The following is a 57,084-nucleotide window of genomic DNA, read 5'->3' as shown; positions in this document are numbered from 1 at the left end:
CGGCCTGAACTATCAGGTGGCGCATGATGCCATGGGGTATCTGCAGGCCGAGTGTGCGGCAGGGCGCGGACGGTTGTATCAGCTGGAGAGCGAGCTGCCTTCGCTCTCTCGGCCGCTGTATGAATGCATCCTCACCGGCGTGCCGCCGGTGGAGAGCGGCGTGGTGCATAACCAGGTATCGCGCCTCTCGCATCAACAAAGCGTGTTTCACTATGCGCGCGCCGCAGGGTTGACTACCGCTGCGGCCGCCTACCATTGGTTCAGTGAGCTGTATAACCGTACCCCGTTCGACGCCGCGCGCGATCGCCATACCGACGATGCCGAACTGCCCATTCAGCACGGCCATTTTTATTACGACGACCGCTACCCGGACTCCCATCTGTTTGACGACGCCGAAAGCCTGCGCCGCCGTCATCAGCCCGATTTCCTGCTGATCCATCCGATGAACATCGACGATGCCGGGCACCGCTTCGGCCTGTCTTCATCGCAGTACCGTAACGCGGCGCGCAATGCCGACGGCGTGCTGTCGCGCTATCTGGGCGACTGGTTAAGGGCCGGATATCAGGTGATGGTGACGGCCGATCACGGCATGAATGACGACCGCAGCCACGGTGGTGTATTGCCGGAGGAGCGACAGGTGCCGCTGTTCGTGTTCGGTGCGGCTTTCAGCCAGAACGACGCCAACCCGCAGCAAACCGACCTGTGCGGCACGCTGTGCGAGGTGCTGCAGGTGGCGCACGACAAGCCGCGCTGCCGTGCGCTGTTGGCATAAGGGTGAACATGAAAGCTAAGTGGATTGCCGCGCTGTGCCTGCTGCCGTTTATTCTGCTGTTCGGCGCGTTTCAAATCGCGCCGCTGGTGTGGATTGCGGTCAGCAGTTTTTTCAGCCAGACCAGCGGTTGGGGGCTGGGCAATTACGTTGACGTCCTGACCTCGCCGTTCTATTTGCAGGCGTTTCAGTTCTCGCTGGAGATTTCCCTCTGGTCGAGCGTTTACGGGCTGCTGATTGCCCTGGTCGGCAGTTACTCGCTGCGTCAATTGGGCCAGACGCGGTTCCACGATTTTGTGATGTCGTTTACCAATATGACCAGCAACTTTGCCGGGGTGCCGCTGGCCTTCGCCTTTGTCATCCTGTTGGGGTTGAACGGCTGCCTGACGTTGCTGCTGCGCAAGTACGGCCTGATGGAGAGTTTTAATCTTTACTCCAAAACCGGGCTGATCGTGCTTTACACCTACTTCCAAATCCCGCTGGGCGTATTGCTGTTGTACCCGGCGTTTGATGCGCTGCGCGAAGACTGGCGCGAGTCGGCATCGCTGCTCGGCGCCAGCCCGTGGCGCTACTGGCGGCATATCGGCCTGCCGGTGCTGGCGCCGGCGCTGATGGGCACCTTTGTCATCCTGCTGGCTAACGCGCTGGGCGCCTATGCCACGGTATATGCGTTGACCACCGGCAATTTCAACGTGATACCGATACGTATTTCGTCGCTGGTGGCGGGGGATATTTCCCTCGACCCGAACCTGGCCAGCGCGCTGGCGATGCTGTTGGTGGCGATGATGGCGTTCATTACCCTGATCCACCAATGGCTGTTGCGCAGGAGTTACCTGAATGCGCGCTCATAATGTTGCGGAGGGCGGCCATGTCCCGTTTTGAAACCGGCTACCACCGCGTGGTGACCAGTCTGCTGTTGCTGATCCTGCTGCTACCGCTGGCGGCGACGCTGATTTACGCGCTGGCCACTCAGTGGGGCGCCACCATCCTGCCGGACGGTTTTACCCTGAAGTGGGTGACGGCGTTGTGGAGCGATCCCCGTTTCCTGCTGGCGCTGTGGCACTCGTTGCTGATCTGTTTCGGCACCCTGGTGCTGGCGGTGGTGGTGATTTTGCCGATGATGTTCGTGATTGCGTACTATTTTCCCAAACTGGACGCGGCGATGAACGTGCTGATCCTGTTGCCGTTCGCCGTACCGCCGGTGGTGTCGGCGGTCGGGCTGATGCAGCTGTTCGCCGCCGATCCGCTGCCGCTGCTCGGTACGCCCTGGATCCTGATCGGCTGCTACTTCTCGATTGCTCTGCCGTTTATTTACCGCGCCATCAGCAACAACATGCAGGCGATCAACCTGCGCGATCTGATGGATGCGGCACACCTATTGGGCGCCAGCACCTGGCAGGCGGCGCTGCTGGTGGTGCTGCCGAACCTGCGCAAGGGCGGGATGATTGCGGTGCTGCTGTCGTTCTCGTTCCTGATTGGCGAATTCGTCTTCGCCAACCTGCTGGTGGGCAGCCAGTATGAAACGCTGCAGGTTTATCTCTATAACATGCGCAACGGCAGTGGCCACTTCACCAGCGCACTGGTCATTTCTTATTTCGCCGTGGTGCTGATTGTCACCTGGCTGGCGAATTTGCTGAATAAAAATAAGGGTTAACGCATGGCATATCTCACCGTCACCCGCCTCAACAAACGCTATGGCCAAACCCAGGTGTTTCAGGATATCGATTTCACCGCCGAGGAGGGCGAGTTCGTCACGCTGCTCGGGCCGAGCGGCTGCGGTAAATCCACGCTGCTGCGTTGTCTGGCGGGGCTGACGTCGGTCGACAGCGGGCAAATCTTGCTGCAGGGCCAGGATCTGGTGCCGGTGCCGCCGCAAAAGCGCGGCATCGGTATGGTGTTCCAGAGCTATGCGCTGTTCCCGAACATGACCGTTGAAGGCAACGTGGCGTTTGGTCTGAAAATGCAGAAACTGGCGGCCGGGCAGATCCAGCAGCGGGTACAGGAAGTGCTGGCGCTGGTGGAGTTGACCGAACTGGCGAAGCGTTACCCGCATCAACTGTCCGGCGGGCAGTGTCAGCGGGTAGCGCTGGCGCGATCGCTGGTGACCCGCCCGCGTCTGCTGCTGCTCGACGAGCCGCTGTCGGCGCTGGATGCACGTATCCGCAAGCACCTGCGCGAGCAGATTCGCCGTATCCAGCGTGAACTGAATCTGACGGCAATCTTCGTCACCCACGATCAGGAAGAGGCGCTGACGTTGTCGGATCGCATCGTGCTGATGAACAAGGGCCAAATCGTGCAGAGCGGCGATGCGGAAACCCTGTACACCCAGCCGGCTAACGTCTTCGCCGCCGGGTTTATCGGCAACTACAACTTGCTGAGCGCCGAACAGGCGAGCGCACTTACCGGTCGTAACTATGCCGGCAAGGTGGCGATACGCCCTGAATCCATCGCGCTGCTGCCGGCCGGGCAGGGGATCGAGGGGGTGATCCTCAGCCATAGCCTGCTGGGGAATGTGGTACGCTACCGTGTCCAGGTTCGTGGCGTCGAGCTGCTGGTTGACGCGCTCAACCGGTCGGTCGAGGATTTGCGGCCCGACGGCAGCGAAATTGGGCTACACTTGGAAACTGTTACATTACGGGAAGTTGCATGACTTCGCTGCGGCAATCAATGATAACTCCAGGGTAATGCCTGCCATTGCGTTAACCCTCCAATATGCGGTCTGCAGCCTGTTACCGCTGTCCTGCCCGACTACCGCCCGGCAGGCAGGATAGCCTGCCATACCCGTCACCTTTCAAGCAGCAGGTGTGTTGGCCGTGCGGTCTCACCCCAGTCACTTACTTGGGTAAGCTCCTGGGGATTCACGCGCTTGCCGCCGTCCTGCAGCCCGAAATTCATAGGGTATGGATTTGATTTTTCCTGCCGGGCGTTAATGGAGCGTATTTTCCGTGTTGACCCTTCTTCACCTGCTTTCCTCCGTGGCGCTGTTAGTGTGGGGTACTCACATCGTGCGCACCGGGATTATGCGGGTCTACGGCGCTAATCTGCGCCGGGTATTGAGCGACAGCGTCGAGAAAAAGCCGCTGGCGTTCGTCTCCGGTATCGGCGTAACCGCGCTGGTGCAAAGCAGCAACGCCACCGCGCTGCTGGTCACCTCGTTCGTCGCGCAAGGGTTGGTGGGGCTGGCACCTGCGCTGGTGATCATGCTGGGCGCCGATGTCGGCACCGCCTTGATGGCGCGAGTGCTGACCTTCGACCTCTCCTGGTTGTCGCCGCTGTTGATTTTGGTCGGCGTTTTCCTGTTCCTCAGCCGCAAGCAAACCCGGGTTGGTCAAATGGGACGCGTGTGCATCGGCCTTGGGCTGATCGTACTGGCGCTGGAGCTGATCGTGGCCGCCGCGACGCCCATTACCCAGGCGGCGGGCGTGAAGGTGCTGTTCTCGTCGCTGACTGGCGACGTGATGCTGGATGCCCTTACCGGCGCGTTGTTCGCCATCGTCAGCTATTCCAGCCTGGCGGCAGTGTTGCTGACCGCCACCCTGACCGCCTCCGGCGTGATCTCGCTGAAAGTGGCGCTGTGTCTGGTGATCGGCGCCAATCTCGGCAGTGGCCTGTTGGCGGTCATCAATACCAGCGGCCAGAACGCCGCCGGCCGTCGGGTGGCGCTCGGCAGCCTGCTGTTCAAGCTGATTGGCTGCGTGTTGGTGCTGCCGTTTGTCTCTTATCTGGCAGAGGTAATGACCCGTCTGCCGGGCGAAAACGAAGAACTGGTGATCTACTTTCACGTCTTCTACAACCTGATCCGCTGCCTGGTGCTGATCCCGCTGGCCGGGCCGATGGCGCGTTTATGCGAAACCCTGATCGCCGACGTGGCGGCTGACGATCCCCGTCTGCGGCCGCGACACCTGGACGCCAGCGCGCTGGATACGCCGACGCTGGCGCTGGCCAATGCGGCACGTGAAACCCTGCGCATGGGCGACGTGGTGGAGCATATGATGATCCTGCTCCGCGAAGTGCTGCACGGCAATAATGGACAGGATAAAGAGGTGTGCCGGTTAGACGACGATGTCGACGTGCTGTATACCGCCATCAAGCTGTACCTGGCGCAGATCCAGAAAGAGGATTTGGGCGAGGAAGATTCGCGCCGCTGGGCGGAAATCATCGAAATGGCGCTGAACCTGGAGCAAGCCGGGGACATCATTGAGCGCATGACCGGCGACGTGGCGGCGAAATCGCACGCGGCGCGGCGGGCGTTCTCGGCGGAAGGCTTGGCGGAGCTGGATACGCTGCATGAGCGGTTGGTCGGCAACCTGCGGCTGAGTTTGTCGGTGTTCCTGTCCGGCGATCTTACCAGCGCCAAACGGCTGCGGCGCTCCAAGCACCGTTTCCGCATTCTGGATCGCCGCTACGCGCATGCGCACGTCGACCGCCTGCATCAGCAGAACGTGCAAAGCATCGAAACCAGTTCGCTGCATCTGGGACTGTTGGGGGATATGAAACGCCTGAACTCGCTATTCTGCGCCGTGGCTTATAACGTGCTGGATCAGGATGAACGCGATGATGAGCGTGAGTGGGACGATACGCCGAGCACGCTGTAAAAAATGCCTGCCTTGGCATCAAACCTGTTGGAGGAAATACGACATTTCGCAGAAGCGGGATGGGGCGCAAATGACTGCGCCCCGGGGTGAGATTATTTTTTCTTGATCGGTCGGCCAGACCAGTACCCTGCCAGCAGCGAGCCGGAAAGGTTATGCCACACGGAGAACAGGGCGCCCGGCAGCGCGGCCAGCGGTGAGAAGTAAATTTTGCCCAGCGTCGCCGCCAGCCCTGAATTCTGCATGCCGACCTCAATGGCCAGCGTGCGGCAGGTGGATTCGTCAAAGCCGAACAGCTTGCCGCCCCAGTAACCGCTCAACAAGCCAATGCCGTTATGCAGGATCACCGCGATGATCACCACCAGCCCGACAGAGGCGATGTGACTCTGGCTGCCTGCGACCACCGCACTGATTATCGCCAGGATGCAGACCATCGACAGCGCCGGCAGGAACGGCTCGATACGTTTGACGGTTTTGGTAAAGGTGTGATGCACGATCAGGCCGAGGCCAATCGGGATCACGACGATCTGCAGGATACTCAGCAGCATGCCCATCACATCGACGCTGATTTCGGTATCGACATACAGGCGAGTCAGCAGCGGCGTGGCGAATACGCCCACCAGAGTGGAGACCGCCGAAATGGTCACAGACAGCGCGACGTCCCCTTTTGCCAGGTAGATCATCACGTTGGAGGCGGTGCCGCTGGCAACGCTGCCGACCAACACCATACCGGCGGAAAGATCCGGCGGCATATGGAACAGCATCGCCAGCAACCAGGCCGCCAGCGGCATGATCAGATAATGCAGAAAGATGCCCGCAGCCACCGGCGCGGGGCGTGACAGTACGCGTTTGAAGTCATCCAGCCGCAGCGTGACACCCATGGCGAACATGATCAGCATCAGCAGTGGGCTGACGTACGGACCAATACCGGTGAAGGTGGTGGGCGCAGCGTAGGCGGCGGCGGCGAGCAGCACTGCCCACAGGGGGAATAATCGGGTTAGTAATGCCAGCATGAGTACGGTTTTCCTTAGCCAAAATGGAACTATGGGATGGAGCTGTGTTTTTTGCGGGTTCAGCGTGCTGGACCCCTACGAATTATGAACGGCCTTTTTTGGAAGTAGGGGCGCAGCATGCTGCGCCCGCAATGGGGGGAGATCCGGTTATTCGAACAGATTGTGGTGCAGGGTGCGTACTACCTGTTCTGCGTCATCGCCCGGTACCAGGAAGCACAGGTTGTAGCTGCTGGCACCGTAGCAGATCATGCGGATATTGAACGGGTCAAGCACGCCGAACACCTCTTTACCTACGCCGCAGGCCTGGGAAAGCTTGTTGCCGATGATCGCCACCAGCGCCAGGTTCTCCTCCACTTCCACCCGACACAGCGACGACAACTCGGTCAGCAGCGAGGTGGTCAGCAGGCTGCCGCCGGTGGAGGTGGAGCCGGTGGTATCCATGGTCAGTGCTACGCTGACTTCGGAGGTGGTGATCAAATCCACCGAAATATTGTGGCGCGCCAGAATGCTGAACACTTCGGCCAGGAAACCGCGTGCGTGCAGCATATTGAGGCTGTGCAGCGTTAGCAGGGTTTGTTTGCGGCGCAGCGCCAATGCGCGGAACAGCGGCGGGTTCTCGGTGGTATTGCACACCAGGGTGCCGCCGGCGGACGGATCCTTGCTGGAACCGACAAACACCGGAATATCGCTGCGTACTGCCGGCAACAGGGTGGCCGGGTGCAGCACTTTCGCGCCGAAGGTGGCCATCTCAGCGGCTTCTTCAAAGGTGATTTTGTCGATGCGCTTCGCCGTAGGGACCACGCGCGGGTCGGTGGTGTAGATGCCCGGCACGTCGGTCCAGATATCCACCCGGCCGACGCTCAGCGCTTCACCCAGCAGGGCGGCGGTGTAATCGCTGCCGCCACGGCCCAGTGTGGTGGTGCGGCCCTTGGGTTCGCTGCCGATAAAGCCTTGAGTGACTACCAGCGCTTCCTGCAGACGCGGTTTGAGCAGCGTCTGGGTCAGTTCTTTCAGTACTGCGCTGTCCGGCGTGGCGCGGCCGAAATGATCGTCGGTGTGCATCACTTTGCGCACGTCAAACCACTCCGCCTGCACCTTGCGGCAGCGCAGGATCTCAACGAAAAGCAGGGTGGACATCAGTTCGCCGTGGCTGACCAGTTCGTCGGTCAGTGCCGTCGAGGTCGCCAGCGCCGCCGCTTCGGACAGCATGGCGATGTTTTCCAGCATGCGGTCGATTTCCTCGCGGATAACCGCCGGGTTATCGAGGCGGTCGAGAATGGCGTACTGGATACGGCGGATTTCATCGAGCTGGTAGCTGCGCTTGTCGGCGTCGCTGCCTTCGGCCAGTGCGACCAGCAGGTTGGTGACGCCCGCAGAAGCGGACAGGACCACCAGGCGAACCTGCGGATTGGCGAGCACGACGTCGGCGCTGCGGTTCATGGCTTCATAGTCGGCAACGCTGGTGCCGCCGAATTTGGCCACAACGGTAGAATTTTGGGGTACTGCTTGGTTCATGTAAAACCTCGTGTCAGGGATGCCCTATTTTGAGAGCACTTTTTCCATAGCCTTGGCACAAGGGGAGAGCGATAAACAGGGGGCAGACGTAGAGGTTGAAACTACGATACACCCAGAAGCGCCCCACCTTGCTGATTGCCCCCGCGGGGCAAACTTTGGTGACAACCCAGAGGATTCAGCCCCTGTAGCCGATACGATGAATGCCGTGCATCACCCTACCTCGGCGTCGCTCCCCCTCAAGTGCCGTCATGGGAAACGGCTCCTCTGACACTCTACCTGGGCGACGCGCCTCTTCTGGCTTGCGCACCGGGTGCGCAAGTAGGCTGATAGGAATAGCCGGTTATTGCGCTTGTGTCAACGGTCAGACGTTGAGGGATTTTCAATTTGCACTAACGCGATCAGCGTGCAAGGCATGGTGGGGACAAAACCGGTGCCTATCGGCTGCAGTTTGCCGTCCTCACGCTGGCACAACAGCGGAATAACGCCCTGATGTTTTTCCAGATATTCCAGCCAGCCAAAGTTTTCGTTCAACTTGGTGGCCTTGATGGTCGCGCCTTTGGCGATCAGGCTGCTTAACCGGCCGTAGGTGGCCTCCTGATTGAACAGGATTTCGTGACGGCGGAAGCGCGAACTTTCCGAGCTGTTGCCGCGTCCTTTCAGCGGCGCGCCGGAGCGGATGGCGAAGACCTGTTCGTCACCGAAGATATGGCTGAAGTGGTATACCGCCAGCGCATTCTGATGGCGATTGGGCGAGAGTGCCAACACCTGTGCGGTATCGCTCAGATCGAGGTAGTTCTCGGCATGTTCGGAGTAAGCATGCCCATAATAGGCGGGGATGCCGTCCATACGCGCCTGGCGGTAATATTCCCAACTGCTGTCGGTGACCAGCACCGGGATGTTCATTTTTATCAACGCCTGCGCCAGCATGCGCGCCACGCTGTTGGCGCCGACGATCAGCACGCCGCGCGGTTTTTGCTGCTGCACCCGCAGCCAGCGCGCCATCATGCCGCTGGTCAGGCTTTGCAACACCACCGTGCCGATGATGACGGCGAACACCACGGTCACCAGCCGATCGGCACCCTGATAGCCGCTGCGCTGCAATGTCAGGGCGAACAGCGAGCTGACCGCTGCGGCGACGATGCCGCGTGGGGCGATCCAGCACAGCAGCAGACGATCGCGCCAATGCAGGGAAGAGCGCCAGGTCGACACCGCAATGCACAGCGGCCGGGCGATAAACTGTACCACCAGCAGCAGACCCAGCAGCGGCCAGCCCATGTTCCACAGCGCATGGATATCCAGCCGCGCCGCCAGAATGATAAACAGCGCCGAAATCAGGATAGCCGACAGCTCTTCCTTGAACGCCAGAATGTCGCTGGTATCCACATCGCGCATATTGGCCAGCCAAATGCCCATCACCGTCACGGTCAGCAGACCGGATTCGTCGGCAATGGCGTTGGACACGCCAAAGGCGGTCAGCATGATCGCCAGCACCGCCAGGTTTTGCAGGTAGCGCGGCAGCCAGACACGGCGCAGAGCCAGCCCCAGCAGATAACCGAACAGCGCGCCGATCGCCAGGCCGACGGCGGCGGTAATGCCCAGAGTCCAGAACAGGTGGGTAAAGGACTCCGAATGCTGTTTCAGCGCGATAAACTCAAACACCAGCAGGGTGAAGATGGCGCCAACCGGGTCGATCACTATCCCTTCCCAACGCAACACCTGGTTGATATTGGCATTGGGCCGCACCACGCGCATCAGCGGGGCTATTACCGTAGGCCCGGTCACCACGGTTACCGCACCGATCAGCGCTGCCAGCTCGGGCGGAAAGCCCAGCAGCCACCAGCAGGCGACGCCAATCACCAGGAAGGTCATCAGCATGCCGATGGTCACCAGGTTGCGCACCACGCCGCCCAGGCCGCGTATTTCTTCTACCCGCAGCGTCAGCGCACCTTCAAATAAAATGATCGCCACCGACAGCGACACCAGCGGGAACAGCAGATCGCCGAACAGCGCGTCCGGCTGGACCAGATGCACTGCCGGCCCCAGCACGATGCCAAACAGCAGCAGTGGCAGAATGGCCGGCAGGCGCAGCAGCCAGGCCAGCCATTGCGCCAGCAGTGAACTTAAACCGATGATTACCAACATCAGTGGGGCAGATAATTCCATGGCGGAGGTCCTTCTCGAATTGGTTATCAGCAACAATGGCACATTTCAGTGACAGTTCGGCAACCCTGATAACAGGCTGTTATCCAAAAGTATAGGGGAATGGCTGAAACGATGCAGGGGAGGTTTGACAGTTAGCGCCTATCGCAAGAAAAGAGATCATAATCGCAGTCGAACAGGCTACAATCGGGCAACCACGTCACATTTATTCTCAAGCCTAAGAGTGTTGCTATGAAAAATATCAATCCTAGTCAAACCGCTGCTTGGCAAGCCCTGCAGCAACATTTTGAACAGATGAAAGACGTCCGGATCAGCGATCTGTTCGCTCAGGACAAAGAGCGTTTCTCTCGCTTCTCGGCCACCTTCAACGACCAGATGCTGGTGGACTACTCCAAGAACCGCATCACCGCAGAAACGCTGGAGAAGCTGCAGGCGCTGGCGAAAGAAACCGATCTGCAAGGCGCGATCAAATCGATGTTTGCCGGCGAGAAAATCAACCGTACCGAAGACCGTGCGGTGCTGCACGTTGCCCTGCGCAACCGCAGCAACAGCCCGATTATCGTTGACGGCAAAGACGTGATGCCGGAAGTGAACGCGGTGCTGGCCAAGATGAAACAGTTCTGCGACCGCGTGATTGGCGGCGACTGGAAAGGTTACACCGGCAAAGCGATTACCGACGTGGTGAATATCGGTATCGGCGGTTCGGATCTCGGCCCTTATATGGCTACCGAAGCGCTGCGTCCTTACAAAAATCACCTGAACATGCATTTTGTCTCCAACGTTGACGGCACCCATATCGCCGAAACGCTTAAACCGCTGAACCCGGAAACCACGTTGTTCCTGGTGGCGTCCAAAACCTTTACCACGCAGGAAACCATGACCAACGCCCACAGCGCGCGCGATTGGTTCCTGAACACTGCTGGCGATCAACAGCACGTGGCTAAGCACTTTGCGGCGCTGTCCACCAACGGCAAGGCGGTAGGTGAGTTTGGTATTGATACAGCCAATATGTTCGAGTTCTGGGACTGGGTCGGTGGCCGTTATTCTCTGTGGTCGGCGATTGGCCTGTCTATCGCGTTGTCGCTGGGCTATGAGAATTTCGAACAGCTGCTGAGCGGCGCGCACGAGATGGACAAGCACTTTGCGCAAACGCCGGCGGAGCAAAACCTGCCGGTACTGCTGGCGCTGATCGGCATCTGGTACAACAATTTCTTCGGAGCAGAGACTGAAGCGATTTTGCCGTACGACCAGTACATGCACCGTTTTGCCGCTTACTTCCAGCAAGGCAATATGGAATCGAACGGCAAATACGTGGATCGTAACGGTAACCCGGTAGATTACCAGACTGGCCCAATCATCTGGGGCGAGCCGGGCACCAATGGCCAGCACGCGTTCTACCAACTGATTCACCAGGGCACCAAGCTGGTTCCTTGCGACTTTATCGCACCGGCCATCAGCCACAATCCGCTGAGCGACCACCACGCTAAACTGCTGTCGAATTTCTTCGCGCAGACCGAGGCGCTGGCATTCGGCAAGTCGCTGGAGGCGGTGGAAGAAGAGTTCGCCGCTCAGGGCAAGACTGCGGAAGAAGTCAAACACGTGGCGCCGTTCAAGGTGTTTGAAGGCAACCGCCCGACCAACTCCATCCTGCTGCGCGAAATCACGCCGTTTAGCCTGGGCAGCCTGATTGCGCTGTATGAACACAAGATCTTCACCCAGGGTGCGATCCTGAACATCTTCACCTTCGACCAGTGGGGCGTAGAGCTGGGCAAACAGCTGGCTAACCGTATTCTGCCTGAGCTGGCGGGTAGCGAGAAAGTCAGCAGCCACGACAGCTCAACCAACGCGCTGATCAACCGCTTTAAAGAATGGCGTTAATAGCCATATCTGATTGATACCAATAAAAAACCCGCCGCGGCGGGTTTTTTTACATCTTGATGATTACAGGTTGATAGGCACTTCGAAGCTGATGCCTGCGCCCACGTCATCGGCGGTGCTGGCATTGTTATCGGTATACCACAGGCTGGTATCAAACTTGACCTGGGAATCCAGGGTGTAACCCCAGCCGAGCTGAATGCCTTTCAGCGTGTCAGATTTCGGGAACGCCTGGTTGATTGACTGGTTGTTCGGGTTCACTTTGGCGTACACCAAACGGGTGCTCCAGCGTTGGCTGTCATCCAGTACCAGCTCTATGCGACCAGACAACATCTGACCATCGCCGCCCATCGCATGGCCCAGCGGATAACCCTGCTGGTAGTAACCGCCTTTATAAGTATAGTGACGGTACATCACGTTGTCGGTTTTACCGTCGGAACGGGTATCGGTCCCCTCGATGCTCCAGTTAATCGTAGTTGAACCCCATTCTGGATGGCCTTCCAGCCCTAACAAGTAGGCGTTGTGTGACGGTAACATACCCGCTTCGTCTTCCCCTACCAACTGACCATACAAGCTTACCGGCAAGCCAATCAACGGCTGCATTTTCAGTTTGAAGTCGAAGCCGGCAAGCTGGTTACCCGGATCGTTGCCTTGGCCGGAGTCATCGTTGTCATTACCAGCAAACGCATTCCAGAAAGAACTCCAGGACTGAGGTCGGCCTTCACCACCCCATTGCATGATGCGCGAGGCACCCAACTCCACGAAGTCGGTTGGCATCATGGTGAAACGACCACCAATCAACTTGGTATGGGGGACTGCAGCATATTGCGACAGCTGGCCTGCGGTCAGTTGGTACTGCCAGCGGCCAATCCACGACAGCCAAGGCGTTTCAAACGGCGACTGGTCGGCGCGTTGCAGCATAAAGCCGGCCACCGGGCGTGCGGCGTCGGAGCGAATCAGGCTGCCGTCGTAACCTGGGCCCCACCATTGGGAGACTTCACCGAAGGACAGCCACTGGTTCCAGATCTTCACTGCACCATAAGAGCCCTGCATATTGAATTTGGAACCGTCGCTGACGCGTTGATCGCCTTCGACGGAACCTTGTACACGCACGTCCCAGAATTCGCCGTTGGCGCCGGCGCCGATGGTCAGGCGATCGTCAGCATATTCATTCTGACCGAAGCCCTGCGGGGTGCCGGGTTTGTCGGTAGAGGCGTAGCCGCTGACGCGGATATTGGCTTTCAGGGCATCGACACGGCGCTGAACGCGGTCAATGACGCTTTTCTCGGTACCGGTTACCGGCTTGGCTTGTGAAATAACCGAGCTGATTTCTTCCTGGCTCAGCGGCCAGGTGGACAAACTGACGTTAATCACGCCGCGGTCGGACAACCAGGCGAGGTCGTTACGCAGATCGTTATCAGGAGTGACCAGGCCGGCTGCGTGGCCGGTTAATGCACAGGTAAACAGGCCCGCCGCGACCAGTCCGTTAAGTTTAGCGCGCATAAAGAATTCCCTTGTTAATTCGAGGTTATTAGTTTTATGTAAAGATCTATGTCCCATCATAGTTGACATTTCAATTTGCTACAAATATATCAACCAGAAATATCCTAATGTAACTAATTGAATTAAATTGAGTTTAAAGTGATTTCATCAGGGGTAATAAATTTTAAGATAATGCCTATGTTAGGATGCGCGGATAATTTCAGTGGTATTTAAGGGGAGTTCTTATGGCGAAAACATCGCGTTCGATAATGGTTGCGAAGGGGTTGCAGCGGGTACTGAACGTCGGGCTGCTGCTGCTGGCGGCGATCTTGATCGTTTTTTTGGTGAAAGAAACTATTCACTTGGCGAAAGTATTGTTTGTAAACAGTGAGGAATCATCGTCCTATCTGTTGATCGAAGGCATCGTGATTTACTTTCTGTATTTTGAGTTCATCGCCTTGATCGTCAAGTATTTTGAATCGGGATATCATTTTCCGCTGCGCTATTTCATCTATATCGGCATTACCGCGATTATTCGTTTGATCATAGTAGATCATAAAAACCCATTTGATACCTTGATTTATGCCGGGGCGATATTGCTGTTGGTAGTGACTCTCTATTTGGCCAACACCGACCGCTTGAAACGCGAATAAATACCCTTCATATTTGACGCTGCAGCAGCCTTGGTTGCAACGCCAATTATTTTGGATAGGCCATAAAAATGGCGGCCCATAGGGCCGCCGAAGACACAGGTATTGATTACCCGTCGTCTTTCAAGCTACAGCGTTGTTGACTGCACTGGCACACCCCAGTTACTTACCAAAGTAAGCGCCTGGGGATGAGCGAGCTGGTCGCCTGGCTGTAACTTGATATCCATAGGGTAAAGAAAATAAACCTAAGTACATCAAGCGCATTGCAGTGGCAAAAACCTTAACCTTTGACTCCGCCGGCCGTCAGGCCACCCACCAACCAGCGCTGAGCCAGCAGGAATACGGCGGTAATTGGAATAGCCGACAACACCGCCGCGGCGGCAAAGTCGCCCCATAAATAGTTCTGCGGGTTCAGATATTGCTGCATCCCTACCGCCAGCGTATAGCTGTTGACGTCGCGCAGCAGCAGAGAGGCTACCGGCACCTCGGTGATAGCGGCGATAAACGACAGAATAAACACCACCGCCAAAATCGGCACCGACAGTGGCAGCAGCACCAGGCGGAAGGCTTGCCACGGGCTGGCGCCATCCAGTGCCGCCGCTTCTTCCAGCGAATTGTCGATAGTTTCGAAATAGCCCTTGATGGTCCAGACGTGCAGCGCAATGCCGCCCATATAGGCGAAGATCACCCCGCCGTGGGTGTTCAGGCCGATAAAGGGAATGTACTGACCCAGACGATCGAACAACGCGTATAGCGCCACCAGCGACAGCACTGCCGGGAACATCTGGAAAATCAGCATGCTTTTCAGCAACGTGCTTTTACCGCGAAAGCGCATGCGGGCAAAGGCATAGGCGCAGGTCGTGGACAGGGTGACGATGCCGATAGCGGTGATCACCGCGATCTTGATCGAATTCCACAACCACAGCAGCACCGGGAATGGCGGCGGGGTGACGCTGCCATCGGCGTGCGTCACGCTCATGCCGAGCGCCAAACGCCAGTGATCCCATGAAATCTGCTCCGGTATCAGACTGCCGGTGGCAAAGTTGCCGGAGCGCAGTGAAATCGTCACCACCATCAGCAACGGGAACATGATCAGGGCAATAAAGCACAGCATCAAAGTGTGAGTCATCCACAGGCGCAGGCGCTGGGATTTGGGTTGGACCATAGCCATTCTTTTTCTCCCTAGTCGAAGTTCATCTTGCTGGCTTTCAGGTTCAGGATCGCCAGGGCGCCTACCAGCAGGAAGATCAGCGTGGCAATCGCGGCCGCCAGACCGAAGTCCTGCCCGCCGCCGCCTTCGAAGGCAATGCGGTAGGTGTAGCTGACCAGCAGGTCGGTATAACCGGCCGGCGTGGTGGTGCCGATCATGTCCGGCCCACCGTTGGTCAACAGCTGAATCAAGACGAAGTTGTTAAAGTTAAAGGCGAAACTGGCAATCATCAACGGCGTCAGCGGCTTGATCAACAGCGGGAGAGTGATGCGGAAAAAGTTCTGCATCGGGGTGGCGCCGTCCATTGCCGAGGCTTCGTACAGATCGTCGGGGATAGCTTTCAACAGCCCCATGCACAGGATCATCATGTACGGATAACCCAGCCAGGTGTTGACGATCAGAATCATGCTCTTGGCGGTAATGGGATCGCTGAACCAAGCCGGTTTGATGCCGAACAGATGGCTGAGCATCATGTTGATTTCACCGAAGCTTTGGTTAAACAACCCTTTGAAAATCAGAATCGAAATAAACGACGGTACCGCGTAGGGCAGGATCAGCATGACGCGGTACACGGCTTTGCCTTTCAGCGCTTCCCACTGCACCACGCAGGCCAGCACCATGCCCACGGCCACGGTGAGGATCACGGTCAGCACCGAGAACACTATGGTCCAGATAAAGATCGACACGAACGGCTTTTTGATGCCTTCATCCTGCAAAACGCGCAGGAAGTTTTTCCAGCCGATGGTGACGGTGTACCCCGGGCTAAGGGTTTCTTTGGCCCAGTTGCCGTCGGCATTCAGCGCCTGATAGAAGCCAATGTCCGGGTTCGGTCGGTATTGTATATGGGTCTGTTGGTCGGTCAGCACCTTGCTGTCTTTGTCCAGCAGGTACAGCGGGGAGGTACCGGAAAACTGGCGCAGTGAACTCATGCGCAGCTCGCCGCCTTCCGGTAACTGCGCCACCAATTGGCTCAGTGCCTGGCGGTTCTGGGTAATCACCCGCAGCGTGGCGCGTTCGCCTGTCGGTTCGGCATTTTCCACCGTCAATTTCAGCGTTTGCGGCGCGTTGGCATCAAAGCTGAACGGCCCGGAAATCAGCTGTTGGCCACTGTCAGGGTGGGTTAACTGCAGGCGCCACTGCTGGTTTTCCGCCGGGTACAGACCGAAAGTGAAGGTCTTGCCGGTCTGGAACTGGCGTTGCATCAGCACCGACTGGGCGCGCTCAAAGGTGAGCTGGTTGGTGCTGCTGTAGTTGGTAAAGGCGATGGCGATGGTGCAAATCAGCGGAAACAGGACAAACAGCCCCATGCCGGCGATGCCCGGATAGACGTAACGCCAGGCGTAAGCACGGCGGTTGGCGAAGACGTAAAGCCCGGCGCTGACCAGAATCAGCGTCAGAATGGCAAACAGGTATTCACCCTGTGCATACATCAACACAATCAGGTAGCAGGTAACCAGACTGAACAGGCCGATCACCAGCCATTTCAGTACGTCACTCTGCCACCACTTCGATTTCTTGCGCGCAGGCGACCCGGCGTGAGCTAATTGCATAGGGCGTTCCTTTCTGTGGAGCAACAGCGGGGCGCTTTACCGCGCCCCGCACAACGTAGTTTGTTACTTGGTAATACGAGTTTGCACGTCATCCAGCGCGGCTTTCACCGTCTGGCGGCCGCTGACGGCGTTGATCACCGCGCTGCGTTCGGCGTACCAGAAGGCGCTCATCTGCGGGATGTTAGGCATGATTTCGCCGGTCTGCGAGTTTGCCATGGTGGCGGCAATCTTCGGATCTTTCGCCAACTGCTCCTGGTATGACTTCAGCGCCACGGCACCCAGCGGTTTGTCCTTGTTGACGTCCGCCAAACCCTCGTTGGTCAGCAGGTAGTTTTCCAGGAATTCGGTCGCCAGCTCTTTGTTCGGGCTGGCGGCGTTGATCCCGGCGGTCAGCACGCCGACGAAGGGTTTGGACGCCTTGCCTTTGAAGGTCGGCAGCAGGGTAACGCCGTAATTGATTTTGCTTTGCTCGATGTTTGCCCACGCCCAAGGGCCGTTGATGGTCATTGCGGTCTGGCCTTTGTTGAAGGCGGCTTCGGCAATCGAGTAATCGGTATCGGCGTTGACGTGTTTGTTTTTCACCAGATCGACGATGAACTGCAGGCCGGCCTGTGAACCGGCGTTGGCGACGCCAACGTCCTTGATGTTGTATTTGCCGTTCTCATACTTGAAGGCATAACCGCCGTCGGCGGCAATAATCGGCCAGGTGAAGTAGGGTTCCTGCAGGTTCCACATGATGGCGCTCTTGCCTTTGGCGCGCAGCTCTTTGTCCAGCGCCGGGATCTCTTCCCAGGTTTTTGGCGCTTCTTTGATCAGGTCTTTGTTATAAATCAGCGACAGCGCTTCTACCGCGATCGGGTAGCCAATCAGCTTGCCGTCATAACGCACCGCGTCCCAGGTGAACGGGAACAGCTTGTCCTGGAAGGCTTTGGAAGGGTGGATCTCGGCCAACAGGCCGGACTGCGCGTAGCCGCCAAAGCGGTCATGAGCCCAGAAGATGATGTCCGGGCCGTCGCCGGTGGCGGCTACCTGCGGATATTTTTCTTCCAGCTTGTCCGGGTGCTCAATGGTGACTTTAATGCCGGTGTCTTTCTCGAACTTTTTGCCGACTTCGGCCAGGCCGTTATAGCCTTTATCGCCGTTGATCCAGATAACCAGTTTCCCTTCCTCGATCTTGGCGAAGGCGGAAGAGGAAAGCACCAAGGTGGTCAGAGCGGAAAGCACCAGCGTACGGGCGGTGGTAAAGCTGCGAGTCATAATCCAATCCTTCTTTTTTATGGGCACGTAAATCAAGGAGAGAGGTTTCGCGGTAATAGTGGGTCACAAAGCGACACATTCTCATCCTCCCCCCCTCTACGCCCCACTGCTGTGGAGTGTGATCCAGTTAACGTTGTGCCCTATTCTGTGGTGTCAGACACAGAATAGGGTGACGATTTTTGCCATAGGGATCACAGATTTGCTTTAAGCGTTGAACTTCTCGCCGCGTCTGTCGTTCTCTCATCCTCCCATCTCCTCCCCCATGAAAAATCTTGTTACGGATGATTACCCCTTGTGGGGATTACCGCAGTATCGGCCTCATTGATTTTCATCGTCACGTGCAGCAGGGAACCGGATTTATGTCGCTAATGCCTACCGTCACTCAACCCACCCTGTACCGGATCCATCCGGTCAGTTTCCGCGATGGAAACGGGGATGGCGTGGGCGACGTGCACGGCATGGTTGCGGCGCTGCCTTACCTGAAAACGTTGTCTGTCGATGGTCTGGTATTGCCGCATGAGCTGTCGGCGCAAGCCGCCGCTGCGGTAGCCGCTCAGGGGCTCGGGCTGTGGTACTGCGATGGGCAGAGCCTTGTCCGCCACTCTGCCGTCCGGCAGCAGTACGTCCGCAGTCGGTTGGCGCTGGAGGTCGTGCCCTTCAGCATCGAGCTGCTGGTTGAGGTATTGCATGCTCGTCGCACCACGCTGACTGACAGTCTGTGGAGCACCGGCGATGCGGACCAGCCACGGGTGGTCAGCCATTGGGGACAGGGGAATTTACGCTCTGCCGATGCGTTTTTGACGCTGCTGGCGATGTTGCCTGCGCCTGTCTGCCTGTATCAGGGCGAGGAACTGGGCCTGCCGCATGCCGCCGGCCTGCTGGATCCCCTGGGCGCGCAAACGCCGATGCCGTGGCACGAGGCACCAGAACAGGTGACTGCCGGGGAAATCCACTGGTATCAGCAGGTGGCGATAGAGCATCGCGCGCTGGCGATTAGTCGTCAACAGCATGACAACCAATCCACTTTGCGTTACTGCCAGTCGCTGCTGGCGCTGCGTCGCTTACCGGTGATCCAGCACGGCGAGTTGAGCGCAGTCAGCCAAAAGAATGGCGTGGTTCGTTTACTTATTACCCATCAGGATCAATGCCTTGAAGCGCTGATTAATCTGCAGCCCTATACTCAGGCGGCCGCACCGTCTGAGGCGACCTTGCCACTGGCATGGCAGCACGGCGCGCAGCAAGAGGGTCATCAATGGGTTTTGGCGGGTTTTGCGTCCGCCATTTTTACACGAAATGTTAACTGCGAAAGCAGGGGAGTAACGCATGGCTAGCGTCACACTGCGCAGCGTTTATAAGGCCTTCGGCGAAGCTGTGATTTCCAAAGACGTCAATCTGACCATCGATGACGGCGAGTTTGTGGTGTTTGTCGGGCCATCGGGCTGCGGCAAATCGACGCTGCTGCGCATGATCGCCGGGCTGGAGGACATTACCTCCGGCGACCTGCTGATCGGCGATAAACGCATGAATGAAGTACCGCCTTCCGAGCGCGGTATTGGGATGGTGTTCCAGTCCTATGCCCTTTACCCGCATTTGTCCGTGGCCGACAACATGTCGTTCGGCCTGAAACTGGCGGGTGCGAAGAAAGCGGAAATCAGCCAGCGGGTGAATCAGGTATCGGAAGTGCTGCAACTGGCTCACCTGCTCGACAGGCGGCCCAAAGCGCTGTCCGGCGGGCAGCGTCAGCGGGTGGCTATCGGCCGTACGCTGGTGGCGGAACCTGATGTGTTCCTGCTCGACGAACCGCTGTCAAACCTCGACGCCGCGCTGCGGGTTCAAATGCGCATCGAGATTTCCCGTCTGCACAAACGCCTGCAGCGCACCATGATTTACGTCACTCACGATCAGGTGGAAGCGATGACGCTGGCCGACAAGATCGTGGTGCTGGACGCCGGGCGAGTAGCCCAGGTCGGCAAACCGCTGGAGCTGTATCACTACCCGGCCAACCGCTTTGTCGCCGGCTTTATCGGTTCGCCAAAAATGAATTTCCTGCCGGTCAAAGTGACCGCCGCAGAGCCGCAACAGGTGCAGGTCGAACTGCCTAACCGCCAGCTGGTATGGCTGCCGGTGGAAGGCACGCAGGTTCAGGCCGGCGCGAACATGTCTCTGGGCATCCGCCCGGAACATCTGCTGCCCAGCAATGCCTCTGAAGTTCAGCTTTCAGGGGACGTACAGGTGGTGGAGCAACTCGGCAACGAGACGCAAATCCACATCCAAATCCCGGCAATTCGTCAGAACCTGGTTTACCGCCAGAACGACGTGGTGCTGGTAGAAGAAGGTGCAACATTCGCTATAGGCCTGCCGCCTCACCGCTGCCATCTGTTCCGTGAAGACGGTACGGCATGTAAACGGCTGCACCAGGAGCCGGGCGTTTAAAGCATCACAGTCTGTATAACAGGAGAATAATGATGACTACTCTGCGCAAACTTCCTCTGGCACTGGCAATCGCCGCTGGTGTGCTGACCACCCAGGCAATGGCCGTTGATTTTAAGGGCTATGCTCGTTCCGGCATCGGCTGGACCGGCAGCGGCGGTGAGCAACAGTGCTTCCAGGCCACCGGCGCCTCGAGCAAATACCGTCTCGGTAACGAATGTGAAACCTACGCTGAATTGAAGCTGGGTCAGGAAGTGTGGAAAGAAGGTGATAAAAGCTTCTACTTCGATACCAACCTGGCTTATTCCGTTTCACAACGTTCCGACTGGGAAGACGTGACACCGGGCTTCCGTGAAGTGAACGTGCAGGGTAAAAACCTGATCGAATGGCTGCCTGGTTCTACCATGTGGGCCGGTAAGCGCTTCTATCAGCGTCATGATGTTCATATGATCGACTTCTACTACTGGGATATCTCTGGCCCGGGCGCCGGTCTGGAAAACATCGACCTGGGCTTCGGCAAGCTGTCTGCCGCCGTGACCCGTAACTCCGAATCCGGCGGCTCCTACGGCTACCTGGACAATGAGTGGGATCAACGCCCAACCGTCAACGACACCTTCGACGTACGCCTGGCCGGCCTGGAGCTGAACCCGGGCGGCACGCTGGAACTCGGCGTGGACTACGGCCGCGCCAATGTGCAGGACGGTTACAGCCTGGCTGATGGCGCCAGCAAAGACGGCTGGATGTTCACTGCTGAACATACCCAGAGCATCCTGAGTGGCTACAACAAGTTCGTGCTGCAATACGCCACCGACTCGATGACTTCGCAAAACAACGGCCGCAATCAGGGCTCCACCATCGACAATAACGGCAACATGATCCGCGTGCTGGATCACGGTGCCATCGACTTCAACGATAAATGGGCGCTGATGTACGTCGGCATGTTCCAGGACATCGATCGCGACAACAATAACGGCACCACCTGGTACACCGTGGGCGTGCGCCCAATGTACAAATGGACGCCAATCATGAGCACCTTGCTGGAAGCCGGTTACGACAACGTGAAATCCCAGCGCACCGGCGATCGCAACGGCCAGTACAAAGTCACCCTGGCGCAACAATGGCAGGCGGGCAACAGCATCTGGTCACGTCCGGCTATCCGCGTCTTCGCAACCTATGCCAAGTGGGATGAGAAATGGGGCTATGCCAACAGCGATTCCGGCACCGGTTACAACTCAGGTACCGCGTATAACGACACCAGCGTGCACACCTTCAGCCGCGGCAATGACGATGAAGTCACCTTCGGTGCCCAGATGGAAATCTGGTGGTAATGACAGGACGGGGAGGGCCATGCGCTCTCCCCAACATGTATTCGCCGACGCCGGCTCTCTTGCCTGACCTGCGTCGGCGCTGATAGAGGGTATAACAATGAAAAAGAATCTGCTGTCACTCTGCTTGTCACTGGCGCTGAGCCTGGGGGCGCCATTGGCGGCCCATGCCGATACGCCGGCCAATGTCTCCGTTGCTCCGGCCATCAGCGCCACCACGCTGCAAAGCCTGCCATGGCAACCGCTGGTACCGCCGGTCAGCCAGGAAGTGAAACTGGATAATGTCAGCCCGCAAATCAATCAGGGCGACATTCAGGGCGCCATAGCCGCCTATACGCTGCCGGCCGATCGCGGTTCGCTGGAAGTCACGCTGAGCAGCATCAGCAAGAATAATTCGATTTACGCGCCAAGCGTGTTGGTGCTGGACGAGCACCTGCGCCCGGCAGCCTATTACCCGAGCAGCTACTTCCCGTACCAACCGCCGGGGGCGATGTCCTCCGATCGCCTCGAGGGCACGCTGAAGCTGACCCCGGCGCTCGGTCAAAAACAGATTTATATGCTGGTGTACACCACCCGTCAGGATCTGGCCAAAACCACTCAGTTGACCAACCCGGCCAAGGCCTATGCCGCCGGTGTGGGTAACGCGGTACCGGATATTCCGGACCCGATCGCCAGCCATAGCGTCAGCGGGACGCTTAAGTTGAAGGTGACCGCTGAACAGGGTTCCGGCAACGTGATGATCGGTATGCTGCAACCGGCGCCGGCCGCTGCACCGGTGGTGGTGGGGTCAACCGCACCGGCCACGGCGGCACCTGCCGCGGCACCGGCCAAGCCTTCGGAGCCGATGCTGAACGACACCGAAAGCTACTTCAATAACAGCATCAGGCAGGCGGTGAAGGCGGGCGATATCGATAAGGCGCTGAAACTGATGAATGAGGCTGAAAGACTGGGTTCCACCACAGCGCGTGAAACGTTTATTGGCAGCGTGAAAGGCAAGGGGTAGTACCCGACGCTGCCGATGCTGGCTCGATGATTGGTGCGCCCCGGCGCACCTTTTTTCATGCGCGGGCCAGAGTTTCGCCAATCAGCGCCAGCAGACGGGCGTTATCTACCTGTTCCATCACCCGTACCCTTTTGCCCTGCGGTTCCGGCATGCCGACTGTCAACCGCAGGCTGTCCGGTCGCCAGCGGCGAGAGCTGCCGCGTGTCACTTCACATGCTATTGCGCATGGTCACCTATCGCTCCAGCAACCTGGCCATCACTAACGCATGCCCGGCAGATAAGGATCTGGTGCTTGCATGATGTTGGTGCTGCTGTCAGCACCTGTTCGGCGGTTTCAGAAAGGGCAGAAAGATGACATTGCGACGTTTTACCGCCGCGATTTTGCTGCCTGCCGCGCCACGAATCCGCCTGCCGCTTTTGAATTTCTGCGTTACAATGGATTTCTGTTAACAGTTTGTATGGTCCGGTGCGGTCCGCAGGGGGCGGCGTCGGGCCTGGAGTAGAACAATGTCTGGCAATAGGGATTCCATCCTGCCGCCGCTTGAGTGGTTATCTACGCAATCCCCCCCGGTACCCGCCACCGTCAGCGATTGGCTGATGGAGTTAGGATCCATGACCCGCCGTTTTGAACGCCACTGCGGGCGCGTGCACGTTGAACCGCAGCGCGAATGTTTCGTCACCCGCGACCAGTTGGGTGAAGAGGCCGAGCACCTGCCGGACAGCCCGCGTTATTGGCTGCGTGAGATTATACTGCTGGGCGATAACCAGCCCTGGCTGTTGGGGCGCACGGTGATCCCGCAGGAAACCCTGACCGGCCCGGATCAGGCGCTGGTGGATTTGGGCACGCTGCCGCTGGGGCGCTATCTGTTCAGCAGCGGTGAATTGACCCGCGATTACATTCATATGGGTCGGCAGGGTGCGCTGTGGGCGCGCCGCTCCCGTTTGCGGCTGGCGGGCAAGCCGTTGTTGCTGACCGAACTGTTTTTACCCGGTTCGCCGTTGTACGCGGCGGGCAGTACGGAAACCGCATGATGAGGAGAGGAAATACCTTGGAGGGAAGCGTGACTCAAAGCAAATGGCGGGCTTACAGCCATCTGATGCGCCTCGATAAACCGATCGGCAGCCTGCTGCTGCTGTGGCCAACGCTGTGGGCGCTGTGGATTGCGGGGCAGGGTGTGCCGCCGCTGTCCATTCTGCTGGTGTTTGTCCTTGGGGTGTTCCTGATGCGCGCTGCCGGCTGCGTGGTGAATGACTATGCCGATCGCGCCGTTGACGGTCACGTGAAGCGCACTGCGGGGCGCCCAATGCCGAGTGGCCGGGTTAGCGAGAAAGAGGCCAAGATCCTGTTCGTGGTGCTGGTGCTGGTCTCGTTTGGGCTGGTGCTGACGTTGAACGCCATGACCATCTGGCTATCGCTGGCGGCGTTGGCGCTGGCGTGGATCTATCCGTTTATGAAACGGGTGACCAATCTGCCGCAGTTCGTGCTGGGGGCGGCGTTCGGCTGGGGCATTCCAATGGGTTACGCCGCCGTCAGCGAGTCGCTGCCGCTGAGCTGCTGGCTGCTGCTGCTGGCCAATATCTGCTGGACGGTGGCTTACGATACGCTGTATGCAATGGTAGACCGCGACGATGACCTGAAGATTGGCGTCAAATCCACCGCCATTCTGTTTGGCCGTTACGACAAGCTGATCGTCGGTCTGCTGCAGTTCGCCACACTGCTGCTGCTGCTGTGGGTGGGCTATCTGGCACAGCTGAGCGGGGCATTTTATTGGTCGTTGCTGCTGGCGGGTGCCTTGTTTATCCATCAGCAAAAGCAAATCGCTACCCGCGATCGCGATGCCTGCTTCAAGGCGTTCCTGGATAACAACTATGTCGGACTGGTACTGTTTATCGGTATCGCATTGAGTTACTGGCAGGGATAGCGGTATTTCGGCAATAAAAAAGGCACCTGACGGTGCCTTTTTGTTTTTGATTATCAATCGATTATTCGTCTTTCTCTTCCACAGTCGCCGTTTCCGGCTGCGCGTTGGTTTCCGCCGGCATGCTGACGCTTTCGATAGTCAGCTTGATTTCCGGGGTAATTAAATCGCTCAGCATGCTGTACACCTCGAGGGTGTGCTCACGAACTGCATCGCCGATATCGTTGATGTAGCCTTCTTCACGCAGCGTCGCCACCAGGGTAGAGAACACTGCCTTGTCGAAGAACTCCGGCGCGTTGATGCCGTGCAGCACCGAAAGGCGCTGGGCCATGATGCGGCTCTCTTTCTCCAGCGCGCCGCGGTTGATGCTCGGGTTGGCGCTGAGGATAGACATGGTGATGGCATAGCGCTGCAAGGTTTCGCGCACGCCGGCTGCCAGCAGTTGCAGAGGGCGAATGCGCGCCGGGTTAAGCACCAAATCGTCGCCTTTGTCGCAGATGAGCTGTTGGCGGATCATTTCCTCGATCAGCGGCCGCAGTACTTCCGGCAACTGTTCCTTGTCGTTATGCAGGAACAGTTCGGCTTTCAGCATCGGGTAAATCAGGCCGATCTGCCGCAGCAGTTCAGCGCGTGACACCCGGCGGTGATGCATCACTATGGTGGCGATCAGCGAAGGCAGCACCAGCAGATGGTGGATATTGTTGCGGTAATAGGTCATCAGCACCGCCTGCTCGCGCGGCAGGATGATGATGTCGCCGATGTTATCCTTCTCCACCTCGAACTTGTTCATGTTCAGCGCGTGATCCAGCAGCTCGTCCGGCGTCTGGGTCGGCACGGTGACGTCGCCGGCGTAAGGCACGTTGCGCATCAGTTGCAGATAACACTCCAACTGCTCAAGCAGCTGTTCGCGGGTCAACGAACGCTGGCGTGAGGCCAGCAGCGCCGTGGAACACAGGTTCATGGCATTGGCGGCGGCCGCGTTGTTGATGCGCACCATAATCTTGGCAGCCAGGTCGTTGACCGTTGGCGTCAGCCAGCTTGGACGTTGGGCTTCGATCGGGTCAATCGATTCGCGCCACTGCGGCACGTTCTGGTTCAGGTAGGTGGTCAACGGCAGCGGATCGCCAAAGTTGACGTAACCCTGGCCGAGATTACGCAGCTTGCGCAGGCCGCGCAGCATCTGCAACAGGCTCTCTTTTTCCTTGGTCGCCCCGCGCAGCTCTTTGGCGTAAGTACCTACTTCCATCACGTGTTCGTAACCGATGTAGATCGGGACCAGCGTGATAGGGCGAGTACCACCGCGCAACATTGCCTGGATGGTCATCGACAGGGTACCGGTCTTCGGTTCCAGCAGGCGCCCGGTACGGGAACGGCCGCCTTCAACGAAGTATTCCACCGAGTAGCCACGGGTAAACAGCTCGCCGAGGTATTCGCGGAACACCGTCGAGTACAACTTGTTGCCTTTGAAGGTACGACGAATAAAGAACGCGCCCAGGCGACGGAAGATCGGCCCGGCCGGCCAGAAGTTGAGGTTGATGCCGGCGGCGATGTGCGGCGGCACCAGGCCCTGGTGATACAGCACGTAGGACAGCAGCAGGTAGTCCATATGGCTACGGTGGCACGGCACGTACACGATCTCGTGGCCGTCCTGCGCCAACTGGCGCACGCGCTCGGCGTTGGTGACGTTGATGCCCTGATACAGCCGGTTCCAGGTCCAGCTCAGCACGCGATCGGAAAGACGCACCGTCTCGTACGAGAAGTCGGCGGCGATCTCTTCCATCAGCGCAATGGCGTTCTGCTGAGCCTTTTCATGGGAAATTTTCTTGCTGCGCGCTTCGTCTTCGACCGCTTTTTCGATCGCTTTGGAGGCCAGCAGCTTATTGAACAGATCCTGACGGGCCGGCAGGCTTGGGCCGACGGCGGCCAGACGTTGACGCGAGAAATGCATGCGCGCCACGCGCGCCAGTTTCTGCGCGATAATTTTGTCCGTGCCGTGTTCGGTCGCCATTCGGCGCAGCGAAACGGTGTTGGAGAAACGCACGAAGCTGTCGCGGCCCAGCCACAGCACGGCGAAGAATTTCTGAACGCCGTTCAGCAAGCGCAGATGCGGCGTGCCGTGACCTTCGCGGCCTGGGGACCGGCCAAACATCACCGAAACCGGCAGCATCTGAATATCGAGATCCGGATTGCTGCGATGCAGATCCAGATAGTCGTGAAACAGCTTTACCGATTCTTCTTTCGGCGTGTAGTAGCGGAACACGCGCGGGCCGTCGTGAATGAACACGTGGCTTGGCAGCACGGTGCCGTCTATCTCCAGCGGATTGAGGGGGTCGGGCAAATCCTGCGCCAGGCACTGGGTGCGCAGCGTCAGTAAATCCGCCTTGGAATTATAAGGTAAAACATACAAAATCGGCCGTGAGGGATCCAACCCTAACTCCGTGACCGGATCTGAAGGGATAACCTTACTTCTTACCAACAATTTGAGTGGTAAATTCAATAATTTATAATAAATTTTACGCCAACCTGACATAACAACGTGAAGCCTCTTGTTAGCAATGCGCCGCAAGCATACCAGAAACCGGGTAGCAGATCTGTGGTGTTGGAAAACCGGGAGCCGGGAGAGTTTCCTGACCCAAGCTCTATAATTATGACTTACCTCTGTGAAAGGCACTAAAAAACATGGCAAACCAAGCAACCGGCCTGACCCGTATTATTAAAGCCGCCGGCTATTCCTATAAAGGGTTTTCTGCTGCCTGGCAGCACGAAGCCGCATTCCGCCAGGAGCTGGTGGCGACCGTACTGGCTATCATACTGGCGATCTGGCTGGATGTGGGTGCGATAGCGCGTATTTTACTGATCGGATCGGTGCTGCTGGTCGTGGTCGTCGAGATGCTGAACAGCGCGATTGAAGCCATTGTCGATAGGGTGGGTACGGAACACCACGAGCTTTCCGGCCGCGCGAAAGATATGGGGTCGGCGGCGGTAACGCTGACGATCGTACTGGCGCTGTTTGTCTGGGGTTCCGTACTGTGGCAGCACTTTGTCTGAGTGGAATGCTCCGTTGCGGCGGGGGCGCTAATCCCTGATTTTTATTCATTCTTCGGTTCCCAAGGCGCGCTTACCTGTATATACTCACAGCAAGACTGTATAAACAAACAGGGGGCGGAATGAAAGCACTAACTACCAGACAACAAGAAGTCTATGATCTGATTCGCGATCATATTTCGTCAACTGGCATGCCGCCAACGCGCGCCGAGATCGCCATGCGTCTGGGGTTCCGTTCGCCAAATGCTGCAGAAGAACACCTGAAAGCGCTGGCGCGCAAGGGCGTGATCGAGATCGTCTCCGGCGCTTCGCGCGGTATTCGCCTGCTGATGGAAGATGAAGAAGGTTTACCGCTGATTGGCCGCGTGGCCGCCGGTGAACCGCTGCTGGCGCAGCAGCATATCGAAGGGCACTATAAGGTGGATCCTTCCCTGTTCAAACCGAGTGCGGATTTCCTGCTGCGGGTCAACGGCATGTCGATGCGTGACATCGGCATTCTCGATGGTGATCTGCTGGCGGTGCATAAAACCCAGGACGTGCGTAACGGCCAGGTGGTCGTGGCGCGTATTGAAGACGAAGTAACGGTCAAGCGTCTGAAAAAACACGGCAATGTGGTTGAATTGCTGCCGGAAAACAGCGAATTCCAGCCTATCGTGGTCGATCTGCGTCAGCAGAATTTCACCATTGAAGGCCTGGCGGTCGGTGTGATCCGTAATGGCGACTGGATTTAACCCACCCGCCTGAACGTCGTCCCCTGATTTAAATCGCCCCAGCTCTGGGGCGATGTCATTTCTGATTCATTCAAACCCTACCGCCACGGGAACATTTCACTATGCGCCTGCTTTCTGCCTTCACCAGCGATACTGATAAAGCCCTATGGCGCCTTGCGTTGCCCATGATCTTTTCCAATATTACCGTCCCGCTGCTTGGGTTGGTGGATACTGCGGTGATTGGCCACCTGGACAGTTCTACCTATCTGGGCGGCGTTGCGATTGGCGCCATGGCTACCAGCTTCCTGTTTATGCTACTGCTGTTCCTGCGCATGAGCACTACCGGCCTGGCGGCGCAGGCGCTCGGTGCGCAGGATCCGCCGGCACTGGCTCGCGCTTTTATGCAACCGCTCCTGATGGCGGTCTTGGCCGGGTTGGCCATCGTATTGCTGCGCCATCCGTTGATCGATGCAGCTCTGCAGGTTGTGGGCGGTGATGGTGCAGTGCTGGAACAGGCGCGGCTTTTCCTCGAAATCCGTTGGCTAAGCGCGCCGGCAGCGCTGGCCAATATGGTGATTCTGGGCTGGCTGCTTGGGGTGCAATACGTGCGTGCGCCGGTGATCTTGCTGATTGTCGGTAATCTGTTGAATATCTTACTGGATATCTGGCTGGTAGTAGGGTTGGGCTGGAATGTGCAGGGTGCGGCGATAGCCACCGCCATCTCTGAATATGCCACGTTGTTGCTGGGGCTGTGGCTTGCCTGGCGGGTGATGCGCATACGCGGCATTTCCGCCCCGATGTTGCGCCAGGCCTGGCGCGGTAATCTGCGGCGCCTGTTGGCGCTGAATCGCGACATTATGTTGCGTTCATTGTTGCTGCAATTGTGTTTTGCTTCACTGACCATCTTCGGTGCCCGGCTTGGTGGTGAGGTAGTGGCGGTAAACGCGGTGCTGATGAATTTACTGACTTTTACTGCCTACGCGCTCGACGGTTTTGCCTACGCGGTAGAGGCGCATTCCGGCCATGCCTATGGCGCCCGCGACGATAGCCAACTGCGCAAGGTGTGGAGCGCGGCATGTCGCCAGGCTTGCCTGGTGGCGCTGGCCTTTGGGGTGGTGTATGCCTTTGCCGGGCAGCATATCGTGGCAGCGCTAACCTCTTTGCCTGAACTGCGTACGCTGGCAAGTCATTATCTGCCGTGGCAAGTGGCGCTGCCGTTGGTAGGTGTGTGGTGCTATCTGCTGGACGGCATGTTTATTGGCGCCACCCGCGGTGCAGAAATGCGCAACAGCATGGCGGTGGCCGCCGTCGGTTTCGGCCTGACGTTGTTTACCGTCCCGGTATTAGGCAACCACGGATTATGGCTGGCGCTGGCGGTGTTTCTGTCGCTGCGGGGTATTGCGCTGGGCTGGTTCTGGCACCGTCACCGGCTGCAGGGTACCTGGTTTGCGGTGCGATAGGCCAGTGATCCTTATTGAAAATTAATTAATTTATCTTATGTTTTTATTTATATTTGCTTACATGTTCCGAAGCGTCTTCACATTCGGGTAGTGCCTTGTTTGTTGGCGTGTTTTTCTGGTAAATTGTTTCTTAATGGGGTTTTGTTCTGGGTTTTGTTATTTTTTCGTTATCTGCGTCTACAATTGATCATGTGGCTGGCTAAATAAATGGGGCGTGGCAACCCTTTGGTTGGCGGTAATAGACCATAAAAATTGCTTGGTTAGATGCCCTGTCAGCACAGTGTCAAACTGATTTAGCACAGGTTAACGGAGAGATTATGAACAAAGATCAAGCCGACGGTAGCTGGAAACAGTTCAAAGGGAAAGTGAAGGAACAATGGGGCAAGCTGACCGATGACGATTTGGCGGTCATTGAAGGGAAACGCGAACAGCTTGTCGGTAAAATCCAGGAACGTTACGGCTACCAGAAAGAGGCGGCCGAGAAAGAAGTTAAATCCTGGGAAGACCACAACAAGTATCGCTGGTAGCGAGCAGGGCCACAGCGGACGGTGGCCGTAAGCGACTGACTGTAGCCGGCCCGGCGTTTTTCATCCCCTTGACGCCACGGCCGCAGGTACAGGGAAGTGCCTGACCAACCCCGCATAATTTATTTCTTCTTGATGGCGATACTGTGATCGTGCTCGCCGCAATCATGCTTGCTGTCGCAGGCCTCTACCTCAACACAGCCTGAACACAGGCCATGCGCTTCCACCACGCTGTGGCGCAGCACAAAACCCGACTCTTTCGCCAGCTTTTGCAGCGTCTCCTCGACCCCTTCGGTGGTGCGTTCAGTCACCTGAGCACAGCGATCGCAGATAAACAGGGCAGAGGTATGCATCGGTTGTTCGAAGTGATGGCACAACACATAGCTGTTGGCTGACTCCACCCGATGAATAAACCCTTGTTCCAAAAGAAAATCCAGCGCGCGATATACCGTTGGCGGTTTAGCCTGCGGTTCGGCCACCCGCAGCAGATCCAGCAGGTCATAAGCGCTGATGGCACCGGGCTGTTGTGCCATCAGGCGTAACACTTCCAGCCGCTGCGGTGTCAGCCGCACATTGCGTTGCTGGCAGAGTTGTTCAGCCTGCGACAGCAGCTTTTCCTGGGTGCTTGAGTTCATGGCAAATATCCCGGTACGTAAAAAAGCCGATTTTACCATGATTAAGCGTAATCGCCGAGAGTCGCCCCCTTTTCCGCTGATAAGGATGTTCCGGGAGGCAGGAGCAGGGTTTGCGCGCCTGAAAAGAAGAGGAAAATCAAACGCTATGCCGACACCTGAGCGGTGAGCAACGCCCATTCCCTCTCTCAGACGGAAAGTGAGCCTTGCAGGCGCTCCGCCAGCGCGGTCATTTCCGCCGCCGGATTATGGCCAATCAGCATAAAGCTGTGGCTGCCATCGGCCCAATACACCACATTCATCCCCTGACGGCGTTCGCTTTGTGCGGATTCCGGCTTGCCCGATTGTTGGATGATGCACAGCGCCAGCGGGCCAAACCGGGCGTCCAGCCAGGTCAACTGCGCAATACGACGATCGTCGTAAGCCAGCACGCGGGCATTTTTCAGCTCTGCGCCGTTCAATGCCAGTTTGGGAGCGGGAAGGGCAATGCCCAGCCGTTCACCGGTGTATTGCAACTGGCTGGCGAGTAACGCAGGGGAGCTATCGAAGCCTGCCAGCGTTTCCGGGGTATAGAGCGCCATGTATTGGGCGACCAGGCCGCGCCAGTTGTCTTCTGGCTGACTCGCTTGCAGCCAGGCGCGATCGCCCGCGACACCCAGTGCCAGAAAACCGACGGCAGCGGCAATCAGGGCACGGCGGCTGACGCCGCGTTGTGGGGCGGGAGTGGCAAGTGGCCATCTGGCCTGGAGCCGTTGCGCCGGTGCTTCATCCAGTAAAGGGGCAAATGCCTGTTTGAACGGCAGATTGCTGCGCTCCAGCAGCGACAAACGGTCGGCCAATGCCGGTTCGTCGGCCAGGCGCTGTTCCAGGCTGCGGCGCTGTTGGGGATCCAGTTGATTATCCAGATAAGCGACCAGCAGTTCATCCGCAGTATAGTATGAGCTCATGATCGTTCTCCTTTTGACTGCGGGGCGCGGGTTTGCAGCGCGCTGTCGTTTGCAAGCCGTAGACGTGCCGCTGCCAGGCGGCTCATGATGGTGCCGATGGGGACGCCGAGTACCTCGGCCGCTTCCCGGTAAGAAAGCTCCTCCACGTACACCAGGAATAGCGTATTGCGCTGCGCCTCCGGCAAGCGATTGACCCGCTGCATCACCTCATTGGCCCATATCGTCTCTTCCCCGTTTTCCTCGCCGGCCAGATCGTCGACGTCGACAAAACCCTGCCCCTGACGGATATGCCGGGCACGGACTTCGTTCAGCCAAATGGAATGCAGAATCGAAAACAGCCAGCGATCCATACGCGAACCCAGCGTAAACTGTGCGGCGCGCTCCAGCGCCCGCACACAGGTGGCTTGTACCAAATCGTCGGCGATATCCCGCCGGTGAGAGAGCACTAAACCATAGCGCCACAGGCGGGAAAGATACTGGCCGATTTCGTTGCGGATTGCGTCGTTGCTGATGCTCGCCTCCGGGCCTTGCTGTCTTATGATTCGGGATGGTGATCTATGGCTGCCGCCAGGTCGCGGTACTCTTCGCAACCGGTGCCGCACAGTGACTGGATCACGCTGAGCTGTTCTTTCGCCAGGTCCGGACGGCCTTTTACCATATAGGCCTCGCCCAGATATTCGCGGACTTTCGCGTAGTTGGGGTCGAGCGCCACTGATTTTAAATAGTAGCCGATCCCTTCATCCGTGCGCCCGAGCTTGCGGGTGGCGTAACCCCGGTAGTTCAACGCTACGGCGGTGTTGGGATTTTTCAGGGTGTTCAGCACGTCGAGGGCATCCTGATAGCGGCCGCTTTTTGCCAGCGCATAGGCGTAGTTCGCCCGATCGTTGTCGCCGATCATGCTGCTTTTATCGACCATGCAGGTCTTGGTTTTTGTGTCGTATATCTGGCCTTTCGGGCAGGTCGGCGTGGTTTGGCCGCTGCCGTCACCCCCCATTGCCAGGGCCGCGCCGGAAAACAACGCAGAGCCGGCAATAATGGGCAGCAACAGGCGTTTAACGAAACTGTTCATGGTTTTTTCCTCATTGGAAGAGAGACGAATTGCCCCCTTGGTGAGAGAACACCTGAAGAGGCGTTTTTATTCGTTTTTTCTTTTTCTTTTTGGCCTGATGACACGGCGGTTTTCCCAATGCCGCCGATTGTCGTTATAATAGCCGTTTGCGGCAGTACGCCGTTCGTTGAATCCCAGACAGATCAGGTAGCCAGTAACTCAGCATGACGACAGACAACCACGCCTCAAAATATGCCGCCAATCGTTTCTCCATTGCGCCGATGCTCGACTGGACCGATCGTCATTGCCGTTACTTCCATCGCCTGCTGACCAAAGAAACGTTGCTGTACACCGAAATGGTGACCACCGGCGCTATTATTCACGGCAAGGGCGACTATCTGGCCTACAGCGAAGAAGAACATCCGGTGGCGTTGCAACTGGGCGGCAGCGATCCGACTGCGCTGGCGCACTGTGCCAAACTGGCCGAACAGCGTGGCTACGACGAGATTAACCTTAACGTCGGTTGCCCGTCCGATCGGGTGCAGAACGGCATGTTCGGCGCCTGTCTGATGGGGCAGGCGACGCTGGTTGCCGACTGCATCAAGGCGATGCGTGACGTGGTGTCGATCCCGGTGACGGTCAAGACCCGCATCGGTATTGACGACCAGGACAGCTACGAGTTTCTGTGTGATTTTATCGCCACCGTCGCCGGGCGCGGCGAGTGCGACATGTTTACTATCCATGCGCGCAAGGCCTGGTTGTCCGGCCTCAGCCCGAAAGAAAACCGTGAGGTGCCACCGCTGGACTACCCGCGCGTGTACCAACTGAAACGGGATTTCCCGCAGTTGACTCTTGCCATCAACGGCGGTGTGAAAACGCTGGAAGAAGCAAAGCAGCATCTGGAGCATCTGGATGGCGTGATGATGGGGCGCGAGGCTTATCAGAATCCGGGCATTTTGGCGCGGGTCGACAGTGAGCTGTTTGGTCGCCAGACCGAGGTCATGGACAGCGTGGCGATTATCGAATCGCTGTATCCGTATATTGAACGTGAGCTGTCGAACGGCACCTATTTGGGGCACATCACCCGCCATATCCTCGGCCTGTTCCAGGGCGTGCCGGGTGCGCGCCAGTGGCGTCGCCATCTGAGCGAGAACGCCCACAAACCGGGCGCCGATGCGCGCGTGGTGGAAGCTGCGCTGGATCTGGTACGTTTGCCGCGTACCGAAGTGGCGTAATACACAAAAAATTTGACTAATAGTTAGTCTTTTTCATCAGGCATTCAGCGCTCTGCTGTTTGCCTGTTTTTATATTTCAATTACTTATCTTTTCCGCCGTTCTGGCACGCATCTTGTAATACTCCTGCAGAGACTTTGTTTTGCGAAGGAGCAATCATGTTAGAACTCTTCTTTCTCATTGGCTTTGTAGTGATGCTGATGGTGACCGGAATTTCGCTGCTGGGCGTGTTCGCCGCGTTACTGGTAGCGGCGGCGTTTATGCTGTTGGGCGGCCTGTTTGCGATGGTGATAAAGCTGTTGCCCTGGCTGATTTTGGCGGTGGTGGGCGTCTGGATATACCGTTCGATGCAGAAGCCGCAAATACGCCGGTACTGATTTTTTGTCGAGTAATCAGGCAGTCATGCTGAAATGTGCGTAACAAATTCATCGTGAATGCGGCGACGATCACACCTTGGCGTTTTAAATGCGAATGCGGCACATTAAGCGTGTTTTTCGCGTTTAGGGGCTGGTAGGATATTTGTCGATGCAGCGATGCGACCTATTTCATCACCGCAAGAGACAATAATACCCAATACGAGCGTTGCTGAAGCAACCCCCTGTCTCTGGCGGACTCTGCTCTACCCCTACAAATGCAGTAATAGAAAGGGCTCCTTACGGAGCCCTTTTCTTTTGTCTGGGATCAGGGGATCAGCAGGCTTGAACCGCTGGTGTTGCGGCTTTCCAGCACCTCATGCGCACGCTGCGCATCGGCCAGCGCAAACTTTTGCTCTTCTTTTACGTCGATCTTGATGGCGCCGCTGCCGATCAATGAGAACAGCTCATTGCTGGCGAATTGCAACTCGTCGCGGTTAGTGACGTAACCGTTAAGCGAAGGGCGGGTGACGTACAGCGAACCTTTCTGGTTCAACAGCGCCAGATCGACGCCGGTTACCGGGCCGGAAGCGTTGCCGAAGCTGACCATCAGCCCACGGCGTTTCAGGCTATTGAGTGAAGCCTGCCAGGTGCTTTGGCCCACCGAATCGTATACCACACCGACTTTTTCGCCCTGCGTCAGTTCAGCCACGCGCTGGGCGATATCTTCTTTATGGTAATTGATGGTCGCCCAGGCGCCGGCGCGTTTAGCCAGTTCAGCTTTTTCGTCGGAGCCGACGCTGCCGATAAGCTTTGCGCCGAGCGCCTTGGCCCACTGGCAGGCAATCAGCCCGACGCCGCCTGCGGCGGCATGGAACAGAAACACTTCGCCCGGCTGCACTTCATGGGTTTGGCGCAGCAGATAATGTACCGTCAGCCCTTTCAGGAACGAGGCTGCACCCTGCTCAAAGCTCAGGTTATGCGGCAGGATCGCCACTTTCTCCACCGAAACATTGTGAATGTCGCTGTAGGCGCCGAGCGACGACTGGGCGTAAACCACGCGGTCGCCAGGTTTCACCGCGCTGACGCCGGCGCCCACCTTGATCACCACGCCGGCCGCTTCGGTGCCCAACCCGCTTGGCAGGCTGGCGGGCGCATAGAGGCCGCTGCGAATATAGGTATCGATGTAGTTGATGCCGATCGCCTTATTCTCAACCTGGACCTCACCGGCTGCCGGATCGATAGGTGTAAAATCAACGTATTGCAACACTTCCGGACCGCCGGTGGCGGAGAATTGAATGCGCTTTGCCATTTCATTACCTCGTTGGGGTGTCTGATTTCACCCTACGCGTTTTAGTATTGACGATCCAGTTTAGCCGGGTGCGGATTGATACCTTTTTTGCATCGGTTATGCCGCGGGAATCACAGATAAAAATCACGTATACTCTCGCGTCAGGATTCTCCATTCGCAACCGGATAAAGAATACGCTTCATGGCAGGAAAAAAACCAACCAACAAAAATTACGCGGACGAAGCCAGAGATCGCCCCCGAGATCGCCAGATGGAAGGGCTGAAGATGCCGCCACATTCGCTGGAGGCGGAACAGTCCGTGTTGGGCGGTTTGATGCTGGATAACGAACGCTGGGATAACGTATCGGAACGCGTGGTCTCCAACGATTTCTTCAGCCGCCCGCACCGCCTGATCTTCACCGAGATGCAGCGGCTGTTGGAAATGAGCCGGCCTATCGACCTGATCACCCTGTCCGAATCGCTCGAGCAGCGCGGTGAACTGGATTCGGTGGGCGGTTTCGCCTATCTGGCCGAGCTGTCGAAAAACACCCCAAGCGCCGCGAACATCGGTGCTTATGCTGACATCGTGCGTGAACGCGCGGTGGTGCGCGAAATGATCTCGGTCGCCAATGAGATCGCCGACGCCGGTTACGATCCGCAAGGCCGCAGCAGCGAAGATCTGCTCGATTTGGCCGAGTCGCGGGTATTCCAGATCGCGGAAAATCGCGCCAGTAAAGATGAAGGCCCGAAAGGTATTGAGCGTATTCTGGAAGACACCGTTTCGCGTATCGAACAGCTGTACCAGCAGCCGCACGACGGGGTTACCGGGGTAGACACCGGCTATCAGGATCTCAACAAGAAAACCGCCGGTTTGCAAAAGTCGGACCTGATCATCGTCGCCGCCCGTCCTTCGATGGGGAAAACCACTTTCGCCATGAACCTGTGTGAACACGCCGCGATGACGCAGGAAAAACCGGTGCTGATCTTCAGCCTGGAGATGCCCGGCAACCAGATCATGATGCGTATGCTGGCGTCGCTGTCGCGCGTCGACCAGACGCGTATCCGTACCGGCCAGCTCGACGACGAGGATTGGGCGCGCATTTCCAGCACCATGGGTATCCTGTTGGAGAAGCGCAACATGTATATCGATGACTCCTCCGGCCTGACGCCAACCGAAGTGCGCTCCCGCGCGCGCCGTATTTTCCGCGAACATGACGGCCTCAGCCTGATCATGATCGACTACCTGCAGCTGATGCGCGTGCCGGCCCTGTCCGACAACCGTACGCTGGAGATCGCTGAAATTTCCCGCTCGCTGAAGGCGCTGGCGAAAGAGCTGCAGGTACCGGTGGTGGCGCTGTCGCAGCTGAACCGAAGCCTGGAGCAACGCGCCGACAAACGCCCGGTCAACTCCGACCTGCGTGAGTCCGGTTCCATCGAGCAGGATGCCGACTTGATCATGTTTATCTACCGTGACGAGGTTTATCACGAGAACAGCGACATGAAAGGGATTGCCGAAATTATTCTGGGTAAGCAGCGTAACGGCCCGATCGGTACCGTGCGCCTGACCTTTAACGGCCAGTGGTCGCGTTTCGATAACTACGCGGGGCCACAATATGATGATGAATAATCAGCTAAGGAATTGAAATGAAAGCGGCAACCGCTGTTATCGACCGCCGCGCTCTGCGACATAATCTGCAACAGGTGCGCCGTCAGGCGCCGCAAAGCCGCCTGATTGCCGTTGTGAAAGCAAACGCTTATGGACATGGCCTGCTGGAAACAGCTCATACCCTGCAAGACGCAGACTGCTACGGTGTGGCACGCATTGGTGAGGCTCTGATGTTGCGCTCCGGCGGCATCGTGAAACCGATCCTGCTGCTGGAAGGCTTCTTTTGCGCGGAAGATTTGCCGGTGTTGGTGGCGAATAACATTGAAACCGCGGTGCACAGTATCGAACAGCTTGAAGCGCTGGAGCTGGCCGAGCTGGCGCGCCCGGTGCCGGTATGGATGAAGCTGGATACCGGTATGCACCGTCTGGGCGTGCGTCCGGAACAGGCCGAAGCCTTTTATCAGCGTCTGAGCGCCTGCCGTAACGTCGCGCAGCCGGTCAATATCATGAGCCACTTCAGCCGTGCCGATGAACCGGGCTCTGACGCTACGCTCAAGCAAATACAGTGTTTCGAAAGTTTTGCCCGTGGCAAGCCAGGCCAGCGCTCGATCGCCGCTTCGGGCGGTACCTTGCTGTGGCCGGATGCGCACAATGATTGGGTGCGCCCGGGCATTATCTTGTATGGCGTTTCGCCGATGGAGGATTCCTGCGGCAGCCAGTTTGATCTGCAGCCGGCGATGACGCTGAAGTCCAACCTGATCGCGGTACGTGACCACAAGGCCGGCGAGTCGGTGGGGTACGGCGGTACCTGGGTGAGCGAAGGCGATACTCGTCTGGGTGTGGTGGCGATGGGTTACGGCGACGGTTACCCGCGCAGTGCGCCTTCCGGTACCCCGGTGTGGCTCAATGGCCGTGAAGTACCGGTGGTCGGCCGGGTGTCGATGGACATGATTTCGGTCGATCTCGGGCCGGATGCGACCGATAAGGTCGGCGATGAAGTGGTGCTGTGGGGCAAGGCGTTGCCGGTTGAACGCATTGCCGCTTGTACCGGCATCAGCGCCTATGAGCTGATTACCAAGCTGACGCAACGCGTGGCGATGGAATATATCGGCGAATAGCCTGTCGTGGGCCGGCAAGATGCCGGCCCCAACCTTCAATGCGTTACTTCTTTACCGCCAGCCACTGATCGATAATGCTCTGATACTCGCCGGTCGCTTTGGCCAGGTGCAGCCACTGATCCACATACAGCTTCCAACTCAGATCATCACGCGGCAACATATAGGCCTTCTCGCCATATTGCAGCGGTTTGTCCGGATTGACCGCACACAGTTTCGGGTAGCGCTTTTGCTGATACAGCGCTTCGGAAGCATCGGTGATCATCACATCGGCTTTCTTGTCCACTAACTGCTGAAAAATACCTACGTTATCATGGGTCAACGTCAGTTTGGCGTCGGGCAGGTAAGCATGTACGAAAGCTTCGTTGGTGCCACCTGCCGGTTCCAGCAGGCGCACGGACGCCTTGTTGATTTGATCGACGGTCCGGTATTTCTTCACGTCGGTGCAGCGCACCAGCGGGATTTTACCGTCGGTATCCAGCTTATCGGCGAAGAACACCTGTTTTTGCCGTTGTAGCGTGACGGAAATGCCGCCCATGGCGATGTCGCATTTGCCGGCGACAAAGTCCGGCGTCAGGGTTTTCCAACTGGTTTTCACCCATTTCACTTTGGCGCCCAGGCTCTTGGCCAGCGATTCCGCCATGGCGATATCAATGCCTTCGTAGCTGCCGTCTTCCTTCAAAAAGGTGTAGGGCTTATAATCGCCGGTGGTGCAAACTTCCAGCGTGCCCTGTTGTGTCACCTTATCCAGATGGGATTGGGCGCTGGCGCTCCCGGCGGCGACCAGCAGTGCGAGAGGTAGTAGCTTTTTCATCTGTTTCCCTTGCTTAGACGTTATTGGATTCAGCAATGGCGCCCGGCGCGGCGGCGTTCTTTTTCTTCAGCAGATAGCTTGCCGCCAACACCAACAGCCAAACCGGAATCAACACTACCGAAATCCGGATGCCTGGCGTCATAAACATAATGACCAAAATCCCGGCTAAAAACAGCAGACAAATCAGATTGGTGAACGGGTAACCCCAACTTTGGAAACGCGTTTGCTGCCCGGCCAGCCGCTTGGCGCGCCGAAACTTCAGGTGGGTAATGCAGATCATTGCCCAGTTGATCACCAATGCGGACACCACCAACGCCATCAGCAATTCAAACGCCTTGCCCGGCATCAGGTAGTTGAGCAGCACGCACAGTGCGGTCACCAGCGCCGACACGCTCAGCGCCGCCAGCGGAATGCCACGGCGATTGATCTTCAGCAGTGTGCGCGGCGCGTTGCCCTGCTTCGCCAGCCCAAACAGCATGCGGCTGTTGCAGTACACGCAGCTGTTGTACACCGACAGCGCGGCGGACAGTACCACCATGTTCAGCAGCGTCGCCACCAGATTGCTGTCCAGCGCATGGAAGATCAGGACGAACGGGCTGCCGCCTTCCACCACCTTCTGCCACGGATACAGTGACAGCAGCACCGCCAGTGCGCCGACATAAAACAGCAGAATACGGTAAATCACCTGATTGGTGGCCTGCGGAATACTTTTTTCCGGGTTATCCGCTTCGGCGGCGGTAATGCCGACCAGCTCCAGGCCACCGAACGAGAACATGATCACCGCCATTGCCATCACCAGGCCGCTGATGCCGTTAGGGAAGAAACCGCCGTATTGCCACAGGTTGGCCACGCTGGCGTCCGGTCCGCCGTGCCCGCTGGCCAACAGCCAGGCGCCAAATGCGATCATGCTGATGATCGCCGCCACTTTGATGATGGAAAACCAGAATTCCATCTCGCCGTACACTTTGACGCTGGTCAGGTTGATGGCGTTGATCGCCACAAAGAATACCGCTGCGGAGACCCAGGTCGGGATTTCCGGCCACCAGTACTGTACGTAAATGCCCACGGCGGTCAGCTCTGCCATGCTCACCAACACGTACAGCACCCAATAGTTCCAGCCGGACATAAAGCCGGCAAAACCGCTCCAGTATTTATTGGCAAAGTGGCTGAAGGAACCGGCCACCGGCTCTTCCACTACCATTTCACCCAGTTGGCGCATGATAAAGAAGGCGATAACCCCGGCGATGGCGTAACCGAGCAGCACCGAGGGGCCGGCCATCTTTATGGTCTGGGCGATGCCGAGAAACAGCCCGGTGCCGATGGCGCCGCCGAGAGCGATCAGCTGGATATGACGGTTTTTTAACCCTCTTTTCAACTGGTTTTCTGACTGATGATTGTCCATCTGTGTTCCCCAAAAAGGTAAATGCGTGTCGCTGGGGATTTAGCAACTATCGGGCCAGCGGGTAAGGGGGATGGGGGCGTTTCACTAATAACCTGCTGAAAACGTTATTTAATTATTTTTCGTTTTGACTCACGAACCGTGCATTAAACCGTGATTATTGCGGAGTTTAAGGCGTTTTAACCTTGTTTTTCGCACGCAATGCTCGCATTGCGTGCTCGTGATGACCGGAAATGGGCCAGGGTGGTGCAATGAAACTGTGAGGCGTCGCCGGGGAATCAAAACGGGGGGATTACAGGGGCAAAAAAACTGATAGTCTGTAACGTCAACATTTCTTAACGGGTTTACAGGTGGCTATGTACAACATTGACGATTTTGATATGAAAATCCTGACGCTGTTACAGGCCAATGGCCGTCTGACCAATCAGGAACTGAGCGAGTTGGTGGGGTTGTCCGCTTCCCAGTGCTCACGGCGGCGTATCAGCCTGGAACAGGCTCAGTTGATCCGCGGTTACCATGCGCGGCTGGCGCCGGAGGCCGTGGGGCTGGGGATGGTGGGGTTAATCGAAGTGAGTCTGACCAACCATGCCCAGGAGCATGTGGACAGCTTTCATCGCATGCTGGAAGAGGTTGACGCTATTCTCGACGCCTATAAAACCACCGGCGACGCTGACTACCTGTTAAAGGTGGCGGTGGCCGATCTGGCGGCGTTGAGCGACTTTATCAGCAAAACCCTGTCGATGCACAAGAGCGTAGCGCACGTGAAAACCGCGGTGGTACTGAACCGGCTGAAAGAAAACGGGTTGCTGCCGGTAGCGCGCTGATCGGACATCGTCGCATCCATTTAATGAACCATTTGAGGGCGGGCTGCACCATTAATGGGCATTTGATGCGAGATGTGGCTGGTAAATATGAATTTAATGCATGGTGTTTGCAGTTATTTTGATATTTATGCGTGTTTTGTGCGTTTTTTATTTTAAATAAAAACAGCGGCTTATTGTGGGTAAATGCCGAACATCCTGCGGAATCGCATGATGACGACCGTTTTGCTTATCTTATGGTGTGGCTTTTGCATTATTCAGCGTACAAACCCGGTTCACCGGGTGGTGACGGCAACCTACTTTGAGTAATAACACCATGGATAACTGCATCAGCCCTGAAGACAATATTTCCCATACTCTGCTGGAAGACGTGCTGGCGATCCTGATCGGCACGCTGATGGTGTCGTTCGGCGTGATCCTGCTGCGGCAGGCCGGCGCGCTGACCGGCGGCACCGCCGGATTGGCTTTTTTAATCAACTACCTGACACCGCTGTCGTTCGGCGTAGCGTTCTTTTTGCTTAACCTGCCGTTCTATTATCTGGCGATCCGCCGTATGGGGTGGGCGTTCACCGTCAAAACCTTCTGCTCGGTGGCGCTGGTGTCGATATTTTCCGATTTGCACCCCTATTTCATCCATTTTGATCGCCTGCAGCCTTTTTATGCAACGGTGTTCGGTAGCATGATCATGGGATTAGGGTTTATTGTGTTATTTCGCCATAAGGCCAGCTTGGGCGGCGTCAATATTCTCGCGCTGTATCTGCAGGATAAATACGGTTTGCGCGCCGGCAAGTTGCAAATGGCGGTCGATATTTCTATCGTGTTAGCCTCACTGTTTGTGGTGAATATTTCCCTGCTAATTGCGTCTATATTAGGTGCAATGGTGCTGAATCTGATTATCGCGATGAACCATCGCCCTGGTCGTTACAGCGTTTGAATCTGTACCCTGTGAATAACCCAATCTAGGAGAACGACCCCGTGTTCCAGAACGTTGATGCCTATGCAGGCGATCCTATCCTGTCGCTGATGGAAAAATTCAAAAAAGACACACGTGCGCACAAGGTTAACCTGAGTATCGGCCTTTACTATGACGAGCGGGGTATTATCCCGCAGATGAAGGCGGTTGCCGCAGCGGAAGCGCAGTTGAACAGCGTGGATCAGGGCGCGTCGGTGTATCTGCCGATGGAAGGTCTGCTGCCTTACCGTACTGCCATTCAGCACCTGCTGTTCGGGGCCGAACACCCGATGCTGCAACAGGGGCGCATCGCCACCATTCAGACCGTAGGCGGTTCCGGCGCGCTGAAAGTGGGGGCCGACTTCCTGAAAAGCTACTTCCCGGATTCGCAGGTATGGGTCAGTGATCCCACCTGGGAAAACCATATTGCCATCTTCGGCGGGGCCGGTTTCAAAGTGAACACCTATCCGTACTTTGATGGCGAAAGCCTGGGCGTGAAGTTCGACGCGATGCTGAGCGCGTTGAAACAGCTGCCGAAACACAGCATCGCGCTGCTGCATCCGTGCTGCCACAACCCGACAGGCTCTGACCTGACCAATGCCCAGTGGGATGAAGTGGTCAAGGTGATCGCCGAGCGTGAGCTAATCCCGTTCCTCGATATCGCCTATCAGGGTTTTGGCGGCGGTATCACTGAAGATGCCTACGCTATCCGCACTATCGCCGCCGCCGGCCTGCCGTGCCTGGTGAGTAACTCGTTCTCGAAAATCTTCTCGCTGTATGGCGAACGCGTCGGCGGCCTGTCGGTGGTGTGCGAAAGCGAAGAAGCCGCCGGGCGCGTGCTGGGGCAATTGAAGGCCACCGTACGCCGCAACTACTCCAGCCCGCCGAACTTCGGTGCGCAGGTGGTGGCGAAGGTGCTGAACGATACGCAGTTGAAAGCCCAGTGGCTGGCGGAAGTGGAAAGCATGCGCACCCGTATCCTTGAGATGCGCAAAACGCTGGTAGAGGCGCTGAAAATTGCGTTGCCGCAGCGTAACTTCGATTACCTGCTGCAGCAGCGCGGCATGTTCAGCTACACCGGTTTCAGCGCGGCGCAGGTTGATCGCCTGCGTGAAGAGTTCGGCGTGTACCTGATCCACAGCGGACGCGTTTGCATGGCCGGCCTGAACCACAACAACGTGCATCAGGTGGCCGAGGCGTTTGCCGCGGTGCAGTAAAAACTGTTAGGGTAAAGCTGCGTTAGCAAAGGAGCGATAGCGATATCGCTCCTTTTTTGTTGTCGGTTTGCCGCCAAAGTTGCCGCAAACCGGATAGAGAATATACTGATTGAGGGGCGCTCACTCATGTGGCATCAGCAAACGCTTATCCTCAGCGCAAAAGCGCGTGGTTTTCATCTGGTTACCGAAGAGATTACTGACCAGTTAACTCACTTACACCGCCTGCAAACTGGCTTGCTGCATCTGTTGTTGCAGCATACCTCGGCCTCGCTGACGCTCAACGAGAACTGCGATCCCACGGTGCGAGCCGACATGGAGCAGCATTTCCTGCGTCAGGTACCTGAGAACGCACCCTATCAGCATGACTACGAAGGGCTGGACGACATGCCGGCACACATCAAATCCTCGCTGCTGGGCGCATCTTTAACGCTGCCTGTGAGCCACGGGCGGCTGATGTTGGGCACATGGCAGGGGATTTGGCTGGGGGAGCACCGCATCCACGGCGGTTCACGCCGTATTGTGGCCACTTTACAGGGGGAGTAACCCAATGAATAACACAGCACTGCTGGAATACTGCATGGCGAAGCCGGGCGCGGAACAAAGCGACCAGAACCAGTGGCAGGCCAGCCAGATCAAGGTCGGCGACGTGATGTTCGCCATGGTGTGCGAGGTACAGGGCCGGCCGGCCCTGGCGGTGAAATCAAGCCCGGAGTTGGCAGAAAGCCTGCGCGAGCATCACCCCGAGATCGTCGCCTGCGCTGGCATGAACAAGGCGCACTGGAATACGGTGTTTCTCGACGGCAACTTGCCGAACTCGCAATTTTATACCCTGATCGACAGTTCATATCAGCTGGTGCTGGAAGGGTTACCCGACCACGTGCGGCAGGAACTGCGCGCTTAATCGGCAGGGCAGGCGTGGTTGCCTGCCTTTTCCGCTTCTTCATCTCTTTTTTCTCTTTAAATTGTGATCGCGATTCGAAAATGGGAACGTTCCCTTTTTATTGGGCACCAGGAAAGACTAGGCTTTTTTAATCAATGAGCCGCGAGACCAAAGGATACCCTGAGATGGCGATGAGTGAAGAAAAACGCAAGATGATTGCCGGCGAACTGTACGATGCCGGTGACGAGCTGCTGCGCAGCGAACGCAAGCGCGCGCGCCAGCTGGTGCACCATTACAACCATTCATCCCCTGACGAGGGCGACCTGCGTAAGCAGTGGCTGACGGCGCTGCTGGGCCGGTATCAGGGGGGAACCATCGAACCGACGTTCCGCTGCGATTACGGTTATAACATCTATCTGGGGAAGAATTTTTACGCCAATTTTGACTGTGTCATCCTGGATGTGTGCGAAGTGCATATTGGCGATAACTGCCTGTTGGCACCGGGGGTACATATTTATACCGCTACCCATCCGTTGGATGCGCAAACCCGCGTCGGCGGTGCGGAGTTCGGCAAACCGGTCAGCATTGGCAATAACGTGTGGATTGGCGGCCGGGCGGTAATTAACCCTGGCGTCACTCTGGGAGATAACGTGGTGGTGGCGTCCGGGGCGGTAGTCACCAAGGACGTGCCGGCCAACTGCGTGGTCGGCGGTAATCCGGCGCGGGTGATTAAACAGCTATGACAAAAAACGGGCGCCGCAGTGGGCGCCCGTCGCATTATGCTCGCAGAGAGTTGATATCCACCACGAAACGGTATTTCACGTCGCTTTTCAGCATGCGCTCATAGGCTTCGTTGATTTGCTGCATCGGGATCAGTTCGATATCCGAGGTAATACCGTGCTGGCCGCAAAAATCCAGCATCTCCTGGGTTTCTGCAATGCCACCGATCAGCGAGCCGGCGAGGCGGCGGCGTTTCATGATCAGGTTAAACACCTGCGGCGACGGGTGATCGTGTTCCGGTGCACCCACCAACGTCAAAGTGCCATCACGCCGCAGCAGGTTGAGGAACGGGTTCAGATCGTGCTGAGCCGCCACCGTGTTGAGAATAAAATCGAAGCTGTTGACGTGCTGCGCCATTTCTTCCGGGTTGCGCGAGATCACCACTTCATGGGCGCCGAGGCGTTTGGCGTCTTCAACTTTGGAGGCCGACGTGGTGAACAGCACCACATGAGCGCCCATGGCTCGCGCCAGCTTGACCCCCATGTGCCCCAAGCCGCCGAGGCCGACGATACCGACCTTCTTGCCCGGCCCGGCACCCCATTGGCGCAACGGCGAATAGGTGGTGATACCGGCGCAAAGCAGCGGCGCAACGCCGGCCGGATCGAGATTTGCCGGCACCCGCAGCACAAAGTCCTGATCCACCACCATAGCGGTTGAGTAGCCGCCGTAGGTGATGGCGCCGGTTTGCCGATCCTGACCGTTGTAGGTGCCGGTAAAGCCGCTTTCGCAGTATTGCTCCAGCCCTTCGTCACAGCTCGGGCAGGTGCGACAGGAATCGACCATGCAGCCGACGCCGACCAGATCGCCAACCTGATGGCGTGATACGTGGCTGCCGACGGCGGTTACGCGGCCAACAATTTCATGGCCGGGCACCACCGGGAAAATCGAGTTGTTCCATTCGTTGCGGGCCTGGTGCAGATCAGAATGGCAGACGCCACAGAACAGAACCTCGATTTGCACATCGTGGTCGCGCAGGGCGCGCGGTGTGTAATCGAAAGGAACGAGCGCTGACTTCGCGTCATGCGCGGCATAGGCATGCGTAATGTTCATGGTAACTCCAGTCATCAGTGAATGGGGGAGGATGTTTTCCGGCAGCAGGGTACCGGTGAGACGCGGCCCAGGTCATACGGGCGACGCAGAGGGAACATTGATGATAAAAGCTGCGAGCGGGGAGGGAAATGCCTGAAAATGTCTAAATCTTGCCTGTTTCTCTTTAATTATGGCGGGCGGATGAAAGGGCGGGCCGCAAACGGCCCGCCGGCAAGAAAGGTTATTTCTTCATTTTCAGTAACGGCTTGAGGAAGCGAGCGGTATGCGAAGCTTCGCAGTTGGCCACGGTTTCCGGCGTGCCGGAGACCAGGATTTCACCGCCGCCGCTGCCGCCTTCCGGCCCCAGGTCGACAATCCAGTCCGCCGTTTTAATCACGTCAAGGTTGTGCTCAATCACCACGATGGTGTTGCCCTGATCGCGCAGCTGATGCAGCACCGCCAGCAGTTGCTGGATATCGGCGAAGTGCAGACCGGTGGTCGGCTCATCGAGGATATACAGCGTCTGTCCGGTACCGCGTTTAGACAGCTCGCGCGCCAGCTTGACGCGTTGCGCCTCACCGCCGGACAGCGTGGTCGCCGACTGGCCGAGGCGAATGTAGGACAGGCCGACGTCCATCAGCGTTTGCAGCTTGCGCGCCAGCGCCGGTACCACGTCGAAGAAATCGCGCGCTTCTTCGATGGTCATTTCCAGCACTTCGTGGATGCTCTTGCCCTTGTACTTCACTTCCAGCGTTTCACGGTTATAGCGCTTGCCTTTGCATTGGTCGCAAGGCACATAGATATCCGGCAGGAAGTGCATTTCCACCTTGATCACGCCATCGCCCTGACAGGCTTCACAGCGCCCGCCCTTGACGTTAAAGCTGAAGCGGCCTGGGTTATAGCCGCGGCTGCGCGACTCAGGTACGCCGGCGAACAGCTCGCGCACCGGGGTGAAGATGCCGGTGTAGGTAGCCGGGTTGGAGCGCGGTGTACGGCCGATCGGGCTCTGATCGATGTCGATCACTTTGTCGAAATGCTCGAGGCCGGTCACTTCGCGGAACGGCGCCGGTTCGGCAATGGTGGCGCCGTTGAGCTGGCGTTGGGCGATCGGGAACAGCGTGTCGTTGATCAACGTGGATTTACCGGATCCGGAGACCCCGGTGATGCAGGTAAACAGCCCCACCGGCAGCGTCAGCGTCACGTCTTTCAGGTTGTTGCCGCGCGCGCCGCTCAGCTTCAGCACCTTGGTCGGATCGGCCGGTACGCGCTGCTCAGGAATGGCAATCTCGCGTTTGCCGCTGAGGAACTGGCCGGTCAGCGATTCGGGCTGCGCCATGATGTCTTCGACCGTGCCTTCCGCCACCACCTGGCCGCCGTGCACGCCGGCGCCGGGGCCGATGTCGATCACATGATCGGCGGCACGGATGGCGTCTTCGTCATGCTCCACCACGATCACCGTGTTGCCCAGGTTACGCAGGTGGATCAGCGTTTCCAGCAGGCGTTCGTTGTCACGCTGGTGCAGGCCGATCGACGGTTCATCAAGAACGTACATTACGCCCACCAGGCCGGCGCCGATCTGGCTGGCCAGACGAATACGCTGCGCCTCGCCGCCGGACAGGGTTTCCGCCGAGCGCGACAGCGACAGGTAGTTAAGCCCGACGTTTACCAGGAATTTCAGCCGGTCGCCAATCTCTTTCAGGACTTTTTCGGCGATCTGGGCGCGCTGGCCGCTGAGCTTCATGTTCTGGAAGAAGGTCATGGCGTGGCCGATGCTCAGATCGGAGATTTCCGGCAGCGTGGTGTCTTCGACAAACACGTTGCGCGCTTCTTCGCGCAGGCGGGTGCCGTGACAGGAGGCGCAAGGGCGGTTGCTGATAAACTTCGCCAGCTCTTCGCGCACCGCGCTGGATTCCGTCTCTTTATAGCGGCGTTCCATGTTGTGCAGCACGCCTTCGAACGGGTGGCGGCGCACGGTGGTATCACCGCGATCGTTAATGTATTTGAATTCGATCGACTCTTTGCCGGAACCGCTGAGCACCGCTTTCTGCACGTTGGCGTCCAGGGTGTTGAACGGCGCTTCGACGTCGAACGCATAATGCTCCGCCAGCGAACGCAGCATCTGGAAATAATAAAAGTTGCGGCGATCCCAACCGCGGATCGCACCGCCGGCCAGCGAAAGCTCGGGGTTCTGCACCACGCGTTCCGGATCGAAGAACTGCTGTACGCCCAGGCCGTCACAGGTCGGGCAGGCACCGGCCGGGTTATTGAACGAGAACAGACGCGGTTCCAGCTCGCGCATGCTGTAGCCGCAGATCGGGCAGGCGAAGTTGGCGGAGAACAGCAGCTCATCCGCTTTTTCGTCGTCCATGTCGGCCACTACCGCCGTGCCGCCGGACAATTCCAGCGCGGTTTCGAACGATTCCGCCAGGCGCTGCGCCAGATCTTCGCGCACCTTGAAGCGATCGACCACCACTTCAATGGTGTGCTTCTTCTGCAGTTCCAGCTTCGGCGGATCGGATAGGTCACAGACTTCGCCGTCGATACGCGCCCGGATATAGCCCTGGGTCGCCAGGTTTTCCAGCGTTTTGGTGTGCTCGCCCTTGCGGTCTTTCACCACCGGCGCCAGCAGCATCAGGCGTTTGCCTTCCGGCTGGCTGAGCACGTTGTCCACCATCTGGCTGACGGTTTGCGCCGCCAGTTCCACATGGTGATCCGGGCAGCGCGGTTCGCCGACGCGGGCGAACAGCAGGCGCAGGTAATCGTGGATCTCGGTGATGGTGCCGACCGTGGATCGCGGGTTATGCGAGGTGGATTTCTGCTCGATGGAAATCGCCGGCGACAGACCTTCAATATGGTCGACGTCCGGTTTTTCCATCAGCGAAAGAAACTGGCGTGCATAGGCGGAGAGCGACTCGACGTAGCGGCGCTGCCCTTCGGCATACAGCGTATCAAAAGCCAGCGAGGACTTGCCTGAACCGGACAAACCGGTGACGACGATCAGCTTGTCACGCGGGATAATCAGGTTGATGTTTTTGAGATTATGGGTTCGAGCACCACGAACTTCGATATTGTCCATTTACACTTCCCGTCTTGATGATACACCGCGCCTGTCTGGATTTAGTGCGGGTTATTTTGTGATCAAACGCGCAAAAAATCGGCACAGCCAGTACGAAACGCATAATTATGACACAAAAAAACCTGAATGAATATCCAGTATACGAATGCAACAAGGTCGTTCGAAAGGACAATTCTGGAATACAATACGCAGTTATCAACACGGGTGTCGTTTCAGGCTGAGCGTGTTAAACTTACTCGTTTATACTGTGTAAAAATCAATCATCAGGAGAGTTCTCATGGCCAGCAGAGGCGTAAACAAAGTAATTCTGGTCGGGAATCTGGGCCAAGACCCGGAAGTCCGTTACATGCCGAATGGCGGCGCAGTGGCCAACATTACCCTGGCGACCTCCGAAAGCTGGCGTGACAAGGCGACTGGCGAGCAGAAAGAAAAAACCGAGTGGCACCGCGTGGTGTTGTTCGGCAAGCTGGCTGAAGTGGCGGGCGAATATCTGCGTAAAGGTTCCCAGGTGTATATCGAAGGTGCCCTGCAGACCCGTAAATGGACCGATCAGGCTGGCGTAGAAAAATACACCACCGAAGTTGTGGTTAACGTTGGCGGCACCATGCAGATGCTGGGCGGCCGTCAAGGCGGCGGCGCACCTGCCGGCGGTGGCCAGGCAGCGGGTGGCCAGGGCGGTTGGGGCCAGCCTCAGCAACCACAGGGCGGCAACCAGTTCAGCGGCGGCCAGCAGGCTCGCCCAGCGCAGAACAATGCGCCGGCAGCCAGCAGCAACGAACCGCCAATGGACTTCGACGACGATATTCCTTTCTGATATCAGGCTGTCTGAAGCCCATAAAAAAGCCCCTTGCGGGGCTTTTTGCATTTAAGAAACCTTAAGCCGAGAAGCCGCCGTCGATACTCAGACTGGCACCGGTAATGTAGCCTGCTTGCGGGCCGGCCAGGTAGGCGACGAAGCTGGCGATCTCTTCATCTTTACCGTAGCGGCCGATGGCCATCAGCTGTTTCAACTGCTCGGCGAAATCGCCGTCGTCCGGGTTCATCTCGGTATCCACCGGGCCGGGCTGCACGTTGTTGACGGTGATGCCGCGCGGGCCGAGATCGCGCGCCATGCCCTTGGTCAGGCCGACCAGCGCGGATTTGCTCATTGCGTAAACTGCGGCACCGCCAAAGGGCACGCGCTCGGCGTTGGTGCTGCCGATGTGGATGATGCGGCCACCGTCGTTCATATGGCGCGCAGCTTCCTGGCTGGCAACAAAGACGCTGCGTACGTTCACCGCCAACATACGGTCCAGATCTTCCAGCGCCAGTTCTTCGGTGCTGCCCAACGTAAACACCCCGGCGTTATTCACCAGAATATCCAGATTGCCGAAGCTGTTCACCGCCTGGCGTACCGCTCGCTGTACTGCTGCGGCGTCGGCACTGTCGGCTTTGATGGCGATAGCCTTGCCGCCGACGGCGGTGATTTCACTTGCCACGGCATCGGCCCGGTCGGCGGAAGCTACGTAAGTGAATGCCACCGCTGCGCCGTCACGCGCCAGTCGTTTGACGATGGCGGCGCCGATACCGCGTGAGCCGCCCTGAACGAATGCGACTTTGCCTTGCAGAGAGAGGGTTGCTGACATGATGTTTCTCCAGAGTGGGTAAGGTTAAAAAATCTACCGGACCAGTATCGGAGAAACGCAACGCGGCCACTAGCCGCAAAGCGCTATAATCAGCTTAAACCACAGGTTTGAAATCTACAGGGGAAAGCCATGCTCGGCCATCTGGAATGTTTTGTCAGCAGTGCGGAAAACGGCAGTTTTTCCGCTGCCGGCCGCAAACTGGGCATCAGCTCTGCGGCGGTGGGGAAGAATGTCACCAGGCTGGAGACGCTGGTGGGGGTACGGCTGTTCCAGCGCAACACGCGCAAGCTGATCCTGACCGAAGAAGGGGAACGTTTTCTGCAGGAGGTGAGCGGTGGTTTGCAGTCGATCCAGTGCGCGCTGAAAGGGGTGAGCAGCAGTGGCGGCATAGCGGCAGGTACGCTCAAGGTCAGTATGGGCACCGCCTTCGGTCTGCATTTTGTGATGCCTCTGTTGCCGGCGTTTTTGTCTCGTTATCCGGCGATCGTGCCAGACTGGCATTTTGACAATCGCAAAGTGGATATGATTGGCGAGCATTTCGACGCTGCAATCGGCGGGGGCATCGAACTGGCGCAGGGAATGATCGCGCGTGAACTGGCACCGGCCCACGGGGTATTGGTGGCCTCGGCGGATTATCTGCGGCGCCATCCGCTTTTGAGCCAACCGGAACAGCTGGCGAATCACGCGGGGATTTTTATCCGCTCGCCGCAAACCGGGCGCATTCGCAACCTGCCGCTGCGCAATGCGGATAACGAACAGCGGGCACCCTTGATGACCATTAACATGATGGTGAATGAGCCTGAGGCGGCGGCGCGAGCGGCGGAAATGGGGCTGGGCATTGCTTTGATCGCCATGCCAAATGCCTTGCCTTATCTGGAAAGCGACCGCCTGGTGCGGGTGTTGCCAGCCTGGTATGTCGATCGCGGTAGCGTCTATCTTTACTTTCCCACCACCAAATTTCTGCCGAGTAAAACCCGAGTGTTTGTCGACTACATTACCGAGCAATTTCGTCTGCAGAAGCTGGCGAAGCGTTTTGATGCGCGCTAGAAACGAGAAAAGCCCCTCGCGGGGCTTTTTTTCTTCCGTCAGTGGGCTGTCTGACGATCAGTTGAAGATTTCAGCGGTGCCGTGCAGTTTGTTCTGGCCACCGGCAGAGATGATGCGGTAAGAGCTGGCGCCTGATGCTGCGGCCTTGTTAGCCAGTTCGGTTTCCAGTGCACTCAGGTTAGAAGCGCCGGCAACGGAGATGACACCGATTTTCTGAGCGTCGGCGGCAGGTTGGCTGGAAGGCTGGTCAGCGGCAACGGTGGCGAAAGAAGCGGTAGTCAGCAGTAGAGCAGTAGCAAAAATTTTGATGTTTTTCATGATTCAATCCTCAGGGTATTTGTCAGGTGAGAGGTTGTTGCCTCTCGATGTGTTGAATAATAGACCGACATGCCTACAGAGAAAATCGGAGAGTTTTGAGTATTTCATTCAAATAAACTGACTTAATTTTGAGCGCTGGCGTGCTGGAATAATCGCCACTACCCTTTAATGACGATCCTTAAAGGGGGATGCACCATGGCAATCAATGCATTTATCGGCAGCTGGTCGCTACTGTCTTCGGTATTTAAAGACGAAGACGGCAAGGTCAATTACCCGTTGGGGGAGCAGGTGCTGGGTCGCATTAATTATGAGGCCAACGGCACCATGGCGGCGCAGCTTTACAGCGCTACGCGGCCGCGCTTTACCGCTGACGATTTTGGCCAGGGCAACGAGCAGGAAATCCGCGCCGCCTTCATCAATATGATTTGTTACTTCGGCCGCTATCGGGTGGATGAGAGCGACCAACGGATTGTTCATCAGGTCGAGGGCAGCTCGTTCCCCAACTGGATCGGCAGCCGTCAGGTGCGCTTTTACAGCTTCACTGACGATCGGCTGACGCTGCGTACCGTGCCGCTGCAAATCGGCAACGGCGTGCAGATTGGCGAACTGGTTTGGCAACGGATTGGAGAAACGTCATGATTATCGTGCACCATCTGAATAACTCACGCTCGCAGCGTATCTTGTGGTTTCTGGAAGAACTGGGTGTGCCTTATCAGGTGCAGCGTTACCAACGCGATCCGCAAACCATGCTGGCTCCACCGGAGCTGAAAAAGATCCACCCGCTTGGCAAATCTCCGGTGATTGTCGATGGCGATCTGACCCTGGCGGAATCCGGCGCCATTATCGAATATTTGCAAGAAGCCTACGATGCCCAGGGGCTGTTTATCCCGACCGACCACCATGCCCGCCAGCAATATCGTTACTGGCTGCATTATGCGGAAGGATCGCTGATGCCGCTGCAGGTCATGAAGCTGGTGTTCGGTCGCCTGGGACAACCGCCAATCCCCTGGTTGTTGCGACCGGTGGCGGGGGCGATTGGCAAAGGGGTTCAGCGAGAATATCTGGACAAACAGATCGCCACGCATCGCGACTATCTCGAGCAGCACCTGAGCAAAAGCACCTGGTTTGTCGGCAATGAGTTCAGCGCGGCGGATATCCAGATGAGCTTCCCACTGGAAGTGATGGCGGCACGCGGCTCGCTGGACGGTTGCCCGAAGCTGCGTGGCTATCTGCAACGTATCCATACCCGGCCGGCCTACCAACGGGCGCTGGAGCAGGGCGGCCCTTATGAACTGCTGAGCTGATGACATGATCTATACTTGAGGGGTTAACGTCTGTTCGGAGGTAGCTCATGGCTACGCAAATTTTTGTTAACCTGCCGGTGGGCAATCTGCCTGCATCCATCGAGTTTTTTACCCGGCTGGGTTTCAGCTTTAATCAGCAGTTTACCGATGATACCGCCGCCTGCATGGTGGTCAGCGATACCATTTATGTGATGCTGCTGACCCACGATAAATTCAAAATGTTCACCCCGAATCCGATTGGCGATGCCAGGAAAACGACGGAAGTGCTGGTTTGCCTGTCGCAGCCCAGCCGGGCGGAAGTGGACAGCATGGTGCGCAAGGCGATAGCCGCCGGTGGCAATACCTATAATCAGCCGCAGGATTACGGCTTTATGTACGGTCACGGTTTCCAGGATTTGGACGGCCATATCTGGGAACTGATGTACATGGACGAAAAAGCCGCACAGGCTCAGTAACCGATTTTTGCCCTCCTGAGCCGGGGGCGTTCCCATCGGATTTACCTATGTGACAAATATCGCCTTTTCGATAATGATTGATCTCGGCGCTTTTTTGCATGAATTGCCGCGATCTTTGGTTGATCGGAGGATATGGAAGGCCGGATAATCGTTTGCCTTGAATAAACCACCATAAATCACCCGCATCACGCGATGGGAGTTAAACGTTTGCCTTTTTACGCGGCGCCAATGGGCGGCGCGGCCGAAGGGCAGGGAAGCCAACGTGACGGAAACGATTTCGTAATGAACATGCGCGGGCGGAATAACAAGCCTTTTGAAACGGGCTGGCAATGACACACAGGGGACAGCAACATGTCGAATTCTCAAGCGAACAACGCCGTTAAACCAAAAGGCGGGCTTGATGGCTATTTTAATATTTCCGCACGCGGCAGCACCGTGCGTCAGGAAGTGGTGGCGGGCTTAACCACCTTCCTGGCGATGGTTTATTCGGTGATCGTGGTGCCGAGCATGTTGGGTAAAGCGGGTTTCCCGCCCACGGCGGTGTTCGTCGCCACCTGCCTGGTCGCCGGTCTCGGCTCATTGTTGATGGGGTTGTGGGCTAACCTGCCGATGGCCATCGGTTGTGCGATTTCCCTTACTGCCTTCACCGCCTTCAGCCTGGTGCTGGGCCAGCACATCAGCATTCCTGTAGCGCTGGGTGCGGTATTCCTGATGGGCGTGCTGTTTACCATTATCTCGATCACCGGCATCCGTTCCTGGATCTTGCGCAATCTGCCGATGGGCGTGGCGCACGGCACAGGTATCGGCATCGGTCTGTTCCTGCTGCTGATCGCCGCCAACGGCGTTGGTCTGGTGGTGAAGAACCCGCTGGATGGCCTGCCGGTAGCGCTGGGCGCATTCACCTCTTTCCCGGTGGTGATGACGTTGCTCGGCCTGGCAGTGATTTTCGGGTTGGAAAAACTGCGCGTACCCGGCGGTATTCTGCTGGTGATTATCGCTATTTCGGTGATTGGCCTGTTGTTTGACCCGGCGGTGAAATATCAGGGGCTGTTCGCCATGCCAAGTCTGGCGGATGCCAATGGCAACTCGCTGATCTTCAGCCTGGATATCATGGGGGCGTTGCAACCCGTGGTGTTGCCTAGCGTGCTGGCACTGGTGATGACGGCAGTGTTTGACGCGACCGGTACCATTCGCGCGGTGGCCGGTCAGGCGAACCTGCTGGACAAAGACGGGCAGATCATCAACGGCGGCAAGGCACTGACCTCGGATTCCCTGAGCAGCATTTTCTCGGGTCTGGTGGGCGCGGCTCCGGCGGCAGTCTATATCGAATCCGCCGCGGGCACCGCAGCGGGCGGGAAAACCGGCCTGACCGCAACCGTGGTTGGCCTGCTGTTCCTGCTAATCCTGTTCCTGTCGCCGCTGTCTTATCTGGTGCCGGTTTACGCTACCGCACCGGCGCTGATGTACGTTGGCCTGCTGATGTTGAGCAACGTCACCAAGCTGGATTTCAACGACTTCGTCGACGCCATGTCCGGCCTGCTGTGCGCGGTGTTTATCGTGCTGACCTGTAATATCGTCACCGGCATCATGCTGGGCTTCAGCTCGCTGGTCATCGGCCGTATTTTCTCCGGCGAATGGCGCAGGCTGAATATCGGCACCGTGCTGATTGCCGTCGCACTGGTGGCGTTCTACGCCGGTGGTTGGGCTATTTAACCCTCCGCGTTTCCCCCTCCCGCTGGGCGGGGGAAAGTTTGACCCTATTCCCCTTCAGAAAAATCTCCTTCTGCCTGCGCTGCGTTTTGAAAGGCACAACAAGCTTTAATCGCTGTAAAAAAAGTGATCTACTATTCGGGTATATATCAGAGATGTAGTCTGAACCCGAGAGTCTAAGGAAAGCATGGAAATATTTTTTACAATCCTCATTTTGATCCTGGTGGTCTCCCTGTCCGGGGTGGTGACACGTATGTTGCCGTTCCAAATACCGCTGCCGTTAATGCAAATCGCCATCGGGGCCCTGCTGGCCTGGCCCCATTTCGGGCTGCACGTCGACTTTGACCCCGAACTGTTCCTGGTGCTGTTTATCCCGCCGCTGCTGTTTGCCGACGGTTGGAAAACCCCAACGCGCGAATTCCTGCATCACGGCCGTGAAATCCTGGGCCTGGCGCTGGTGCTGGTGCTGCTTACCGTGGTGGGTATCGGTTACCTGATTTACGCCATGGTGCCGGGCATCCCGCTGGTGGCGGCGTTTGCGCTGGCGGCGGTACTGTCGCCAACTGACGCCGTGGCGCTGGGCGGCATCGTCGGTAAAGGGCGCATCCCGAAACCGATTATGGGCGTGCTGGAAGGCGAGGCGCTGATGAACGACGCGTCCGGCTTGGTTTCGCTCAAATTCGCCATCGCAGTGGCGATGGGCACCATGGTGTTTACCGTGGGCGGCGCTACCCTGGAGTTCCTCAAGGTCGCTATCGGCGGCCTGCTGGCCGGTGTGGCGGTCACCTGGTGCTACAGCAAATCGCTGCGGATGATGAGCCGCTGGAGCGGCGATGATCCGGCCACGCAGATTGTGTTCCTGCTGCTGTTGCCGTTTGCTTCCTACTTGATTGCCGAACACATCGGCGTCTCCGGCATTCTGGCCGCGGTTGCCGCGGGGATGA

General features: G+C 57.5%; 53 protein-coding genes, 1 pseudogene and 1 riboswitch (2 of these 55 running past the window's edge). Of the genes and pseudogenes, 34 read left to right on the top strand and 20 right to left on the bottom strand.

What is annotated here, in order from left to right; all coding sequences use genetic code 11:
- From D4100_RS24235 to D4100_RS24215, 5 genes are all read left to right on the top strand, one after another.
- Window positions 1-772: the 3' portion of an alkaline phosphatase family protein gene (locus D4100_RS24235; protein WP_119805419.1), read on the top strand. 26 nt of this gene lie to the left of the window's left edge; only the last 772 of its 798 coding nucleotides appear in the window; its start codon lies beyond the left edge, outside the window; it ends in the stop codon at window positions 770-772.
- 8 nt (window positions 773-780) lie between these two features.
- Window positions 781-1,620 (top strand): ABC transporter permease, encoded by an 840-nt coding sequence (locus D4100_RS24230; RefSeq protein ID WP_013814769.1) that lies wholly within the window; start codon window positions 781-783, stop codon window positions 1,618-1,620.
- Window positions 1,621-1,637: 17 nt separating this feature from the next.
- Window positions 1,638-2,423 (top strand): ABC transporter permease, encoded by a 786-nt coding sequence (locus tag D4100_RS24225; protein ID WP_119805418.1) that lies wholly within the window; start codon window positions 1,638-1,640, stop codon window positions 2,421-2,423.
- A gap of 3 nt (window positions 2,424-2,426) precedes the next feature.
- Window positions 2,427-3,419 carry an ABC transporter ATP-binding protein gene (locus D4100_RS24220; RefSeq protein WP_119805417.1) on the top strand — a complete coding sequence of 331 codons (993 nt, stop codon included), beginning with the start codon at window positions 2,427-2,429 and terminating at the stop codon, window positions 3,417-3,419.
- Between the two features lie 295 nt (window positions 3,420-3,714).
- Window positions 3,715-5,364, top strand: a complete 1,650-nt coding sequence (locus D4100_RS24215; RefSeq protein WP_119805416.1) for a Na/Pi cotransporter family protein — start codon at window positions 3,715-3,717, stop codon at window positions 5,362-5,364.
- 92 nt (window positions 5,365-5,456) lie between these two features.
- On the opposite strand, the gene panS is transcribed toward D4100_RS24215, so the two are convergent.
- The 3 genes from panS to D4100_RS24200 all read right to left on the bottom strand — a co-directional run bounded on the left by panS (window position 5,457) and on the right by D4100_RS24200 (window position 10,052).
- Window positions 5,457-6,374: a ketopantoate/pantoate/pantothenate transporter PanS gene (panS, locus tag D4100_RS24210; protein WP_065506681.1), complete on the bottom strand. Its 918-nt coding sequence runs from the start codon at window positions 6,372-6,374 to the stop codon at window positions 5,457-5,459.
- A 147-nt stretch (window positions 6,375-6,521) separates the two neighbouring features.
- On the bottom strand, window positions 6,522-7,889 hold the full coding sequence (lysC, locus tag D4100_RS24205; protein ID WP_065506680.1) for a lysine-sensitive aspartokinase 3: 1,368 nt from the start codon (window positions 7,887-7,889) through the stop codon (window positions 6,522-6,524).
- 108 nt (window positions 7,890-7,997) lie between these two features.
- Window positions 7,998-8,191: riboswitch (Lysine riboswitch) on the bottom strand.
- Window positions 8,192-8,243: 52 nt separating this feature from the next.
- Complete coding sequence (locus tag D4100_RS24200) at window positions 8,244-10,052, bottom strand: cation:proton antiporter (protein ID WP_119805415.1); 1,809 nt, start codon at window positions 10,050-10,052, stop codon at window positions 8,244-8,246.
- 228 nt (window positions 10,053-10,280) lie between these two features.
- Here D4100_RS24200 and pgi point away from each other — a divergent pair, with 228 nt between their 5' ends.
- Window positions 10,281-11,927, top strand: coding sequence for a glucose-6-phosphate isomerase (gene pgi / locus D4100_RS24195; RefSeq protein WP_065506678.1), 1,647 nt, complete (start codon window positions 10,281-10,283; stop codon window positions 11,925-11,927).
- A gap of 63 nt (window positions 11,928-11,990) precedes the next feature.
- Here pgi and D4100_RS24190 read toward each other — a convergent pair whose 3' ends face one another.
- On the bottom strand, window positions 11,991-13,427 hold the full coding sequence (locus tag D4100_RS24190) for a capsule assembly Wzi family protein (RefSeq protein ID WP_119805414.1): 1,437 nt from the start codon (window positions 13,425-13,427) through the stop codon (window positions 11,991-11,993).
- A gap of 224 nt (window positions 13,428-13,651) precedes the next feature.
- Between D4100_RS24190 and psiE the strand changes: the two genes are divergently transcribed.
- Window positions 13,652-14,059, top strand: coding sequence for a phosphate-starvation-inducible protein PsiE (psiE, locus tag D4100_RS24185; RefSeq protein ID WP_062868883.1), 408 nt, complete (start codon window positions 13,652-13,654; stop codon window positions 14,057-14,059).
- 277 nt (window positions 14,060-14,336) lie between these two features.
- Here the strand turns inward: psiE and malG are convergent, their stop codons facing one another.
- The 3 genes from malG to malE form a co-directional block, all read right to left on the bottom strand.
- The gene (malG, locus tag D4100_RS24180; protein ID WP_004948829.1) at window positions 14,337-15,227 is read right to left on the bottom strand and encodes a maltose ABC transporter permease MalG; all 891 of its coding nucleotides are present in this window, start codon (window positions 15,225-15,227) and stop codon (window positions 14,337-14,339) included.
- Between the two features lie 11 nt (window positions 15,228-15,238).
- Entirely contained in the window at window positions 15,239-16,816 is a 1,578-nt protein-coding gene (gene malF / locus D4100_RS24175; protein WP_065506676.1) for a maltose ABC transporter permease MalF, read from the bottom strand.
- 63 nt (window positions 16,817-16,879) lie between these two features.
- Window positions 16,880-18,073, bottom strand: a complete 1,194-nt coding sequence (malE, locus tag D4100_RS24170) for a maltose/maltodextrin ABC transporter substrate-binding protein MalE (RefSeq protein WP_119805413.1) — start codon at window positions 18,071-18,073, stop codon at window positions 16,880-16,882.
- 359 nt (window positions 18,074-18,432) lie between these two features.
- On the opposite strand from malE, the gene D4100_RS24165 reads away from it, so the two are divergent.
- The 4 genes from D4100_RS24165 (at window position 18,433) to malM (ending at window position 22,831) form a co-directional block, all read left to right on the top strand.
- Window positions 18,433-19,404, top strand: a complete 972-nt coding sequence (locus D4100_RS24165) for an alpha-amylase family glycosyl hydrolase (RefSeq protein ID WP_065506873.1) — start codon at window positions 18,433-18,435, stop codon at window positions 19,402-19,404.
- Window positions 19,397-20,506 carry a maltose/maltodextrin ABC transporter ATP-binding protein MalK gene (malK, locus tag D4100_RS24160; RefSeq protein WP_004948818.1) on the top strand — a complete coding sequence of 370 codons (1,110 nt, stop codon included), beginning with the start codon at window positions 19,397-19,399 and terminating at the stop codon, window positions 20,504-20,506. The genes D4100_RS24165 and malK overlap by 8 nt, the downstream gene beginning before the upstream one ends.
- A gap of 32 nt (window positions 20,507-20,538) precedes the next feature.
- Window positions 20,539-21,831: a maltoporin gene (locus D4100_RS24155; protein ID WP_119805412.1), complete on the top strand. Its 1,293-nt coding sequence runs from the start codon at window positions 20,539-20,541 to the stop codon at window positions 21,829-21,831.
- 97 nt (window positions 21,832-21,928) lie between these two features.
- Window positions 21,929-22,831, top strand: a complete 903-nt coding sequence (malM, locus tag D4100_RS24150) for a maltose operon protein MalM (protein ID WP_065506673.1) — start codon at window positions 21,929-21,931, stop codon at window positions 22,829-22,831.
- Window positions 22,832-22,886: 55 nt separating this feature from the next.
- Here the strand turns inward: malM and D4100_RS24145 are convergent.
- Window positions 22,887-23,039, bottom strand: a pseudogene (locus tag D4100_RS24145) (nucleoside hydrolase); the annotation flags it as partial.
- A 299-nt stretch (window positions 23,040-23,338) separates the two neighbouring features.
- Here D4100_RS24145 and ubiC point away from each other — a divergent pair.
- Window positions 23,339-23,863, top strand: a complete 525-nt coding sequence (gene ubiC / locus D4100_RS24135) for a chorismate lyase (protein WP_119805411.1) — start codon at window positions 23,339-23,341, stop codon at window positions 23,861-23,863.
- Entirely contained in the window at window positions 23,860-24,753 is an 894-nt protein-coding gene (gene ubiA, locus D4100_RS24130; protein ID WP_043912154.1) for a 4-hydroxybenzoate octaprenyltransferase, read from the top strand. Before ubiC ends, ubiA begins: the two co-directional genes overlap by 4 nt.
- Before the next feature lie 61 nt (window positions 24,754-24,814).
- Here the strand turns inward: ubiA and plsB are convergent, their stop codons facing one another.
- Entirely contained in the window at window positions 24,815-27,280 is a 2,466-nt protein-coding gene (plsB, locus tag D4100_RS24125; protein WP_006317780.1) for a glycerol-3-phosphate 1-O-acyltransferase PlsB, read from the bottom strand.
- 149 nt (window positions 27,281-27,429) lie between these two features.
- Here plsB and D4100_RS24120 point away from each other — a divergent pair, with 149 nt between their 5' ends.
- The 4 genes from D4100_RS24120 to D4100_RS24105 all read left to right on the top strand — a co-directional run bounded on the left by D4100_RS24120 (window position 27,430) and on the right by D4100_RS24105 (window position 30,492).
- Window positions 27,430-27,798 (top strand): diacylglycerol kinase, encoded by a 369-nt coding sequence (locus D4100_RS24120; protein WP_006317782.1) that lies wholly within the window; start codon window positions 27,430-27,432, stop codon window positions 27,796-27,798.
- Window positions 27,799-27,917: 119 nt separating this feature from the next.
- On the top strand, window positions 27,918-28,526 hold the full coding sequence (lexA, locus tag D4100_RS24115; RefSeq protein ID WP_004948794.1) for a transcriptional repressor LexA: 609 nt from the start codon (window positions 27,918-27,920) through the stop codon (window positions 28,524-28,526).
- Between the two features lie 101 nt (window positions 28,527-28,627).
- Window positions 28,628-29,965 carry an MATE family efflux transporter DinF gene (gene dinF, locus D4100_RS24110; RefSeq protein WP_006317786.1) on the top strand — a complete coding sequence of 446 codons (1,338 nt, stop codon included), beginning with the start codon at window positions 28,628-28,630 and terminating at the stop codon, window positions 29,963-29,965.
- A gap of 317 nt (window positions 29,966-30,282) precedes the next feature.
- Window positions 30,283-30,492 (top strand): CsbD family protein, encoded by a 210-nt coding sequence (locus tag D4100_RS24105; RefSeq protein WP_006317788.1) that lies wholly within the window; start codon window positions 30,283-30,285, stop codon window positions 30,490-30,492.
- Between the two features lie 119 nt (window positions 30,493-30,611).
- On the opposite strand, the gene zur is transcribed toward D4100_RS24105, so the two are convergent.
- The 4 genes from zur to D4100_RS24085 form a co-directional block, all read right to left on the bottom strand.
- Window positions 30,612-31,124 carry a zinc uptake transcriptional repressor Zur gene (gene zur, locus D4100_RS24100; RefSeq protein ID WP_006317789.1) on the bottom strand — a complete coding sequence of 171 codons (513 nt, stop codon included), beginning with the start codon at window positions 31,122-31,124 and terminating at the stop codon, window positions 30,612-30,614.
- A gap of 185 nt (window positions 31,125-31,309) precedes the next feature.
- Window positions 31,310-32,068 (bottom strand): anti-sigma factor family protein, encoded by a 759-nt coding sequence (locus tag D4100_RS24095; protein WP_119805410.1) that lies wholly within the window; start codon window positions 32,066-32,068, stop codon window positions 31,310-31,312.
- Complete coding sequence (locus tag D4100_RS24090; RefSeq protein WP_006317793.1) at window positions 32,065-32,514, bottom strand: RNA polymerase sigma factor; 450 nt, start codon at window positions 32,512-32,514, stop codon at window positions 32,065-32,067. The genes D4100_RS24095 and D4100_RS24090 overlap by 4 nt, the downstream gene beginning before the upstream one ends.
- A gap of 89 nt (window positions 32,515-32,603) precedes the next feature.
- Entirely contained in the window at window positions 32,604-33,137 is a 534-nt protein-coding gene (locus D4100_RS24085) for a tetratricopeptide repeat protein (protein WP_006317794.1), read from the bottom strand.
- Window positions 33,138-33,340: 203 nt separating this feature from the next.
- Here D4100_RS24085 and dusA point away from each other — a divergent pair, with 203 nt between their 5' ends.
- Window positions 33,341-34,351 carry a tRNA dihydrouridine(20/20a) synthase DusA gene (dusA, locus tag D4100_RS24080; RefSeq protein ID WP_119805409.1) on the top strand — a complete coding sequence of 337 codons (1,011 nt, stop codon included), beginning with the start codon at window positions 33,341-33,343 and terminating at the stop codon, window positions 34,349-34,351.
- 156 nt (window positions 34,352-34,507) lie between these two features.
- Entirely contained in the window at window positions 34,508-34,726 is a 219-nt protein-coding gene (pspG, locus tag D4100_RS24075; protein ID WP_006317798.1) for an envelope stress response protein PspG, read from the top strand.
- A gap of 304 nt (window positions 34,727-35,030) precedes the next feature.
- Here the strand turns inward: pspG and D4100_RS24070 are convergent, their stop codons facing one another.
- Window positions 35,031-36,014, bottom strand: a complete 984-nt coding sequence (locus D4100_RS24070) for a quinone oxidoreductase (protein WP_119805408.1) — start codon at window positions 36,012-36,014, stop codon at window positions 35,031-35,033.
- A gap of 180 nt (window positions 36,015-36,194) precedes the next feature.
- Here D4100_RS24070 and dnaB point away from each other — a divergent pair, with 180 nt between their 5' ends.
- Both dnaB and alr read left to right on the top strand, forming a co-directional pair.
- Window positions 36,195-37,619: a replicative DNA helicase gene (gene dnaB, locus D4100_RS24065; RefSeq protein WP_006317800.1), complete on the top strand. Its 1,425-nt coding sequence runs from the start codon at window positions 36,195-36,197 to the stop codon at window positions 37,617-37,619.
- A gap of 17 nt (window positions 37,620-37,636) precedes the next feature.
- Window positions 37,637-38,716, top strand: a complete 1,080-nt coding sequence (gene alr, locus D4100_RS24060) for an alanine racemase (RefSeq protein ID WP_119805407.1) — start codon at window positions 37,637-37,639, stop codon at window positions 38,714-38,716.
- A gap of 43 nt (window positions 38,717-38,759) precedes the next feature.
- Here alr and D4100_RS24055 read toward each other — a convergent pair whose 3' ends face one another.
- Complete coding sequence (locus D4100_RS24055; RefSeq protein WP_006317802.1) at window positions 38,760-39,527, bottom strand: transporter substrate-binding domain-containing protein; 768 nt, start codon at window positions 39,525-39,527, stop codon at window positions 38,760-38,762.
- Between the two features lie 13 nt (window positions 39,528-39,540).
- Window positions 39,541-40,929 carry an amino acid permease gene (locus D4100_RS24050; protein WP_119805406.1) on the bottom strand — a complete coding sequence of 463 codons (1,389 nt, stop codon included), beginning with the start codon at window positions 40,927-40,929 and terminating at the stop codon, window positions 39,541-39,543.
- Window positions 40,930-41,282: 353 nt separating this feature from the next.
- Between D4100_RS24050 and D4100_RS24045 the strand changes: the two genes are divergently transcribed.
- From D4100_RS24045 to maa, 6 genes are all read left to right on the top strand, one after another.
- Entirely contained in the window at window positions 41,283-41,750 is a 468-nt protein-coding gene (locus D4100_RS24045; RefSeq protein WP_004948752.1) for an Lrp/AsnC family transcriptional regulator, read from the top strand.
- Between the two features lie 313 nt (window positions 41,751-42,063).
- Window positions 42,064-42,681 (top strand): YitT family protein, encoded by a 618-nt coding sequence (locus tag D4100_RS24040; RefSeq protein ID WP_006317804.1) that lies wholly within the window; start codon window positions 42,064-42,066, stop codon window positions 42,679-42,681.
- Between the two features lie 41 nt (window positions 42,682-42,722).
- The gene (locus D4100_RS24035; RefSeq protein WP_006328339.1) at window positions 42,723-43,916 is read left to right on the top strand and encodes an amino acid aminotransferase; all 1,194 of its coding nucleotides are present in this window, start codon (window positions 42,723-42,725) and stop codon (window positions 43,914-43,916) included.
- A 126-nt stretch (window positions 43,917-44,042) separates the two neighbouring features.
- Complete coding sequence (locus D4100_RS24030; protein WP_006317808.1) at window positions 44,043-44,459, top strand: secondary thiamine-phosphate synthase enzyme YjbQ; 417 nt, start codon at window positions 44,043-44,045, stop codon at window positions 44,457-44,459.
- A gap of 4 nt (window positions 44,460-44,463) precedes the next feature.
- Window positions 44,464-44,817 carry an MmcQ/YjbR family DNA-binding protein gene (locus D4100_RS24025; RefSeq protein WP_006317810.1) on the top strand — a complete coding sequence of 118 codons (354 nt, stop codon included), beginning with the start codon at window positions 44,464-44,466 and terminating at the stop codon, window positions 44,815-44,817.
- 164 nt (window positions 44,818-44,981) lie between these two features.
- On the top strand, window positions 44,982-45,539 hold the full coding sequence (maa, locus tag D4100_RS24020) for a maltose O-acetyltransferase (protein WP_043912159.1): 558 nt from the start codon (window positions 44,982-44,984) through the stop codon (window positions 45,537-45,539).
- A 34-nt stretch (window positions 45,540-45,573) separates the two neighbouring features.
- Here maa and D4100_RS24015 read toward each other — a convergent pair whose 3' ends face one another.
- Together D4100_RS24015 and uvrA are read right to left on the bottom strand one after the other, a co-directional pair.
- Window positions 45,574-46,626 (bottom strand): NAD(P)-dependent alcohol dehydrogenase, encoded by a 1,053-nt coding sequence (locus D4100_RS24015; RefSeq protein WP_006317812.1) that lies wholly within the window; start codon window positions 46,624-46,626, stop codon window positions 45,574-45,576.
- Between the two features lie 220 nt (window positions 46,627-46,846).
- On the bottom strand, window positions 46,847-49,681 hold the full coding sequence (gene uvrA / locus D4100_RS24010; protein ID WP_006317813.1) for an excinuclease ABC subunit UvrA: 2,835 nt from the start codon (window positions 49,679-49,681) through the stop codon (window positions 46,847-46,849).
- A 277-nt stretch (window positions 49,682-49,958) separates the two neighbouring features.
- On the opposite strand from uvrA, the gene ssb1 reads away from it, so the two are divergent.
- Window positions 49,959-50,495 (top strand): single-stranded DNA-binding protein SSB1, encoded by a 537-nt coding sequence (ssb1, locus tag D4100_RS24005; RefSeq protein ID WP_006317814.1) that lies wholly within the window; start codon window positions 49,959-49,961, stop codon window positions 50,493-50,495.
- Between the two features lie 61 nt (window positions 50,496-50,556).
- On the opposite strand, the gene D4100_RS24000 is transcribed toward ssb1, so the two are convergent.
- Window positions 50,557-51,306 (bottom strand): 3-oxoacyl-ACP reductase family protein, encoded by a 750-nt coding sequence (locus tag D4100_RS24000; RefSeq protein WP_006317824.1) that lies wholly within the window; start codon window positions 51,304-51,306, stop codon window positions 50,557-50,559.
- Window positions 51,307-51,435: 129 nt separating this feature from the next.
- Between D4100_RS24000 and D4100_RS23995 the strand changes: the two genes are divergently transcribed.
- Window positions 51,436-52,353 (top strand): LysR family transcriptional regulator, encoded by a 918-nt coding sequence (locus D4100_RS23995; RefSeq protein WP_119805405.1) that lies wholly within the window; start codon window positions 51,436-51,438, stop codon window positions 52,351-52,353.
- 57 nt (window positions 52,354-52,410) lie between these two features.
- Here D4100_RS23995 and bhsA read toward each other — a convergent pair whose 3' ends face one another.
- A complete protein-coding gene (gene bhsA, locus D4100_RS23990) occupies window positions 52,411-52,671 on the bottom strand; it encodes a multiple stress resistance protein BhsA (RefSeq protein ID WP_006317844.1) in 261 nt (86 codons plus the stop codon).
- Between the two features lie 195 nt (window positions 52,672-52,866).
- Between bhsA and D4100_RS23985 the strand changes: the two genes are divergently transcribed.
- From D4100_RS23985 to D4100_RS23965, 5 genes are all read left to right on the top strand, one after another.
- Window positions 52,867-53,310, top strand: coding sequence for a lipocalin-like domain-containing protein (locus D4100_RS23985; RefSeq protein WP_119805404.1), 444 nt, complete (start codon window positions 52,867-52,869; stop codon window positions 53,308-53,310).
- Window positions 53,307-53,975, top strand: coding sequence for a glutathione S-transferase family protein (locus D4100_RS23980; protein ID WP_006317847.1), 669 nt, complete (start codon window positions 53,307-53,309; stop codon window positions 53,973-53,975). Before D4100_RS23985 ends, D4100_RS23980 begins: the two co-directional genes overlap by 4 nt.
- A gap of 47 nt (window positions 53,976-54,022) precedes the next feature.
- Window positions 54,023-54,430 carry a VOC family protein gene (locus D4100_RS23975; RefSeq protein WP_006317849.1) on the top strand — a complete coding sequence of 136 codons (408 nt, stop codon included), beginning with the start codon at window positions 54,023-54,025 and terminating at the stop codon, window positions 54,428-54,430.
- Between the two features lie 351 nt (window positions 54,431-54,781).
- Complete coding sequence (locus D4100_RS23970; protein ID WP_006317851.1) at window positions 54,782-56,143, top strand: NCS2 family permease; 1,362 nt, start codon at window positions 54,782-54,784, stop codon at window positions 56,141-56,143.
- 184 nt (window positions 56,144-56,327) lie between these two features.
- A protein-coding gene (locus D4100_RS23965; RefSeq protein WP_006317852.1) for a Na+/H+ antiporter crosses the window boundary here: on the top strand, window positions 56,328-57,084 show its 5' portion. 893 nt of this gene lie beyond the right edge of the window; only the first 757 of its 1,650 coding nucleotides appear in the window; it begins with the start codon at window positions 56,328-56,330; the stop codon falls past the right edge of the window.

Source organism: Serratia inhibens (assembly GCF_003591175.1).
Taxonomy (GTDB): domain Bacteria; phylum Pseudomonadota; class Gammaproteobacteria; order Enterobacterales; family Enterobacteriaceae; genus Serratia; species Serratia inhibens.
This window is presented reverse-complemented; position numbering and strand designations above follow the sequence as displayed.

Bases quoted from the DNA above. Each gene is read 5' to 3' on its own strand.
- D4100_RS24230 (WP_013814769.1), top strand. From the start codon at position 781: ATGAAAGCTAAGTGGATTGCCGCGCTGTGCCTGCTGCCGTTTATTCTG.
- D4100_RS24225 (WP_119805418.1), top strand. From the start codon at position 1,638: ATGTCCCGTTTTGAAACCGGCTACCACCGCGTGGTGACCAGTCTGCTG.
- D4100_RS24220 (WP_119805417.1), top strand. From the start codon at position 2,427: ATGGCATATCTCACCGTCACCCGCCTCAACAAACGCTATGGCCAAACC.
- panS (WP_065506681.1), bottom strand. From the start codon at position 6,374: ATGCTGGCATTACTAACCCGATTATTCCCCCTGTGGGCAGTGCTGCTC.
- lysC (WP_065506680.1), bottom strand. From the start codon at position 7,889: ATGAACCAAGCAGTACCCCAAAATTCTACCGTTGTGGCCAAATTCGGC.
- D4100_RS24200 (WP_119805415.1), bottom strand. From the start codon at position 10,052: ATGGAATTATCTGCCCCACTGATGTTGGTAATCATCGGTTTAAGTTCA.
- pgi (WP_065506678.1), top strand. From the start codon at position 10,281: ATGAAAAATATCAATCCTAGTCAAACCGCTGCTTGGCAAGCCCTGCAG.
- D4100_RS24190 (WP_119805414.1), bottom strand. From the start codon at position 13,427: ATGCGCGCTAAACTTAACGGACTGGTCGCGGCGGGCCTGTTTACCTGT.
- psiE (WP_062868883.1), top strand. From the start codon at position 13,652: ATGGCGAAAACATCGCGTTCGATAATGGTTGCGAAGGGGTTGCAGCGG.
- malG (WP_004948829.1), bottom strand. From the start codon at position 15,227: ATGGCTATGGTCCAACCCAAATCCCAGCGCCTGCGCCTGTGGATGACT.
- malF (WP_065506676.1), bottom strand. From the start codon at position 16,816: ATGCAATTAGCTCACGCCGGGTCGCCTGCGCGCAAGAAATCGAAGTGG.
- malE (WP_119805413.1), bottom strand. From the start codon at position 18,073: ATGACTCGCAGCTTTACCACCGCCCGTACGCTGGTGCTTTCCGCTCTG.
- D4100_RS24165 (WP_065506873.1), top strand. From the start codon at position 18,433: ATGTCGCTAATGCCTACCGTCACTCAACCCACCCTGTACCGGATCCAT.
- malK (WP_004948818.1), top strand. From the start codon at position 19,397: ATGGCTAGCGTCACACTGCGCAGCGTTTATAAGGCCTTCGGCGAAGCT.
- D4100_RS24155 (WP_119805412.1), top strand. From the start codon at position 20,539: ATGACTACTCTGCGCAAACTTCCTCTGGCACTGGCAATCGCCGCTGGT.
- malM (WP_065506673.1), top strand. From the start codon at position 21,929: ATGAAAAAGAATCTGCTGTCACTCTGCTTGTCACTGGCGCTGAGCCTG.
- ubiC (WP_119805411.1), top strand. From the start codon at position 23,339: ATGTCTGGCAATAGGGATTCCATCCTGCCGCCGCTTGAGTGGTTATCT.
- ubiA (WP_043912154.1), top strand. From the start codon at position 23,860: ATGATGAGGAGAGGAAATACCTTGGAGGGAAGCGTGACTCAAAGCAAA.
- plsB (WP_006317780.1), bottom strand. From the start codon at position 27,280: ATGTCAGGTTGGCGTAAAATTTATTATAAATTATTGAATTTACCACTC.
- D4100_RS24120 (WP_006317782.1), top strand. From the start codon at position 27,430: ATGGCAAACCAAGCAACCGGCCTGACCCGTATTATTAAAGCCGCCGGC.
- lexA (WP_004948794.1), top strand. From the start codon at position 27,918: ATGAAAGCACTAACTACCAGACAACAAGAAGTCTATGATCTGATTCGC.
- dinF (WP_006317786.1), top strand. From the start codon at position 28,628: ATGCGCCTGCTTTCTGCCTTCACCAGCGATACTGATAAAGCCCTATGG.
- D4100_RS24105 (WP_006317788.1), top strand. From the start codon at position 30,283: ATGAACAAAGATCAAGCCGACGGTAGCTGGAAACAGTTCAAAGGGAAA.
- zur (WP_006317789.1), bottom strand. From the start codon at position 31,124: ATGAACTCAAGCACCCAGGAAAAGCTGCTGTCGCAGGCTGAACAACTC.
- D4100_RS24095 (WP_119805410.1), bottom strand. From the start codon at position 32,068: ATGAGCTCATACTATACTGCGGATGAACTGCTGGTCGCTTATCTGGAT.
- D4100_RS24085 (WP_006317794.1), bottom strand. From the start codon at position 33,137: ATGAACAGTTTCGTTAAACGCCTGTTGCTGCCCATTATTGCCGGCTCT.
- dusA (WP_119805409.1), top strand. From the start codon at position 33,341: ATGACGACAGACAACCACGCCTCAAAATATGCCGCCAATCGTTTCTCC.
- pspG (WP_006317798.1), top strand. From the start codon at position 34,508: ATGTTAGAACTCTTCTTTCTCATTGGCTTTGTAGTGATGCTGATGGTG.
- D4100_RS24070 (WP_119805408.1), bottom strand. From the start codon at position 36,014: ATGGCAAAGCGCATTCAATTCTCCGCCACCGGCGGTCCGGAAGTGTTG.
- dnaB (WP_006317800.1), top strand. From the start codon at position 36,195: ATGGCAGGAAAAAAACCAACCAACAAAAATTACGCGGACGAAGCCAGA.
- alr (WP_119805407.1), top strand. From the start codon at position 37,637: ATGAAAGCGGCAACCGCTGTTATCGACCGCCGCGCTCTGCGACATAAT.
- D4100_RS24055 (WP_006317802.1), bottom strand. From the start codon at position 39,527: ATGAAAAAGCTACTACCTCTCGCACTGCTGGTCGCCGCCGGGAGCGCC.
- D4100_RS24050 (WP_119805406.1), bottom strand. From the start codon at position 40,929: ATGGACAATCATCAGTCAGAAAACCAGTTGAAAAGAGGGTTAAAAAAC.
- D4100_RS24045 (WP_004948752.1), top strand. From the start codon at position 41,283: ATGTACAACATTGACGATTTTGATATGAAAATCCTGACGCTGTTACAG.
- D4100_RS24040 (WP_006317804.1), top strand. From the start codon at position 42,064: ATGGATAACTGCATCAGCCCTGAAGACAATATTTCCCATACTCTGCTG.
- D4100_RS24030 (WP_006317808.1), top strand. From the start codon at position 44,043: ATGTGGCATCAGCAAACGCTTATCCTCAGCGCAAAAGCGCGTGGTTTT.
- D4100_RS24025 (WP_006317810.1), top strand. From the start codon at position 44,464: ATGAATAACACAGCACTGCTGGAATACTGCATGGCGAAGCCGGGCGCG.
- maa (WP_043912159.1), top strand. From the start codon at position 44,982: ATGGCGATGAGTGAAGAAAAACGCAAGATGATTGCCGGCGAACTGTAC.
- D4100_RS24015 (WP_006317812.1), bottom strand. From the start codon at position 46,626: ATGAACATTACGCATGCCTATGCCGCGCATGACGCGAAGTCAGCGCTC.
- uvrA (WP_006317813.1), bottom strand. From the start codon at position 49,681: ATGGACAATATCGAAGTTCGTGGTGCTCGAACCCATAATCTCAAAAAC.
- ssb1 (WP_006317814.1), top strand. From the start codon at position 49,959: ATGGCCAGCAGAGGCGTAAACAAAGTAATTCTGGTCGGGAATCTGGGC.
- D4100_RS24000 (WP_006317824.1), bottom strand. From the start codon at position 51,306: ATGTCAGCAACCCTCTCTCTGCAAGGCAAAGTCGCATTCGTTCAGGGC.
- D4100_RS23995 (WP_119805405.1), top strand. From the start codon at position 51,436: ATGCTCGGCCATCTGGAATGTTTTGTCAGCAGTGCGGAAAACGGCAGT.
- bhsA (WP_006317844.1), bottom strand. From the start codon at position 52,671: ATGAAAAACATCAAAATTTTTGCTACTGCTCTACTGCTGACTACCGCT.
- D4100_RS23985 (WP_119805404.1), top strand. From the start codon at position 52,867: ATGGCAATCAATGCATTTATCGGCAGCTGGTCGCTACTGTCTTCGGTA.
- D4100_RS23980 (WP_006317847.1), top strand. From the start codon at position 53,307: ATGATTATCGTGCACCATCTGAATAACTCACGCTCGCAGCGTATCTTG.
- D4100_RS23975 (WP_006317849.1), top strand. From the start codon at position 54,023: ATGGCTACGCAAATTTTTGTTAACCTGCCGGTGGGCAATCTGCCTGCA.
- D4100_RS23970 (WP_006317851.1), top strand. From the start codon at position 54,782: ATGTCGAATTCTCAAGCGAACAACGCCGTTAAACCAAAAGGCGGGCTT.